At 69.8% G+C, this 57,671-nt stretch carries 50 protein-coding genes and 1 riboswitch (1 of these 51 running past the window's edge); of the genes, 22 read left to right on the top strand and 28 right to left on the bottom strand.

The window, feature by feature from the left end; genetic code table 11:
- Positions 1-1,103, bottom strand: partial view of a glycosyltransferase family 2 protein gene (locus M3B01_RS03125; protein ID WP_259789358.1) — the 5' portion only. It extends 2,230 nt beyond the left edge of the window; 1,103 of the gene's 3,333 nt are visible here — the first part of the coding sequence; the start codon lies at positions 1,101-1,103; its stop codon lies off the left edge, out of view.
- Positions 1,104-1,115: 12 nt separating this feature from the next.
- Positions 1,116-1,412 (bottom strand): WhiB family transcriptional regulator, encoded by a 297-nt coding sequence (locus M3B01_RS03120; RefSeq protein ID WP_284690620.1) that lies wholly within the window; start codon positions 1,410-1,412, stop codon positions 1,116-1,118.
- 138 nt (positions 1,413-1,550) lie between these two features.
- Here M3B01_RS03120 and M3B01_RS03115 point away from each other — a divergent pair, with 138 nt between their 5' ends.
- Entirely contained in the window at positions 1,551-2,642 is a 1,092-nt protein-coding gene (locus M3B01_RS03115; RefSeq protein WP_259789357.1) for a coenzyme F420-0:L-glutamate ligase, read from the top strand.
- A gap of 23 nt (positions 2,643-2,665) precedes the next feature.
- Positions 2,666-3,400, top strand: a complete 735-nt coding sequence (locus M3B01_RS03110; protein WP_259789356.1) for a TIGR03089 family protein — start codon at positions 2,666-2,668, stop codon at positions 3,398-3,400.
- A 54-nt stretch (positions 3,401-3,454) separates the two neighbouring features.
- Here the strand turns inward: M3B01_RS03110 and M3B01_RS03105 are convergent, their stop codons facing one another.
- From M3B01_RS03105 to M3B01_RS03080, 6 genes are all read right to left on the bottom strand, one after another.
- Positions 3,455-4,222 carry an ABC transporter ATP-binding protein gene (locus tag M3B01_RS03105; RefSeq protein ID WP_259789355.1) on the bottom strand — a complete coding sequence of 256 codons (768 nt, stop codon included), beginning with the start codon at positions 4,220-4,222 and terminating at the stop codon, positions 3,455-3,457.
- 16 nt (positions 4,223-4,238) lie between these two features.
- Positions 4,239-5,132 carry an ABC transporter permease gene (locus M3B01_RS03100; RefSeq protein ID WP_396123330.1) on the bottom strand — a complete coding sequence of 298 codons (894 nt, stop codon included), beginning with the start codon at positions 5,130-5,132 and terminating at the stop codon, positions 4,239-4,241.
- A 29-nt stretch (positions 5,133-5,161) separates the two neighbouring features.
- The gene (locus tag M3B01_RS03095; RefSeq protein WP_259789353.1) at positions 5,162-7,249 is read right to left on the bottom strand and encodes a glycosyltransferase; all 2,088 of its coding nucleotides are present in this window, start codon (positions 7,247-7,249) and stop codon (positions 5,162-5,164) included.
- Positions 7,250-7,297: 48 nt separating this feature from the next.
- The gene (gene glf / locus M3B01_RS03090) at positions 7,298-8,455 is read right to left on the bottom strand and encodes a UDP-galactopyranose mutase (RefSeq protein ID WP_259789352.1); all 1,158 of its coding nucleotides are present in this window, start codon (positions 8,453-8,455) and stop codon (positions 7,298-7,300) included.
- 111 nt (positions 8,456-8,566) lie between these two features.
- A complete protein-coding gene (locus M3B01_RS03085; RefSeq protein WP_259789351.1) occupies positions 8,567-9,451 on the bottom strand; it encodes a glycosyltransferase in 885 nt (294 codons plus the stop codon).
- 10 nt (positions 9,452-9,461) lie between these two features.
- A complete protein-coding gene (locus tag M3B01_RS03080; protein ID WP_259789350.1) occupies positions 9,462-10,454 on the bottom strand; it encodes a glycosyltransferase in 993 nt (330 codons plus the stop codon).
- A gap of 652 nt (positions 10,455-11,106) precedes the next feature.
- On the opposite strand from M3B01_RS03080, the gene M3B01_RS03075 reads away from it, so the two are divergent.
- The gene (locus M3B01_RS03075; protein WP_259789349.1) at positions 11,107-12,000 is read left to right on the top strand and encodes an LCP family protein; all 894 of its coding nucleotides are present in this window, start codon (positions 11,107-11,109) and stop codon (positions 11,998-12,000) included.
- Positions 12,001-12,073: 73 nt separating this feature from the next.
- Here the strand turns inward: M3B01_RS03075 and M3B01_RS03070 are convergent, their stop codons facing one another.
- On the bottom strand, positions 12,074-12,778 hold the full coding sequence (locus M3B01_RS03070) for a glycosyltransferase family 2 protein (protein ID WP_259789348.1): 705 nt from the start codon (positions 12,776-12,778) through the stop codon (positions 12,074-12,076).
- A gap of 216 nt (positions 12,779-12,994) precedes the next feature.
- Between M3B01_RS03070 and M3B01_RS03065 the strand changes: the two genes are divergently transcribed.
- Genes M3B01_RS03065 through M3B01_RS03055 form a run of 3 tightly spaced genes read left to right on the top strand, consistent with a single transcriptional unit; the run spans position 12,995 to position 16,703 of the window.
- On the top strand, positions 12,995-14,311 hold the full coding sequence (locus tag M3B01_RS03065) for a nucleotide sugar dehydrogenase (RefSeq protein ID WP_259789347.1): 1,317 nt from the start codon (positions 12,995-12,997) through the stop codon (positions 14,309-14,311).
- A 20-nt stretch (positions 14,312-14,331) separates the two neighbouring features.
- Entirely contained in the window at positions 14,332-14,802 is a 471-nt protein-coding gene (locus tag M3B01_RS03060) for a DUF2304 domain-containing protein (protein WP_259789346.1), read from the top strand.
- Positions 14,802-16,703 carry a DUF6541 family protein gene (locus M3B01_RS03055; protein WP_259789345.1) on the top strand — a complete coding sequence of 634 codons (1,902 nt, stop codon included), beginning with the start codon at positions 14,802-14,804 and terminating at the stop codon, positions 16,701-16,703. The genes M3B01_RS03060 and M3B01_RS03055 overlap by 1 nt, the downstream gene beginning before the upstream one ends.
- Positions 16,704-16,728: 25 nt before the next feature.
- On the opposite strand, the gene M3B01_RS03050 is transcribed toward M3B01_RS03055, so the two are convergent.
- A complete protein-coding gene (locus M3B01_RS03050; protein WP_259789344.1) occupies positions 16,729-17,988 on the bottom strand; it encodes a glycosyltransferase family 4 protein in 1,260 nt (419 codons plus the stop codon).
- A 180-nt stretch (positions 17,989-18,168) separates the two neighbouring features.
- Here M3B01_RS03050 and M3B01_RS03045 point away from each other — a divergent pair, with 180 nt between their 5' ends.
- The gene (locus M3B01_RS03045) at positions 18,169-19,317 is read left to right on the top strand and encodes a hypothetical protein (protein ID WP_259789343.1); all 1,149 of its coding nucleotides are present in this window, start codon (positions 18,169-18,171) and stop codon (positions 19,315-19,317) included.
- A gap of 249 nt (positions 19,318-19,566) precedes the next feature.
- On the top strand, positions 19,567-20,901 hold the full coding sequence (locus M3B01_RS03040; RefSeq protein WP_259789342.1) for a glycosyltransferase: 1,335 nt from the start codon (positions 19,567-19,569) through the stop codon (positions 20,899-20,901).
- Between the two features lie 27 nt (positions 20,902-20,928).
- On the opposite strand, the gene M3B01_RS03035 is transcribed toward M3B01_RS03040, so the two are convergent.
- Genes M3B01_RS03035 through M3B01_RS03025 form a run of 3 tightly spaced genes read right to left on the bottom strand, consistent with a single transcriptional unit; the run spans position 20,929 to position 26,079 of the window.
- Complete coding sequence (locus M3B01_RS03035; RefSeq protein WP_311203192.1) at positions 20,929-22,974, bottom strand: DUF6541 family protein; 2,046 nt, start codon at positions 22,972-22,974, stop codon at positions 20,929-20,931.
- Between the two features lie 59 nt (positions 22,975-23,033).
- Positions 23,034-24,737 (bottom strand): glycosyltransferase, encoded by a 1,704-nt coding sequence (locus M3B01_RS03030; protein WP_259789340.1) that lies wholly within the window; start codon positions 24,735-24,737, stop codon positions 23,034-23,036.
- Between the two features lie 43 nt (positions 24,738-24,780).
- A complete protein-coding gene (locus M3B01_RS03025; RefSeq protein WP_259789339.1) occupies positions 24,781-26,079 on the bottom strand; it encodes a lipopolysaccharide biosynthesis protein in 1,299 nt (432 codons plus the stop codon).
- Positions 26,080-26,180: 101 nt separating this feature from the next.
- On the opposite strand from M3B01_RS03025, the gene M3B01_RS03020 reads away from it, so the two are divergent.
- The gene (locus tag M3B01_RS03020; protein ID WP_259789338.1) at positions 26,181-27,365 is read left to right on the top strand and encodes a glycosyltransferase; all 1,185 of its coding nucleotides are present in this window, start codon (positions 26,181-26,183) and stop codon (positions 27,363-27,365) included.
- A 93-nt stretch (positions 27,366-27,458) separates the two neighbouring features.
- Here M3B01_RS03020 and M3B01_RS03015 read toward each other — a convergent pair whose 3' ends face one another.
- The 9 genes from M3B01_RS03015 to M3B01_RS02975 form a co-directional block, all read right to left on the bottom strand.
- Positions 27,459-28,472 carry a Gfo/Idh/MocA family protein gene (locus tag M3B01_RS03015; RefSeq protein WP_259789337.1) on the bottom strand — a complete coding sequence of 338 codons (1,014 nt, stop codon included), beginning with the start codon at positions 28,470-28,472 and terminating at the stop codon, positions 27,459-27,461.
- Between the two features lies 1 nt (position 28,473).
- Positions 28,474-29,592, bottom strand: coding sequence for a DegT/DnrJ/EryC1/StrS aminotransferase family protein (locus M3B01_RS03010; protein WP_259789336.1), 1,119 nt, complete (start codon positions 29,590-29,592; stop codon positions 28,474-28,476).
- Positions 29,589-30,311, bottom strand: a complete 723-nt coding sequence (locus M3B01_RS03005) for an acyltransferase (protein ID WP_259789335.1) — start codon at positions 30,309-30,311, stop codon at positions 29,589-29,591. Before M3B01_RS03005 ends, M3B01_RS03010 begins: the two co-directional genes overlap by 4 nt.
- A 30-nt stretch (positions 30,312-30,341) precedes the next feature.
- Positions 30,342-30,845: a 5-(carboxyamino)imidazole ribonucleotide mutase gene (gene purE, locus M3B01_RS03000; RefSeq protein WP_259789376.1), complete on the bottom strand. Its 504-nt coding sequence runs from the start codon at positions 30,843-30,845 to the stop codon at positions 30,342-30,344.
- A 68-nt stretch (positions 30,846-30,913) separates the two neighbouring features.
- Entirely contained in the window at positions 30,914-32,098 is a 1,185-nt protein-coding gene (locus M3B01_RS02995; RefSeq protein WP_396123329.1) for a 5-(carboxyamino)imidazole ribonucleotide synthase, read from the bottom strand.
- A 10-nt stretch (positions 32,099-32,108) separates the two neighbouring features.
- Positions 32,109-33,569 (bottom strand): ATP-binding protein, encoded by a 1,461-nt coding sequence (locus M3B01_RS02990; protein ID WP_259789334.1) that lies wholly within the window; start codon positions 33,567-33,569, stop codon positions 32,109-32,111.
- Positions 33,570-33,572: 3 nt separating this feature from the next.
- On the bottom strand, positions 33,573-34,268 hold the full coding sequence (locus M3B01_RS02985) for a response regulator transcription factor (protein ID WP_259789333.1): 696 nt from the start codon (positions 34,266-34,268) through the stop codon (positions 33,573-33,575).
- 25 nt (positions 34,269-34,293) lie between these two features.
- Positions 34,294-35,457: an adenylate/guanylate cyclase domain-containing protein gene (locus M3B01_RS02980; protein ID WP_193864660.1), complete on the bottom strand. Its 1,164-nt coding sequence runs from the start codon at positions 35,455-35,457 to the stop codon at positions 34,294-34,296.
- Positions 35,458-35,546: 89 nt separating this feature from the next.
- Entirely contained in the window at positions 35,547-36,566 is a 1,020-nt protein-coding gene (locus M3B01_RS02975; RefSeq protein WP_259789332.1) for a biotin--[acetyl-CoA-carboxylase] ligase, read from the bottom strand.
- A gap of 135 nt (positions 36,567-36,701) precedes the next feature.
- Between M3B01_RS02975 and M3B01_RS02970 the strand changes: the two genes are divergently transcribed.
- The 10 genes from M3B01_RS02970 to M3B01_RS02925 all read left to right on the top strand — a co-directional run bounded on the left by M3B01_RS02970 (position 36,702) and on the right by M3B01_RS02925 (position 47,122).
- Positions 36,702-38,291, top strand: coding sequence for an acyl-CoA carboxylase subunit beta (locus tag M3B01_RS02970; RefSeq protein ID WP_259789331.1), 1,590 nt, complete (start codon positions 36,702-36,704; stop codon positions 38,289-38,291).
- Positions 38,288-38,620 carry a hypothetical protein gene (locus M3B01_RS02965; protein WP_259789330.1) on the top strand — a complete coding sequence of 111 codons (333 nt, stop codon included), beginning with the start codon at positions 38,288-38,290 and terminating at the stop codon, positions 38,618-38,620. The genes M3B01_RS02970 and M3B01_RS02965 overlap by 4 nt, the downstream gene beginning before the upstream one ends.
- 41 nt (positions 38,621-38,661) lie before the next feature.
- A riboswitch (TPP riboswitch) is annotated at positions 38,662-38,753 on the top strand.
- A gap of 200 nt (positions 38,754-38,953) precedes the next feature.
- Positions 38,954-39,619, top strand: coding sequence for a TenA family protein (locus M3B01_RS02960; protein ID WP_259789329.1), 666 nt, complete (start codon positions 38,954-38,956; stop codon positions 39,617-39,619).
- Positions 39,619-40,275 (top strand): TenA family protein, encoded by a 657-nt coding sequence (locus M3B01_RS02955; RefSeq protein ID WP_259789328.1) that lies wholly within the window; start codon positions 39,619-39,621, stop codon positions 40,273-40,275. The genes M3B01_RS02960 and M3B01_RS02955 overlap by 1 nt, the downstream gene beginning before the upstream one ends.
- A gap of 28 nt (positions 40,276-40,303) precedes the next feature.
- On the top strand, positions 40,304-41,110 hold the full coding sequence (thiM, locus tag M3B01_RS02950) for a hydroxyethylthiazole kinase (RefSeq protein ID WP_259789327.1): 807 nt from the start codon (positions 40,304-40,306) through the stop codon (positions 41,108-41,110).
- Positions 41,107-41,841, top strand: coding sequence for a thiamine phosphate synthase (thiE, locus tag M3B01_RS02945; protein WP_193864650.1), 735 nt, complete (start codon positions 41,107-41,109; stop codon positions 41,839-41,841). Before thiM ends, thiE begins: the two co-directional genes overlap by 4 nt.
- The gene (gene thiD, locus M3B01_RS02940) at positions 41,838-42,740 is read left to right on the top strand and encodes a bifunctional hydroxymethylpyrimidine kinase/phosphomethylpyrimidine kinase (protein ID WP_193864648.1); all 903 of its coding nucleotides are present in this window, start codon (positions 41,838-41,840) and stop codon (positions 42,738-42,740) included. The genes thiE and thiD overlap by 4 nt, the downstream gene beginning before the upstream one ends.
- 30 nt (positions 42,741-42,770) lie before the next feature.
- The gene (locus tag M3B01_RS02935; RefSeq protein WP_259789326.1) at positions 42,771-44,525 is read left to right on the top strand and encodes a DUF885 domain-containing protein; all 1,755 of its coding nucleotides are present in this window, start codon (positions 42,771-42,773) and stop codon (positions 44,523-44,525) included.
- Positions 44,522-45,280 carry a nucleoside triphosphate pyrophosphatase gene (locus M3B01_RS02930; RefSeq protein WP_259789325.1) on the top strand — a complete coding sequence of 253 codons (759 nt, stop codon included), beginning with the start codon at positions 44,522-44,524 and terminating at the stop codon, positions 45,278-45,280. Before M3B01_RS02935 ends, M3B01_RS02930 begins: the two co-directional genes overlap by 4 nt.
- Positions 45,281-45,340: 60 nt before the next feature.
- Positions 45,341-47,122, top strand: coding sequence for a biotin carboxylase N-terminal domain-containing protein (locus tag M3B01_RS02925; protein WP_259789324.1), 1,782 nt, complete (start codon positions 45,341-45,343; stop codon positions 47,120-47,122).
- A 119-nt stretch (positions 47,123-47,241) separates the two neighbouring features.
- On the opposite strand, the gene M3B01_RS02920 is transcribed toward M3B01_RS02925, so the two are convergent.
- Entirely contained in the window at positions 47,242-48,714 is a 1,473-nt protein-coding gene (locus M3B01_RS02920) for an NAD(P)H-quinone dehydrogenase (protein WP_259789323.1), read from the bottom strand.
- Positions 48,715-48,801: 87 nt separating this feature from the next.
- On the opposite strand from M3B01_RS02920, the gene M3B01_RS02915 reads away from it, so the two are divergent.
- Positions 48,802-49,665, top strand: coding sequence for a purine-nucleoside phosphorylase (locus M3B01_RS02915; RefSeq protein ID WP_259789322.1), 864 nt, complete (start codon positions 48,802-48,804; stop codon positions 49,663-49,665).
- Positions 49,662-51,377 (top strand): phospho-sugar mutase, encoded by a 1,716-nt coding sequence (locus M3B01_RS02910; RefSeq protein WP_259789321.1) that lies wholly within the window; start codon positions 49,662-49,664, stop codon positions 51,375-51,377. Before M3B01_RS02915 ends, M3B01_RS02910 begins: the two co-directional genes overlap by 4 nt.
- 7 nt (positions 51,378-51,384) lie before the next feature.
- On the opposite strand, the gene deoC is transcribed toward M3B01_RS02910, so the two are convergent.
- A complete protein-coding gene (gene deoC, locus M3B01_RS02905; protein WP_259789320.1) occupies positions 51,385-52,053 on the bottom strand; it encodes a deoxyribose-phosphate aldolase in 669 nt (222 codons plus the stop codon).
- Between the two features lie 165 nt (positions 52,054-52,218).
- Between deoC and M3B01_RS02900 the strand changes: the two genes are divergently transcribed.
- Positions 52,219-52,812 carry an ATP-binding protein gene (locus M3B01_RS02900; RefSeq protein ID WP_259789319.1) on the top strand — a complete coding sequence of 198 codons (594 nt, stop codon included), beginning with the start codon at positions 52,219-52,221 and terminating at the stop codon, positions 52,810-52,812.
- Between the two features lie 141 nt (positions 52,813-52,953).
- Here M3B01_RS02900 and M3B01_RS02895 read toward each other — a convergent pair whose 3' ends face one another.
- The 4 genes from M3B01_RS02895 to M3B01_RS02880 form a co-directional block, all read right to left on the bottom strand.
- The gene (locus M3B01_RS02895; RefSeq protein WP_259789318.1) at positions 52,954-54,264 is read right to left on the bottom strand and encodes a thymidine phosphorylase; all 1,311 of its coding nucleotides are present in this window, start codon (positions 54,262-54,264) and stop codon (positions 52,954-52,956) included.
- 92 nt (positions 54,265-54,356) lie between these two features.
- The gene (locus M3B01_RS02890) at positions 54,357-54,791 is read right to left on the bottom strand and encodes a cytidine deaminase (RefSeq protein ID WP_259789317.1); all 435 of its coding nucleotides are present in this window, start codon (positions 54,789-54,791) and stop codon (positions 54,357-54,359) included.
- A gap of 13 nt (positions 54,792-54,804) precedes the next feature.
- Entirely contained in the window at positions 54,805-56,142 is a 1,338-nt protein-coding gene (locus M3B01_RS02885; protein WP_193864640.1) for an ABC transporter permease, read from the bottom strand.
- Positions 56,139-57,671: ABC transporter permease (locus M3B01_RS02880; RefSeq protein WP_311203191.1), on the bottom strand; the 1,533-nt coding region annotated here is incomplete at its 5' end. The genes M3B01_RS02880 and M3B01_RS02885, both read right to left, overlap by 4 nt.

The following is a 57,671-nucleotide window of genomic DNA, read 5'->3' as shown; positions in this document are numbered from 1 at the left end:
AGCTCCACCGGGATCCGACGCGGTTCGGAGGCCGCGATCGCCCCGGCCGTCCGCAGCAGGGTCACCAGGGGCGTGAGCAGCAGTGTGAGCAGGCCCAGGAGCCAGGATCGATGCTTGAGCAGCAGCGCCATCTGACCGGTGCGCCGCTCCAGCAGGCGCTGCTGGGGCGATGCGTCCGAGACCGGTGCGAGCGCACGCGCGGCCGACTGCACCGCCACCCGCTCGCCGCCCCTCCAGATGCGGTGGCACAGGTCGATCTCGGCCCAGGGGGCAGGCAGATCGGGGTCCAGTCCGCCCACCTCGCGCAGGGTGCGCTCGCGCACCAGCATCCCGGGCAGCCCCACCGCGAGCACGTCCTGACGCCAGTCGGACTGTCCCTGGTCGATCTCCCCGGGTTCGACGCCGGTGACGATCCGACCACTGTGGGTGAGGGTGAGGCCGACGTCGACCAGGACGTCGGCATCGTCGGCGGTCCGGGGCGGGGAACCCTCAAGGTCCTCGCGCAGGCGCAGCCGCTTCGGCCCCACCGCCGCTGTGGTGGGTGAGACGGCCGCCGTGGACAGCAGCTCCGCCAGGGCGTCCTTCCCCGGTGCCGTCTGCTCGGTCAGGAACCACAGCCATGAGTCGCTCCCGCTCGCCCGGCGCCCCGTGTCCCGCCGGCGGCGACGCAGCCGCTCCGGCACCCGGGCGAGCCTCTCGGCCTCCTGGGTGCGGGCCCTCTCCAGGGCCTCCATGTCGATGTCGCGGGCGCGCCTTCCGCCCTGGGAGCCGGACGAGCGGGCCGTGGTCCCGCCCTCGGTGGTCACCGGCGAGTGCACCGTCTCGACCGCGTCGCCGGCGCTCCCGATCACCTCGAGGGCCTCGCGCACCGCACCGGCCCGACCGACGGTGTCGGAGAGGCTGTGGACGGCGTCGGGGCCGAACCCGTCGGCGAATCGGCGCACCGCCTCCTGCACCTGGGCGGACAGCCCTGCGGGCACCATCACCAGGGTGCGGTTCGGGGGTCGGGTCTGGGCCGCCAGCGCGGCGGCGGTCGTCTCCAGGGACGTGAGCGTGGTCGACCTGCTCAGCAGGACGACGGCAGTGACCTGACGTTCGCTCACCCGCTCAGGATGTCAGACTGCGCGGCGCTTGAGCTTGCGTCGTTCCCGTTCGGACAGCCCGCCCCAGATCCCGAAGCGCTCGTCGTTCTCGAGGGCGTACTCGAGGCACTCGGCCCGCACCTCGCAGGAGACGCACACCTTCTTGGCCTCCCGGGTGGAGCCGCCCTTCTCGGGGAAGAAGGCCTCGGGATCGGTCTGCGCGCACAGGGCGCGCTCCTGCCACGACAGCTCGGCCTCGTCCTGCTCCACGGCGAAGTCCAGCAGAGACAGCTCGGTGCGCTGCGACTCGGTGACGGCGTCCTTGTCCATCGGTGCGTCTCCTCCCTATGCCGTGGCTCGTGACTGGATGCCGTGGCTCGTGACTGGCGGTGGGTCATCATGCATGCCCGGCCTGTTGCCCACCTAAACTACACCCGTGTGGTTCGTGTGCGTCAAGCGGGAGGAGCCGTGATCGAGACCCCCACCCGGATCCATGCCGTCCCCGTGACCGGGATCGGCGAGATCCAGCCCGGTGACCGGCTGGAGCAGGCCCTGCTTCCCGCGCTGCGCGCCGCCGGGGTCGAGGCCGGGGATGTGCTGTGCATCTCCACCAAGATCGTCTCCAAGTCCCTGGGGCTGGTGACCTCCCCGGAGCTGCGCGACCGTGCCGTGGAGGAGTCCTCCGTCCGGATCGTCGCACGGCGGCTCCACACCCATCGGGTCACCACCATCGCCCAGATCCCCTCCGGTCCGGTGATGGCTGCCGCCGGGGTGGACTCCTCGAACGCACCTGGCGGCCCCCTGCTGCTGCCCCCGGACCCGGACGCATGCGCTGCAGAGCTGCGGACCGCACTGCAGGACGCCCTCGGGCTGCGACTGGCCGTGGTGCTGACCGATACCTCCTCGCGCGTGTGGCGGGTCGGTGTGGGTGACATCGCACTGGGCGCGGCGGGCCTGCGCTCGCTGCAGGACCTGCGCGGAAGCGTCGACGGCTCGGGGAGATCGCTGTCGGTGACCGTGCGCAACCTCGCCGATGAGATCGCCGCGGCCGCCGACCTGGTCAAAGGCAAGTCCGAGCGGGTGCCGCTCGCGCTGGTACGGGGACTGGCCGAGCACGTGGTCGACGGCGACGCACAGGTGCCGGCCGCTGCCCTCTCCCGCACCGGGGGCGAGGACTGGTTCCGACGCCCCAGCCTGGAGTCCGTGTGGCAGGCCATGGGTGTCCCCGCCGATCGTGAGCCGATCGCCCGGATGAGTCCCGAACCGGCGGACGAGCGCATCGCCAGGGCCCTCGCGGTGGCGCTGATCGACCGCACCGAGGCACCCCCTACCGACGAGGACGCCCCGGCCCCCCAGGGGCAGGTGCCCGGCTCGCCCATTGCCCGTGCGCGTCTGGTGGAGCCACGACGCATCGAGGTGCATCCGGCCGGGGACGGGCCGCAGCACTGGCTGGCCGCCGGCGCCCTCGCGGAGCGGATCCGCACGGCCCTGGGGGCCGAGGCCATTGCCGCCCCCCTGCCCGACGTCCAGATCCACATCACCCCGGAGACCGCACCATGACCTCCTCGACACCGTCGACACCCTTGACACCCTCGACCCCCTCCACCTCCGATGTCGCCTCCGGACTGCTGGCAGCCCTCGAACGCACCGGCCCCCGCCCCGCTCTGGCCTGGTACGAGGAAGAGGGCCGTGTGGAGCTGTCCGGCCACGTGCTGGCGAACTGGGTGATCAAGTCCATCGGCCACCTGCATGACGAGATCGCCCTCGCACCCGGCACCGAGGTCGTCCTGGACCTCCCGGCGCACTGGAAGCGCCTGGTGCTGGCACTGGCCGTGTGGTCGCTGGGAGGGACGCCGCGCGCGGCCGACGGCGTCCGAGCGACCGCCTTTCTCCCCCATGCCCCCTCGTCGGTACCCGAGGTGCTGATCAGCGACCGCCCCGGCTCCGGCCCGGTCGAGGACGCCGATGAGGTGCTGGCGGTGGACCCGATCTCCCTCGCCGCCCGGTTCAGCGGGGAGCTGCCACCGCTGGTGCACGACTGGGCGCAGGAGGTGCGTGCGAGCTCGGACCGTCTGGCCATCGCGCTGCCGGCCTGGTCGGGCCCCTCAGCTGAACCGGTGGGCGGGAGCGACCTCGCCGGGGGGACGCCTGGCCCACCGGCGCGCCTGCTGGTCGAGGACGACGGTCTGGACGCCGTGCCGCAGGTGCTCGGGGCACTGCTGGCGGGCGGCGGCATCGTCGGCCCCGCTTCTCGCGTCGATGAGCGCCGGGCCGCGGACGAGCAGGTCACCGGCCGCGCGTGCAGCTCCCAGCGCTGAGTGCGTCCCCAGCGCTGAGAGCGTCGCGCATCGGGAGGGGCCGCTGCCGGCCCATCAGCTCTCGCGCAGCACCCGCACGGCCTCGACCGGGTCGCCGTCGAACACCACGACCCCCTTGCTGAGCACGACGATCCTGCTGCACAGCTCGGTGAGCATGTCCAGCTCGTGGGAGACCACCACCATGGTGCGGCCGGCCTCCTGCAGCTCCCGGATCCGGGCCAGGCACTTGCGCTGGAAGGGCTCATCGCCCACCGAGAGGATCTCGTCCACCAGGAAGATGTCGGGCTCGGTGTGCACGGCGACCGCGAACGCCAGGCGCAGGAACATGCCCGAGCTGTAGTACTTCACATCGGTGTCGATGAACTCCTCGATCTCGCTGAACGCGACGATCTCGTCGAACTTCACCTCGATCTGCTCGCGGCTCATCCCCAGGATCGCCCCGTTGAGGTACACGTTCTCCCGGCCGGAGAGATCGGGGTGGAAGCCCGCCCCCACCTCGATCAGGCCGGCCACGCGCCCCCGCAGCAGCACCCGCCCCTGATCGGGGAACAACACCCCGGAGATGGTCTTCAGCAGCGTGGACTTGCCGGAGCCGTTGAAGCCGATCAGGCCCACCGTCTCCCCCGCCCGGATGGTGAGGTCCACGTCGTCCAGCGCCAGGAAGGTGTCGGCGAGCTTCTTCTTCTGCAGCGCAGAGAACACCAGCTCCTTGAGGGAGTGGTCGTGGCGCAGGGAGAAGTTCTTGGTGACGTGCTCGATGCGCACCATCTCGCGCTCGACCACGGCGGATGCGGCAGGGGTGCCCGGGGCGTCGGTGTCCATCATCGCGGCTCCTGTCTCACAGTTCCTGGACGAAGCGCCGCTTGGAGCGCTCGAAGACGATGGTGCCCAGGGCGAAGGTCACCGCGGCGATGAGGAGCCCCGCCCACCACAGGCCGAACGGTTCGCCGGGCATGGTCAGCGAGGGGTCCGAGGCCGTCGCCTCCACGACGTCCGGCCCGTAGCGCCAGAACGCGACGTGGAACAGCTCCACCACGATCGTGAGCGGGTTCAGCTGATAGAGCCACCACCAGACCGTCCCGCCGATCGCCTCCTCCACCATGGAGATGCGGTACAGGACGGGGGACAGCCAGGTCGCCACCATGACGATGAGGTCCACGAAGTTCTCCACGTCGCGGAAGGCGGCGTTCAGTGCGGCGGTGAGCATGCCGAGCCCCATGGTGAACACCACCAGGATCACCAGTCCCAGCACGAAGGCGACAGCAGCTGTCGGGGAGGGCAGCCAGCCGAACAGCAGGGCGCCCACCACCAGCACCAGCAGCTGCGGCAGGAAGTGCACCAGGGCCACGATCATGCTGGCCCAGGGGAACAGCTGGCTGGGCAGATAGATCTTCGCCACCAGTGCCCCGTTGCCGGTGATCGAACGCGTGGCGTTGCCGAACACCTCGCCGAACAGGTTCACCACCACGATGCCGCTGAACAGGTAGACCGCGTAGGCGGGGGTGTCCCGCTGCAGCTGCAGGAAGACGCCCAGCGCGATGTAGAACACGATGAACTGCACGGCGGGCTTGACGTAGCTCCACACCATGCCCAGCACACTGCCGCGGTAGCGGACCCGCAGCTCCTTCTTGACCAGCAGGCGCAGCAGGAAGCGCTCCTTGATGGGATTCAACCAACCGGCGTCCTGCCCGGGCGCGCGCCAGCCCTCGGCCTGCTCCTGCCGGGAGGGCATGCGGGCGGCGGGCCGGGAGTGGCCCTCGTTCACGCGGCCGGGCCTCCGGCATCGGGCCGATCGGTATCGGCGCGGTCCTGCTCCCGCTGCGGGGCGGGGTTCGCAACGAAGGTCTGCTCCCACGCCTCGAAGGAGGTGATGCGGCCGGCGGCCTCGCGGTACGCCTGCTGCAGCTCGGGCCAGCGGCGGTACAGCTCGGCATGGGTGCCGATGGCGGCCGTCAGCATCTCCCGCACCTGCTGGGGGCTGCGCTTGTACCAGGAGACCTGGGTTCCCTCGGCGTTGGAGACCAGTGCGCTGTCGTACGCGGCCAGGCGCCACCACTTGGCATCCTGATGCGCGATAGCCGCTTCCGGGTTCTCGGCGGCACTGTCCTTGGTCGGAGCCACGAGCTGCTTGACCAGTGTCTTGGCCGTCCATGCCGGGAGCATGATCCGGTGCGGCTGGCTGAAGGGCCGCCCCTTGCGGGGAGGCTTGACGATGCGGATCTCCGGGTACTGGTCCTGGTCCTTCTTCGCTGCGGCATCGTCGAAGCCCGAGGCCATCTCCCGGATCTGAGGCAGCTTGGTCCCGATCACCGGGTGCAGGGCGTCCGGGCCGGCCAGCACGTCGTGCTGGGCCATCAGCCGGCCTGCCTCGGTGTAGTACTGCATCGAGATCAGATGCTTGACGTCCATGAACTGCGATTCCTTGACCACCCGGCCGCCCCGCGGGTACGGGGAGTGCAGCAGTGCCGTGATGATGCGATTGCGCTCATGGAAGTACGCCTGCCATCCCACGAGGTCGTCCTTGTCCGTCCAGCTCATGTGCCACACACCGGCACCGGGCAGGGACACGGTCGGATAGCCGGCCTTCTTCGCCCGCAGTCCGTACTCGGCGTCGTCCCACTTGATGAACACTGGCAGGCTGAGGCCGATCGCTCGCACCGTCTCGGTGGGGATCAGGCACATCCACCAGCCGTTGTAGTCGACGTCGGCCCGGCGGTGCAGCCACGGTGTGGAGCGCAGTGGCGCGGAGGCCAGGTCGTGACCGAGAACAGCGTCTTCACTGGCCAGTGCGGGCTGGATCCTCCACGGATCCACGCGTTCGCCGAAGGTGTGCAGCACGGAGCGATTGTTGAGATCGAACATGTGGGCGCCCACGATCGTGGGGCGGGTGGCGAAGTCCGCGAAGGTGCGCAGCCGCACCAGCGACTCCGGCTCGATCACGATGTCGTCGTCGCAGTTGACGACGTACGTCGCGCTGCCGGCGGTGGCGGCCTCGTACATGCCGCGGGAGAACCCGCCGGATCCGCCGATGTTGCCCTGCTCGATGATGTGGAGCTGGTCGCCCATCTGCTCCTGCAGCGGATCGAGCTCCTCGGGGTGGTCACGCAGGCGGTCCGAGCCCTGGTCGACCACGTACATCACATCGAGCATGCTCCGCAGCTCGGGATCGTCGGCCAGGGTGCGGATGTTGTCCAGGCAGTACTCCACCTTGTTCATGGTGGTCATCGAGATGGCGAAGGTGCCCTCGGTGCGCGCCAGGTCGGCATCCGCCGTCCACTCCGCGCCCAGGATCGTCAGGTCCTCAGCACCGGCGTAGGCGTCGAACCAGTACCAGCCCCCATCGCCGAACGCGGTCAGCGGCAGCTCGAACACCTGCTCGCCGTCACCCCGGACGGGGCGGGAGGTGTGGCGCTGGATGGTGCCGCGCGCGCTGGAGCGGTTCACGACCAGCTGGCCAGGGCCGGTGGTGCGCACCACCAGCCGGATCTTCCGCACCGGGGTCCAGCGGCGCCAGTAGCTGGCAGGGAAGGCGTTGAAGTAGGTGCCAAAGGAGCGCATGGTGGTCGCGGGGATCGTGACCGCGTGGCGATGACTCAACTCCGTGACATCCACCTGTGGGACGCCGCGCCTGGCTGCGGTGGTCGACGTCGATTCCTTCACGGTGTCACTGCCGCTGCCCAGCCCGAAGGAACTGCCGACGGCTCCCGAGCGCGCGTCCTCCTGCTCGATGTACAGCGGGACGATGTCCGGGGAGGCCTCCCGGGGCAGGATCAGGCGCTGCAGGACTCGCTGAGCAGGCAGTGCCCGGTCGTCGGTATCAGGGGCGTCGTGTGCGGCGGAAGTGCTCATGGTGCTCCTCGGTGCGAAAGCGGGTGGACGTGCCGGGACCGGCGGCACTCAGGCCCGCAGCAGGTCGGGAAGGTCGTTGTCGGCCATGGTCAGGGCAGAGCCGATGGCCATGTGCATGTCCAGGTACTTGTAGGTGCCGAGGCGACCGCCGAACAGGGTGCGCTGCTCGGCTGCGGCCATCTCGCGGTACGCCAGCAGTGTCTCGCGATCGGCCGAGCCGTTCACGGGGTAGTACGGCTCGTCGTGGCGCTCGGCGAAGCGCGAGTACTCGCGCTGGATGAGGGTGCGGTCCTTGGGGTAGTCGCGCTCGGGGTGGAAGTGCCGCGGCTCGATGATGCGGGTGTAGGGGACATCCGCATCGGCGTAGTTCATCACGGAGGTGCCCTGGAAGTCGCCGGTGTCCAGGTGCTCGGTCTCCAGGTCGATGGTGCGCCACTTGAGATCGCCGTGGGCGAAGTCGAAGTAGCGGTCCACGGGGCCGGTGTACACCACAGGGAGCCGGCCGCGCACGGCGTCGCGGTTCAGCTCCTGGGTGGTGTCGAAGAAGTCGGTCGAGAGCCGCACCTCGATCCTCGGGTGGTCCGCCATCCGCTCCAGCCAGGCCGTGTAGCCGTCGGTGGGAAGGCCCTCGTAGGTGTCGTTGAAGTACCGGTTGTCGTAGGTGTAGCGCACGGGCAGGCGGCTGATGATCGAGGCCGGCAGGTCCTTGGGGTCCGTCTGCCACTGCTTGCCGGTGTAGTGCTTGATGAATGCCTCGTACAGGGGCCGACCGATCAGGGAGATGCCCTTGTCGTTGAGGTTCTCCGGATCGGTGCCCGCGAGCTCCCCGGCCTGCTCGGCGATCAGCGCCCGGGCCTCGTCCGGCGTATGGGCGGCCTGGAAGAACTGGTTGATGGTGCCCAGGTTGATGGGCATCGGGTACACCACGCCCCGGTGGGTGGTGTAGACCTTGTGCTGGTAGCCGGTGAAGCTCGTGAACCTGTTCACGTACTCCCACACCCGCTGGTTCGAGGTGTGGAAAAGGTGGGCACCGTACTTGTGCACCTCGATGCCGGTCTCCGGGTCCCGCTCGGAGTAGGCGTTGCCGCCGAGGTGGTTACGACGATCGATGATCGTCACGTTCAGTCCGTGCTCGTTCACTGCGCGCTCGGCAATGGTCAGCCCGAACAGTCCGGATCCGACGATCAGCAGGTCAGGGGTCGCCACAGAGGGTCCTTTCGCATGGTCCAGCGCCTCGGTGGAGGCTGCGTTCACAGTAGCCGAGCGGCTGGGAGGACACCGCAGGTGGACTCGGCGCGCCGCGAGGTGTGGGCACCGTCATCCGTCCGCGCCCGCACCGGATCGGGTGGGCAGGTCGGGCCCGGCCTCGACGAACCGACGGTAGCCCAGACGGCGCACCCACCCCGGAGCCAGGCGGTACCCGGCGCGCAGCACCACATTGCGCAGGAACAGGGCCGGGCCGGTGACGCCGTCCTTCAGCATCATCCTCTGCAGCCGCAGATCGCTGGCTAGCAGCCTCAGCCCCCCGCGACGCGCGAACAGCGCGTCGTCGACCCGATAGTCCACCAGCACCTGCGGCAGGTTCGCCATCCGTGCCCCGCCCAGCATCATCCGCTCCCACAGCCAGTAGTCCTCCAGCAGCGGCAGGTCGCGGTACCCGCCCACGGCAAGAGCCGTGGATCGACGAAGGACCACCGTGGGGTGGTGGAACGGCGAGTGATGCGGGAGATAGGCCTTGATCTGGTGCTGGCTCAAGGGGCGGGCGCGGAGGGGCCCGCTGCCCGGGCGGACTCGATCGGAGAACTCCCGCATGGCGCCGCCCAGCAGGTCCAGCTCCTCCCGCACCATGCGGGGGATCTGCAGCGCGAAGCGCTCGGGCCGGCAGATGTCGTCCGCGTCCGCCCGGGCCACGATCTCGGTGGGGGCGGTGCCGAGCCCGTCCTGGAGGGTGGGTGCTATCCCGCGGTGCGTCTCATGGCGCAGCACGCGGGCCGGGCCGAACTTCCCCGCCTCCACGCGTTCCACGAGCGCCTCCAGTGGCGAGGGAAGGGGGCCATCGATGCTGAGCATCAGCACATCGGGCCGCAGCTGCTGGGAGAGCGTGGCCGAGGTGATCGCCCGCTCGGCCCAGGTGGGATCGTCACCGCCCCACAGGGGCATCAGCACGCTGAAGGGCGCGCCGTGGGATCTGGTGATGGTCATGACTGGATGCTCACCGGCCGGCGGCGCGCTCGATGCGGCGCACATCGGCGGCAACCTCGCCGTCGAGCTCGAGCACAACTGCCGAGGGTCGGGGGCCGCGGCGTGCGGCGGCGAGTGCCCCGCGCAGGCCCACCCCGAGCAGGTCCCCGCGGTGGCGGAGGAGGCGCACGGCCCAGCCCAGGCCGGTGCGCCCGCCATACAGCACCTTCTCCACTGGGGAGAACGAGGAGGTGCGCAGCAGCGCCCAGATCCGGTTGCGCACATCGAAGTAGAAGCGGGATCCGGGATTGGCTTGAGCGTCGCCGAAGCGGGCGGTGCGGTGCTCGACGACCGAGGTCGGCACGTGGATCCCGCGGCCGTGGCGAAGCAGGCGGCCGGTGTGCTCGAAGTCGTCCGACCAGATGAAGTAGTCGGCGTACGGAAGCCCCAGACGGCGCACGTCCTCAGCGTTGAGCAGGGCCGAGACGTAGCTGGCGGTACGGATCGGCCGACCTCCCGCGCGGGCGGCGTCGCGCTTGTCCTGAGCGCTCGCGCCCAGGCGGGTGCGGGCCCTGTTCATGGGGTGGTCGCGCCCGTCCGTCCACACGGCGCGCGAGCTGAGCACGCTGAGCCGCACCGGGGAGAGCTCGAGGGCGCGCAGCAGGGCGGCCAGTGCGCCGGGTCGCGGGATCGTGTCGTCGTCCATGACCCACACCCAGTCGGCCTTGTGCCGCACCAGGGCCCGGGCTATTCCGGCGGCGAAGCCACCGGCCCCGCCCACGTTGCGGCGCAGGTGGACGACATCGGCCCCTACCTGGTGCTCCTCGGCGACACGCCCCGAGGCGTCCGTGGAGGCATTGTCGATCACCACCACGGCATCGGGGCGGCGCTCCTGCGCCGCCAGGGCGTCCAGGCAGGACGCGAGCAGCTGCTCGCGGTTGTAGGTGACGACCACTGCCACCACGCGCTGGGCGGATGCCTTGGCATGCGCGGTCTCGCGGCCTGCGGCGGGGGGATGGGTCACGGCGCCTCCTGCGATCGTTGCGGCCGCCCGGGCGGCGCGGGACCAGTCTACGGATCGCTGCTGGTGCGCCGGGGCCGGCACGAGGAAGAGCTGTGAAGGTTCGCGAAATGTTCGGGGGCCTGCTCCGCTGCGCCGGGCGCGCGGGCAGAAGGGCTACCCTGTCGAGCGCGACCGCCGCCCGGTGGCGATCGGTCGCGGCCGACGAGTCGCCATCCGGCCTGAAGCATCCGGCACGAAGAAAGGGGCACCGGCCGTGTCCGAGCAGCAGCCCCCGCGCTCCCCCGACGCCGACGGGCCGCGAAGACCGGGACACCGGGCGCGCGCGGGCGGTAGTGCCCGTCCCGTACCCCGGGTTCCGCGCAGCCCGCGCAACGGATCGAGCCACCGTTTTCGGCCAGCCGATCGTGACACCCGCCCCCTGCCGCGCCAAGCTCCGGGCCGACCCGAGGCCGCCACTGCCCGCGTCCCCGGCGCATCTGCGCAGGGAGCCCCGACCGTGGGGCCGCCGCCCGATGTCCGTCCCACCGGGGGCGCGCCCCTTGGGCCTCGGCCCGATGGCTCGCGGCCCAGCGGACCGCCACCCAGGGGCGTCCGCTCCGGGCGGCGCCCCTCCCGCATCCCGAGACCGGCCCGACTGGGGGTCACGCTGCTGGTGCTGCTGCTGATCGTGGTGCTCGGCTGGGGGGCCGGGCTGACGCTGTGGGCCGACAGTCGGATCGATCACGTGGATGCGCTGTCCGGGCGCGCGGACACACCGGGCACCACCTACCTGATCGCCGGCTCGGACCGCCGGGACGGCGACGCCGTCGCTGACGACGGCACCCAGGGGGTGCGCACCGACACCATCATGCTGCTGCACAAGGCAACCAACGGGACCGAGTACCTGGTCTCGCTGCCTCGCGACACGCTGGTGGAGATCCCCGGTCACGGCAGTTACAAGCTCAACGCCTCCTATGCCTTCGGCGGGGCGCCTCTGCTGGTGGAGACGGTGGAGGAGTTCACCGGGTTGACCATCGACCACTACGTGGAGATCGGCTTCGACGGGGTGCAGAACGTCGTGGACGCGGTGGGGCACGTGAACCTGTGCATCGACCAGGACGTGGACGACGAGCGCTCCGGTCTTCGCATGACCGCGGGCTGCCACGACGTGGGAGGGGAGCAGGCGCTCGCCTTCGTTCGCGCCCGCTACTTCGACCCCACAGCCGACCTGGGCCGCCAGCAGCGCCAGCAGCAGTTCGTGGGGGCGCTCATGGACCGGGTCTCCTCCCCCGGCGTGCTGCTGAACCCGGTCTCGCAGGTGCGCCTGGCGGGAGCCGGGTCCGATGCGCTCACCACCAGCGAGGGCACCGGGATCATCGATGTCGGCCGCATGGCGCTGTCGGCGCGTGGTGCGATGGCCGACGGCGCCATGCCCGTACTGCCGATCGAGGATCCGGCTTTCCAGACCCGGCACTCCGGGGTGGCGATCCTCACCGATGAGGAGGATGTGGCCGCGTTCTTCGGCTCGATCGCCGACGGCAGCGCCGAGGTGTCGGCAGGCGGCTGAGCCGTGGCCCGTGCCACCGCACGTTCATCGCCGGCTCCCCGCCCGCTGTCGACCTCCCAGGAGTGGGGGCTGGTCAGCGGAACAGCATGTCGATGACGATGTTCACCGAGTTGAGCACCGACTGGCCCTTGGACCGCGAGTAGTCGGTGTACAGGATGTGCACCGGGTGCTCCCGCACGGTGAGGCGGTGGCGGCCGATCTCCTCGACGATCTCGGAGGCGTGCGCCATCCGGTTCTGCTCGATGGTGATCTTCTCGCAGGCCTCGCGTCCGAACACCCGCAGCCCGTTGTGGGCATCGGTGAGCTTCACACCGCTGGTGAGGTTCGAGTAGTGGACCGCGCCCCACAGCACGAGGCGTTTGATCAGTCCGGGCTTGGTGCGCGTATCGAGAAAGCGAGAACCGAGCACGACGTCCACCTGCTCCTGCTCCCGCAGCGCGATCATCTGGGCGGCGTCCTCCACCTGGTGCTGGCCATCGGAGTCGAAGGTGACGATCTGGCGCATGTGAGGGTCGCGCAACGCGTAGTCGATGCCGGTCTTCAGGGCGGCACCCTGCCCCATGTTGTAGGGGTGGCGCACCACGGCCGCCCCGGCCTCCGCTGCGATCCGGGCGGAGTCGTCGTGGCTTCCGTCGTCCACGCACACCACCAGCGGGTATCGGGTGCGGAGATCGCGGATCACGTCGCCCACCACCGTGCCCTCGTTGAACAGCGGCACCACGAACCAGGTCGTATCGGCTCCGGGGGCTGGCTCCGGGGTGGGCGATTCTGGGCTCATGTGCTCACTCTAAGGACGGAACGGGACGGCACGTCGGATCAGCGCCCGCCAGCCGGGTGTCGCGGTGGCCGGAGCGATGCATCGCACATCGATCTACGCGGGGCCCGGTTCAGGGCTCGGACGCCCGATGGAGGATACCCTGTCGGCGTGACCGCCACCGGTGGTCGACACCGTCGAACCTGACGCCTGTGCGGCGTCCGAGGAGGAGTAATCGTCGTGAAGACTGCTGTCGTCGCTCTGGGGAAGATCGGGCTGCCGCTGGCGGTGCAGTTCGCCGATGCCGGTCACGAGGTGATCGGTGTGGATGTGAACGCGAAGCAGGTGGAGCTGATCAACCAGGCCACCGAACCGTTCCCCGGGGAAGCGCATCTGCAGGAAAAGCTCTCCGAGCTGGTGCCGGCCGGCCGGTTGCGGGCCACCACGGACTACGCCGAGGCGATCCCCGGCGCGGACGCGGTGGTGATCGTGGTGCCGCTGTTCGTGAACGACGAGACGTGGGAGCCGGACTTCGCGTGGATGGACGCCGCGACCCGCTCCCTGGCCGAGCACCTCACCCCGGGCACCCTGGTCTCCTACGAGACCACCCTGCCGGTGGGCACCCTGCGTGGCCGCTTCGTGCCGATGATCGAGGAGATCTCCGGCCTGAAGGAATCGAAGGACTTCTTCGCGGTGTTCTCCCCGGAGCGGGTGCTGACCGGCCGCGTGTTCGAGGACCTGCGCAAGTACCCCAAGCTGATCGGCGCCATCAGCGAGGAGGGCGCGGCAAAGGCCCGGGAGTTCTACGAGTCCGCGCTCACCTTCGACGAGCGCCCGGACCTGGCCCGCCCCAACGGGGTGTGGGACCTGGGCTCCCCGGAGGCCTCGGAGCTGGCCAAGCTGGCCGAGACCACGTACCGGGATGTGAACATCGGGCTGGCCAACGAGTTCGCGCTGTTCGCGCAGGACAACGGGATCGACGTGTATAAAGTGATCGAGGCGTCGAACTCGCAGCCGTACTCGCACATCCACCAGCCCGGCATCGCGGTGGGCGGGCACTGCATCCCGGTGTACCCGCGGCTGTACCTTTCCACCGACCCGCATGCGGAGACGGTGCGCACCGCACGCACCCTGAACGCCTCGGTGCCCGAGAAGCTGGTGGAGCGGGCCGCGTCACTGCTGGGCGACCTGGCGGGGATGAAGGCCGTGGTGCTGGGCGCCTCCTACCGGGCCGGAGTGAAGGAGACCGCGTTCTCCGGTGTGTTCCCCGTGGTCGAAGCACTCCGCAAGCGCGGTGCCCAGGTGGCGGTGCATGACACGTTCTACACCCCCGAGGAGCTGCAGGGCTTCGGCTGGGACCCGTACACCATCGGGGAGGCGGCGGACCTGGTGATCGTGCAGACCAACCACCCCGAATACGCCGAGCTCACCGCCAGTGATGTGCCCGGGGTGAAGCTGATCATCGACGGCCGCAACATCACCACCGCCGAGAACTGGACCGGCACCCCCCGCCTGGTCCTCGGCGACGGCTCCGCCTCCACCCACGCCGAGAACTGATCGGACCCTCGGGACTGCCCATGCTGCCGCTGCTCACCGACACCCTCCCCCTGATCACAGCCGGGGGCGACCTGCTGGCCTCGCCTCCGGGTGGGAGGGCCTTCGCGAACCGTTCGTTCATCATCCAGATGCTGCTGATCCTGGGCATCGTGGTGATCACGGCATGGCTATTCATGAAGCGCGGGGCCAAGCAGCTCGCGGTGCGGCGCCTGCTGATCATCTTCTTCGCGATCTTCGCGGTGCTCACCGTCATCTTCCCGACGGTGCTCACGCAGGTGGCGAACTTCGTGGGTGTGGGACGAGGTGCGGACCTGCTGCTGTACGCGACGGTGGTGGTGCTGCTGGGCTTCCTCGCCCTGCAGGAGGCTCGCGCCAAGAACGAGGAGAAGCGCACCACTTATCTGGCCAGACGTCTCGCGATCGATGAGGCTGAGGACACACTGAGCTACCGGAACAAGTCCTTGCAGCCTCGCGCATCGCTCGATGACTGATGGCTGATGCGGGCCATTTCACCGTCGCGGTCCTCTGCACCGTTCTGCTCGTCTATGCCCCGGGGTACTGTTGGGCTCGCCTGGCGCGCCTTCCGCGCTTGTACGCCATGGGAGCGGCACCGGCACTGACCGCCGGCGGGTTCGCGATCAGCGCCATCATTGCCGAGAAAGTCGGGGTGGCCTGGGGAGCTCCTACTGCTGTCATCTCGACGGCGCTCATCGCAGTCATCGCAGCAGTCTCGGGGCGCTGGTGCGTCCATGCACCGATTCCGGCCGTTCCCCGCGCTGCCACCCTGCGCGGGCGGGAGTTGATCGGTTGGGCCGTTGCCGTGGGTGCTTCTGCTTTCATCGCGGTCGGCCCGGTCCTCTGGTCGATGCCGGGCGTCGGCGCAGTGCTGCAGCGGTGGGATGCTCTGTACCACCTCAACGCCATCGAACACGTCCGTTCCACTGGTGACGGCTCTACACTCACCCTCGGCACGATCGCCTTCTCGGATTCCCGGGCCAGCCTCTATCCCGCCGCGTTCCACGATGTGGCAGCTCTCGTCCCTGCCCCCACGCTGATCGCCCACAACGCCGCTGCCATCACGATGGCCGTGGTGCCATGGTCGGTAGGGCTCGCCCTTCTGGCACGCGCTCTGTGGCCGCGGGTACCGTGGGCCGGGCCGGCCGCTGCAGCGATGGCCCTGTTGGCTCCGGCGTCACCTCTCAGTGAATGGGTGCATCTCTCCGCGACGCCGAACCTCGTCGCATTCGCAGTGCTGCCGGGAGTAGGGGCGCTGGCGATCTCCGCGTGGCGAGCATCGGCAGCCGGGCAAGTCCGACCCCAGGGCCTCATCATCTCGTTGGGGCTGATCGTTCTCTGCATGGCCGGCGTCGCACTGCTCCACCCCAATGTGTTCGTGGCAGCCTGCATAATGGCGCTGGCCTTCACCGCACTGGATGCCTTCCGGATCGTGAGGATCCAGAGGTCTCGATGGCCACTGGCATTGGTGCCAGCCGCCGCCGGCGCAGCGGTGCTCGCCGTCGTGCTGCTCCCAGCCAGCGCCGTCGCCCAGGACTTCGACGGTGGTCTCGCCGTGCCCTTGCCGCAAGCGGTCGGTGAGGTGGCCACCGGGCTCTTGACTGTGTGGCCGATGTCAGCGGGCGTGGGGTTGTGGGTCCTCGCATGGATCGGTGCATGGAGTCTTCTGCGTCGCCGTTCCTGGGGACCGCTGCTGTGTGCGACGATCGCATCGGCTCTCTACCTCGATGCCGCTGTCGATTCTCGTCTGGGACTGAGCGTGCTGTGGTATCGCGGCCAGGATCGGATCTCGATGCTCATGACCCTCATCGCGGTGACGATCGCCATTCCAGGCCTCGCCCAGATCGGCCGCTGGTGGATGTCAGGCAGGTCCCGGAGCATCGAGCGGGCACGTCACGGTGTTGCCATCGGGGCCGTGATCGTGACGGTGCTGGCACTGTCGAGCATCCCACAGCGCGTCCAGAACACAACCGCGAACTTCGATCTCGAACGCAGCGACCGCAACCGATACTTCGACACCGAGGAGTGGGAGCTGCTGCAAGCCATCGGCCCGACCCTGGACCATGACAAGGTCCTCGTAGCCAGTCCATTCTCAGGCGGCGCGCATCTGTTCGCTCAGTCCGGCCAACCGGTACGTTTCCCGACAGCTGGCCATGCCCTGCGCCCACCGGACCCCGAGGTGATCGAGGCCGCGGCGAACCCCTCCGCACAGAACTGCGACGTGCTGGAACGAGCTGGGGTCGGCTACGTGTACGTCGATGCCCGGAGCTACAACTCGAGTCCGGACTACACGCCTCTCCAGAAGACCCGGATCGACGGGCTCACGCCATTGGCCTCCACGCACCACTCCGCGCTGTATGCGATCGAATGCGACTGACCGGCCGAGGCCTGCCCTGGAAGGTTCAGCTCGCTGCGTCGCCGCGCTCGACTGCTTCCAAGAGGTCCACGATCTGTGCGGCACTGGCCTCGAGGCTCGCATGCTCAGCGGTCCACTCCCGCAGTGTCGAGGGGCTCGGCGCGGTGCCGTCCGCTCGTGCCGCGATAGCCATGAGCATCGCCTCAGCCACGGCATCAGTCGTATAGTCGACGGCCCACCCCAGGCCGCCGTCCTGCACCATCCCGACAGACGGTCCTGTCCCGGCATAGATCACGGGGGTGCCGGAAGCCGTGGAGGCGTAGATCTTGGTGGGAATGGCGAAGTCGTATCCCTGCCCTGGGGCGACCGAGGCGAGTGAAGCCACAGCACTGCGAAGGTGGCGTGACAGCTCCTCGGTGGGGACCCGGGAATGGAACTCCACCCCCGCGATGCCTGCGCGCGCGACCTTCTGCTCGAGCGCGCTCTTGTGCGCGCCTTCGCTGAAGAAGATCAGGCGAGCATGGGGGTGCTTCGCCACAACCGCCATGAAGGCGTCGATGAAGATCCCGGCCCCATGCCATTCGGACACCGTCCCCGCATAGATGAATCGGGGAGATCCTGCCGATCCTCGTTCCGGACCTTCGATGGTGTACCCGTTCATCCGGATCCCATTGCCCACCATTGCGATGGCGCTTCGCTGACCGATCAGCTCGTGAATACGCTGCTGGACCCCGGGAGAAATGGCAAGGATCAGCGCGGCTCTCCTCCAGACCATGCGTTCGACGATCCCCAGTACTGCAGGGACGATGCCGGGGACGCCCTGCAACGTGCGGCTGGCGTCAGCCCATACATCAGCGGCGTAGTAGACGTAGGGGACCCGACGGATCAGCGATACCAGCATCACGGCGAAGCCAGTGGTCGGCGGCGGTTCGACGACGAACACCCGCGGAGACCGAACAGCGAGGAGACGCAGGATCAACGGAATGTCGAAGCTCATGTAAGAGGCGTAGCCCTTCACATGCCCCTGGGAATCACGCAGCACCGGCCAGCGGGAGACGTCACTGTCATCCTGCACCGGAACAGAACGGGGCAGTGAGGAGGTGAGGACCCGGACACGATGCCCACGGCGCCGCAGCTCGTCGACCAGAGCCTCGTGACGGAACGCTGCCGGGGTGGGTTCCGGTGCGTACAGGCGCGTCGCCACGACCACGCGACCCGTGAGCCGCCGATCCTCGCTGCGGCGGCCGACCTGGACCCTCCGACCTGGCATCGCTCGACGCAACCTGTTGATGACTGCCTTGAGCATGGTGCACCTCTCATCGGGGTTGCTCGCTCGGCTCGGACGGAATGGATGCTGCGCCGATGCGACGCGTCGAGTGTACTGGTCCGCGGTCCAGCCATTCCTGGCAGGCACTCCATCACTGCTGGTAGGCAGCCCATCCCCGCCGGCAGACCTCCCCTGGCACAGCATCGCTATAGTGGGCCCGTGCCAACCCCCGCGATACTGCTGATCAGCCTTTCGCCGATCGACCGTGACTCTCGTGTCCTACGACAGCTTTCCGTCGTCAAGGAGTTCGGACACGTCACCACGGTGGGGTACGGGCCCGCACCGCAGGATTCCGATGAGCACATCGAGGTGCCGCCGGACCTCAAGACTCTTCCGCAGTCGATCACGGGGGTGGCGCGCTTGGCCGCTCGCCGGTTGCGCAGCGCAGAACTCGCAGCTCCCGCTGTGCAGTGGGTGCTGAAGGCACTGAGGGGGCGGCGCTTCGATGCGGTGGTGGCCAACGAAGCACGCATCCTCGCTCTCGCTGACGCGGTTGCCCATGGGAGCCCCATCTGGGCCGACATGCACGAATGGGCCCCGGAAGAACGCACGCACATCGCTTCTTGGCGCCTGTTGGTCGCTCCCCTGATGGACCACCTGTGTCGCACCTATCTCCCCCGATGCCAGGAGGTGACCGCTGTTGGCGGAAAGATCGCCGCCCTGTACGACGGGCGGTACGGGATCCGGACCACGGTGATGCGGAACTCAGCTCGATGGCAGGATCTCGCGCCTACAGCGGTGATCGAGGACCGGGTTCGACTGGTCCACTCCGGGGCGGCTGTGGCAGGTCGCAACCTCGAGTTGATGATCGATACCGTGATGGCCCTGCCCGAGCGGTTCACCCTGGACCTCTACCTGGTGCCGGGCAACGACAACGGTGCCTATCTGCGCACGCTGCGCAGCCGGGCGGAAGGAAGCGATCGTGTCCGCTTCCATCCTCCTGTTGCTCCTGCCGAGCTCCCGGCCACCCTGAACGCCTACGATCTGGGAGTTTTCTGGATCGAGCCGTTCAACACGAACGCTCGACTCACTTTGCCCAACAAGTTCTTCGATTACGTCCAGGGCCGTCTGGGCATCGCCATCGGCCCCAGTGTCGAGATGGAGCCGATCGTGCGCGAGCACGATCTGGGCCCGGTCGCCAGGGGGTTCAGTCGCGCGGACTGCGTCGCGTCACTCCACGCCATCACCGCTGAGGACCTGCGGCGATGGAAAGCGGCGACGGATGGTGCCTCACGAGAGCTGAGCTTCGACACGGACGCCGAGGTGGCTCGCCGCATCATGCGGAACCTTCTGGCCGAAAACGCCTGATCTCAGTTGGGAGACACCATGTCCTCATTCCCCCGGCCTGATCAGCTCAGCGATTTCGTGCGGCACCGGCTGACGCGCCTCCTGGGGGGTGGAGCATCATGGGCACGCGCCGGACGGGGCGCTCTCATGACCGTCGGTCGCGGATGGGGGCGGGCGCTCGCACGGTACTCGGAAACACTCGATGCTCTCGAGAACGGTCGCCAACTGCCGTGGGACCAGGTGGAGCCGGTCGTCGAGGATCTACTCGCCATGGCAGATCACGCTCTGTCCGCAGGCCGTCAGCGCATCAGCGTCGCATGGGTGGACCTCGCGGTACGGCTCGCCTACCACCGCTCGGTCCACTACGGCCTGCTCGACTCGCCTCTGATGGTGCGCTCCGGGGAGTTCCTCTCGCCATTCCTCTTTTCACCGGCTGCGCAGCAGATGCTGCTCCGCCCGGACGATCCGGCCCCCTCGCAGCATGATCCCGCCCGCGACGCAGGCGACCCCCCGGGTGAACGCCCTCACCGGGTGCTCATCGTCTGCCACTCATCCTGGACGTTCATCGACAGGGTGAAGGCCGACCTGTCGGAACACACCGATCTCGAGTTCCGCTCGGTGGACGTCTCCACCCTCCCCTTCCCCGAACGCCCCTCCCACGGCCTGGCCATCCGCATGCGCGGCGCCTGGAACCGAACGCAGCGTCTGCATCCGGTCCCCGATCAGATGAAAGAGCCCCTGCGCTGGGCCGACACGGTTCTCGTGGAATGGGGAACCTTTCCATTCGCTTGGTTCAGCTTCTTGGACCTCTCTGATTACGGACTTCGGGTCGTCGCACGGATCCACCGATTCGAGATACTCACCCCGTACCCACTGCTGGCCCGCAGCGCCGCTTACGACGCCATCGGGTTCGTGGCCTTCCCGATACGCTCTCTCATCACATCGATCTCACCGCGTGCGGAGCAGGTCGGCGAGTTGCCGATCCTGCAGAACATCCATGACCTGCGGCCGTTCAGTCCTGCCGATGAGAAGGACAGGTTTCGACTGGTGCAGATCGGATGGGCCCTACCTATCAAGGACGTGTCGTTCTCGCTGACGCTCCTGAGGCAGCTTCGCGAGCAGGATGAGCGGTACGTCCTCACGCTCATAGGTCCCACCCTGGAAGATGCAACGAGTCCCTACACCGCACAATGGTCCACTCAGGTCGCAGCGCAGATAGAGGACCTCGGGCCGGGGGTGGAGATCCTGGGGTACCGGTCGGACGTGGCGGAGATCCTTGCAAGCAGCGGTTACATCCTGTCGTCATCCCGGGCCGAAGGCACCCATGAGGCCGTGGCCGAAGGCGCCGCAGCGGGGTGCATCCCGGTCGTCCGCGATTGGCCGGAGATCGCGCCGTGGGGTGGCGCAGGAATGGTGTACCCGCGGTCCTGGATAAGTTCGAGTGTGCAGGAGGCGGTCGATCGCATTCGTGCTTTCCAGGCGCCAGATGCTTTTGACCGGGAGAGCGCAGCCTGTCGGGCATGGGTCCTGGGTTCACGCGATCGCGCCACCATTCGCCAGGACTACGTCGACTTCCTCATCGGCCGGCACGACCACGATTCATGATGCATCGACCGTAGACGCGCAGGCAGGTCACTCCGTCTCGGGATAGAGCACATCGGGTTGGCCGGAGTCGAGGCCGTCGATCAGCGGATCCTTCCGCTCAGCGCGTTGCCACCAGGCATCATTCGGCTCGATCGGACCACAGGCATCGATCCGCCACACCTTTGCTCCGCCGCCTTCGTCCAGAAGAGTGAAACCGTCCGACGTGTCCACCTCGTAGAAGCCCGGCATCACTTCCTCGCGCTCACTGTAGTTGTACTCAAACGGGGCGTCCTCGTAGAAGTACCCGATCCCGTAGTGCTCCAGCAGATCGCAGACACGTGGATCCTGGTGGATGTCGTCGAAGTTCTCCAGCAGGAACGCGCCGTCCTCGTCGACATCTCTGGTGTTCATCTGGGTGAAGACGGAGTCCGCATCCGAGACCAGTGGCACGTACGCAACCCCGGATGCAGGATCACCGATCACGATCGCGTCCCCTGGCAGGACCTGATCTGTGCGCTCCAGCAGCTCCCATTCCGGGGACACGGCAACGGGGCGAGCGTCCGGCGAGGCCCAACCGACGTTCCTCGCTCCGCCCAGAGTGATGTAGGCGGTGCCGAGCAGCCCTGCGAGGATCGCCGCCCACACGGCTGTCCAGCGGACCCTCATGGACAAGCTCCCCTTCTCACTCCGCAAGCCCTGCACCCATGCGGCGCAGGCGGTGATGACCAGCGGGAGGATCACCGCTTGAACTGCGTACAGGCGGAAAGTGTCCGAGTACCACAACCCGCTAACGGATGAGAACAGCGGCAGTGGGAAGTACGATCCCGCAATGACCAGCAGCTGGATTACCCATGCCACCGTGACCCAGCGGTGCTCCCGGCGATGCCACAGCTGCCAGATGCCGATCACTACCAATGGGATGTAGACCAGAGCCATCAGGACCCCTGCAGGGTTCTCCACATCCGTCGGCCAGTTGACCATCATGCTGACACCCTTCAGCAGGAAGTCGTCCCACCTCTGAACCCCTTGGCGCATGACGAAGGAGCGCACCTGGTCCGGGATGAACAGGATGGTCACGCAGATGATCGAGACACCGATGAGGACCAGGACGAAGGCGTGATGAGCACGGCGGGACATGGTCCGGCGCACCACACGGAGGGCCTTGAGAACTGCACCGAGGAGCAGCGGCACAGCGATCAGGACGAAGCTGAAGAACACCGAGGGGTGGGTGAAGCCGAGGCCCGCGATCGCCGTGAGTGTGATGGTGATGGTGAGCAGATACGTCCAGGGATGACTGCGCACCAGGCCCGGGCGTGAGCGGCGCAGGAGCAGGATCATGAGGACCAGTAGCCCCGGAAGCATCGCGACGGCCAGTTCGTTAGGCCAGAAAGCCCTGGTGAAAGCGAGACCTCCCGGGAACGCTGGCAGGATCCCCGCCGCTATGGCTGCGGTGGCCGTCGCGGCAGGACTGCGGTGGAACACGACTCGGCCGAGCAGAGCGGAGTTCACCACGAAGAGGATCGGGGTCACCAGGTACGTCAGGGCGTTCGCCGCAGCGATGATCCCCACCAGCGGAACTCCGAGGAAGGCGACTGCGTGCCAAACGGTCGGGTAGAAGACGTGGCTGACCTGCACGCCGTAGTTGAAATCCACAGCCGCGAACATGGAGACGACCCCCGTCTCCTCGATCGCGTTCAGTACGTTGTAGTGGTACATCGGATCGACGCGGGGGCTCGGCTCGTGCGGCGCTGTGGCGAGCATCGCGGGCAACCACATCGTCGAGATGCCGAGGAGCCCGGCCACGACCAGTGCCAGTGGTGCACGCTGAGGCAGTGAGCGGCGGGCAACCAGCCCCGTCGGGGACTCATCAGCGTTCCGATCCCTGTTCTGCAACAGACGGATGAGGGCCGCAGCCCCCCAGAGCACAGCGGTGATCAACAGCAGGCACCACCACCCGTAGACGATGCCCATGCTGTTCGCCAACAGGCCGCCCACGGCCAGCACCGCGGCGGTGATCAACGGTCCGCCCGCCAGCACAGCGGTCATCCGCGTGCGGACGAGTGCGAGAGCGACTCCTCCCACTCCATACAGCACCGCTGTCAGTAGCAGTGCTGTCGGCACCACCGCTGCCCATTCTCCGATCAGATCCAGTCTCACGCGTCGTTCTCTCCGGTCAGCACCCGTCGAACCGTGCGGGCCCTCTGTTCCCAGGTCTCCTCGTAACGCACTGCCTCGACGTGCTCAGCTCGGTCTCCGAGCTCGTGTGGATCCGCGTGCAGCATCCTGAGGAGGTCCGCGATCTCCCGCCGATCGTTGCCGGTCACGTACCCGATGCCCAACTGGCGGACGATGTCACCGGCGAGTGTCCCGGCCGAGGCCAGTGTGGGCTTGCCGTACCCGAGGTACTCGTACAGCTTCATCGGGACCGCGAACTTCCGGTACTCATTGGGCTCCACTATCAGAAGGCAAGCGCTCGCCCGGTCGTAGAGCTCGGGGAGCTCAGAGGCGCCGGCGTGCACAACTCGGACCCTCGGGGTCAGAAGTGGCTCGTAGCGTTCACGGTACTGCTGCCATGTTCGCGCAGGGACGACCATGGTGAGGTCCACCTCCGGGACCTCCCGCAGGGCCTCCAGGCTCTCCTCGATCTCATGGCCGGGGCCAACGCCCCCTACGTACAGAAGATGCAGCCCTGCTGGCCGCTCGGACTGCGTCACCGAGGCTCCTGGTGGGAGAGCAGTGCAACGGCCCGTCGGCGCCGGGATGATGTCCCTCATCGGCATAGACGGGATGAAGAAGTGGGCGTGCGCGCTGAGCAGGGCGAGGAGATCAAACCTGTACATCATCTGCATGACGGCCCGACGATAGAGGGCCACGTGCGCTTGCTTTTCGGGAAATCGCCAGTACACGTCCCTATAAAACTGCCCGAACGGGATGCCGCGGCGACGCGCCCACTGCAGGATCGCAGCTTCCAGCAGCGGTGCCAGCCCGTGCCGGATACTCGTAGAAAGAAGATTCGGCTGGGTGGAGTTCTCGGAGTAGACGAACTCAATATTTTGCCCCGCTCGTACGCGGCGCCGCAGATCGGAAAACCCTTGGCGCCGCTGCTGCGGATTCCCGACGATCACGTGGGGCTGCTGGTCCGCGGCGATGAAGGCCTCCAGCATCATATTAGGTCGGTGTCGACTCGCGCTGGCGGGTGCCGGGTCCAGGGGATAGGGAGCGTGGAAGACCATCTGCGGCCGATCCGCGCGGATGACAGCCTGCTGGAGCACTGCCGTCAACGCCTCAGAGGTGTCCGCTCTGCCGGATCCCGGGACGACCTCGATGCGCGGGACTACCCAATGGGAGCGAAGAATGCGGCCAGCGCTGTCGGAGCTGACAGCGACCGCATGAGCTTCGAGCAGGGCCTGGGCACAATGCGGTTCGTGCACACGGTCGCGTGCGATCCACCGCACATCGAACTCATCTGCTGAGATCACGAATGGGGTCCCGCTCACCACGGAGAGGACCTTCCCCGCGGTCATCGAGAGCGCATCAGCGTGGACATGGACGACATCCGGCCGTGTGACACCTGCTGTGCGCAGTGCGCGGAGAAGCGCACGGCGCAGCAGCGCATCCAACAGACCCGCTGCCGGGCCGGGCAGCATTGGCAGGTCTATGCGCACCACCTGCACCCCGTCCACCTCACTGGTGCGGGGCGGCGCACCACGGAACGACCGCCATGGGGTCTCGGTAATACCGAGAAGGACGATCTCGTGTCCGGCGGCGCGAAGCGCCCGCACGTCGGAAGGCATTCGGAGCTGGACCGATGCTCCGGCGAGTAAGTCGGACATCCGTGCGACGACGAGGACTTTCACAGCACTCGCGATCCTGCAACTGTCCTGCTGATGTCGATCGAGCTCATGCGTGCGCCTCCGGATCTGTTGTCTGGTCTGCTTCCGGTACGGTTCCGGCCTTCGGAGGTCTCGCATCGAACTTACGGGCCGCGGCCAAGGCCATGGACAGGAAGCCCACGAGCATCACCGCCATCATGGCACCGAGCAGGGTCAGGGTCGTGAGCAGCGGCAATGGCGAGAAGTAGAGCAGGCTCAACGGGGCCGCCGCGAACACGATGGAGAACGCCAACACCCAGGACTGCTTGTCGGTGACCACGAAGATGGTCGAGATCGGAGAGGTCACGAGCTGCATTGCCAGCCATGGGGTGAGGGCGCGTGCGATGTCCCCGGCCAGATCCCACTGATCCCCGAAGAGGAAGAGGAAGAACCATGGGGAGACGAGATAGACCGTCCCAAACGGCACGATGGTGATGAGCAGCGAACGGATGATCGTGCTCTTCACCAACGGGTACATCTCCCCGGGTTGCACTCTAGCCAGCTTCTGGAAGAAGACCTGTGAGATCGCACTGTTCATGAGACCGATCGGGACCTGAAGGATCGTCCAAGCGCGGTTGAACTGTCCCACCGTGTCCAGGGCGACCAGCCCGATGAGGAGAGGGATGCCGTTCAACCGGATGCCATCGATGAGTGCGTTCGGCAGGTTCAGCAGTGGCATCCGCCGGTACCGCTTCAGCAGTTCGGCGCTGCTAGCCACCCCGTCAGGAATCGGAGCCAACAGTTCACGGGACTTACGGCGCAGATTGAAGAATGCGAAGGTGGGCCCGACCACGGTGCCGAGGATCAGCCCCGGCAGGCTTGTCGCGCCCAGAGCTCCCGCTGCCACCTGCCCACTGCTTGAACCGATCATCTGCTGGACCCGGTTCAAGGAGATCGTCCGGTAGTCCTGCTTCCGATTGAACCAGTACTGCAGCACTGTGACCTGGGCGAGGAAGAAAACTGAAAGCCCCACCAATGGCATCCAGGTAGCCAGTTCCTTGCTGCCGTAGGCGGACATGATGACGTCGTGCAGCAGGAAGGCGAGCATCGAGGCCATTGCTGCTGCGATCGCGTTGGACACAGTCGCCACCTTGGCGATGCGACGTGCCTCGTCGTCACTCTCCGGCAGCACGATCGTGAGGTCCATGCGCAGCGAGGCGATCGTCGCGACGATCGAGACGAGTGATCCGTAGATCGCGAACTGGCCGAAGGTCGCAGGGGTGAAGAGCCGTGCAGTGATGACAGACGCCCCCAAAGCGACCATCTGAGCGACAGCGGTGCCCGAGACCAGGACTGTGATGTGACGCAGCGTCGGATACTTCGTCATAAGGCGCTTCAGGTGCCGCGGTGGCCAGACCCTAGTCGCCATTCGGTTGCAGCTCCTCTGTGGTGGCCGGTATGCGTCATGCCCGCTAGTTGAACGGAGCCATGCTAGACGACCTCGGCCCGATAAGATCGGGCGACCGCCTGACGATCTGGAGACCTGCCATGACTCAACCGGATGCACGTATCGCGGTGACCACGGCACTGCTGGCAATCCCCCCGACTTACTTCGTCACCGCACATGCCGAACAGCTCGCCGCGTCACATCCGTCATGGCACTTCCGGATCAATCCCCTCGCCGCCAACGTCCGAGAAGGATCGACGCCACTGCGCGTGACCCCGGCCCTCCGCGGCCCATTGCCCTACACGATGCAGACCCGAATCGCCAAGTTCGCGATGCCTCTGCAGGCCCGGATGGTGATCTGTCAATCACCTGACCTGATCCACCAGCACCATGGCACGTGGAGCGGCGGCGCGATCTCCGCCAGTTCAACCTGTCGGGTGCCGCTGATCACTACCCTGCACGGCACCGACGTCGTTCACGCCTCCCGGGCACGCCCTCGCGGATTGGAACGGGCCCATGCAGCACAGGTGCACCGCGCAATGCAAGAATCGCTGTTCCTGCTGCCTGTCAGCGAGCACCTGCGACGGCTCGCCATCGAGGCCGGCGCCCCTGCCGACCGCTTGCACGTCCACTACCAGGGCATCGACACGACCTTCTTCACCCCAGCGGAGGGTGGCGCCACTGATCGGCAACCCCGCATCCTGTACGTCGGCGCGCTCATTCCCCGCAAGCGTGTCGATCTGGTGATCCGCGCATCTCAGGAGCTGGCGCGGGAGCAGCCCCACGAACTCCTGATCGTCGGGGACGGCCCACAGCGCAGTTCACTCGAAGCCCTTGCGGGGCACGAAGGGCACATCCGTTTTCTCGGGCCCCTCGACCGCGAAGGAGTGCGCTCGGTCATGCGGACGTCAGATCTGTTGATGCTTCTGTCGCACAGCGAAGGGGCCGGCTTGGTCTCCCTAGAGGCGCAGGCCTGCGGTATGGCGGTGATCGTCACTGATGGGGACGGCAAGAAGGAGATGATCCGCGACGGCATCACCGGCACAGTGGTGGGTGCCGACGCCACTCCTGGAGCCATTGCTCGCGCCGCGAGCACCTGGCTCCCCGACAACTCGCAGATGCGTCACGAGATCAGCACTGCCGCACGGGATTTCGTGGTCAAGGAACGAAGTGTCCTCACCGGCGCCTCACGGCTCGCGGAGTTCTACGAATCGGCCCTGGGCTGACGTCGCCATCAACGGTCTCTGCGCCGACGCCCACCGGGCAGGACGAACGCCTCAGGTAGGTGCCAGCCCCGCCCTGCCGTGAGCCTCGAATGCTCAGAGAGCGACCACATGCCCGTCCCGCGCACTCTCCAGCACCGCTTCGACGGTGCGCACGGTGTGCAGGCCCTCGCGCATGGTGACGATGTTGGAGTCGTCCACCCCGAGCACGGCATCGCGGAACGCCTCGTGCTCCGTCTTCAGAGGCTCCTTGCGCTTCAGGGCGTAGCGCACCATGTCGCCCTCGCTCACGCCTCGGAACGAGGCCATCGACTCCCAGAGGTTGGTGGTGCTCTCGCCGTTGGCGTAGAACGTGAGGTCGGCGGTGACGGTGTCCCCCACCAGCGCGCCCTTCTCGCCCGTGACCACGGTGACCCGTTCCTTGAAGGGGGAGAGCCAGTTCACCAGGTGACCGGTGATGGTGCCGTTCTCCAGCCGGCCCGCGATCGAGACCATGTCCTCGTCCTCGCGGCCGCTGCGGCGGGTGGAGGTGGCCCCCACGGACACGAAGGGGGACTGCGCCACCCAGGCGGTGAGGTCGAGGTCGTGGGTGGCGAGATCCTTCACCACCCCCACATCGGCGATACGGGCGGGGAACCCTCCCTGGCGTCGGGTGGCGATCTGGTAGATCTCCCCCAGCTGGCCATCGGCGATGCGCTTGCGCATCTCCTGCAGGGCGGGGTTGTAGCGCTCGATGTAGCCCACAGCGCCCACCAGTCCCGCCTTCTCGAAGGCGGCGGTGATCTCCTCCGCCTCACCGATGTCGAAGGCCAGGGGCTTCTCCACCAGGGTGTGCACACCGGCCTCGGCCAGGGCGAGAACGACGTCCTTGTGGAACTGGGTGGGCACCGCCACCACGGCGTAGTCGATGCCAGCGGCGATCAGGGCGTCGATGTCGGGCAGCACCTCGTAGCCGGGTGCGGCACCGTGCGGGTCGCCGTGGGCATCGGCGACGGCCACCAGGTCCACGCCCTCGAGCGCCTTGAGGTTGCGGGCGTGGTGACGCCCCATCATGCCCAGGCCGATGAGTCCGGCACGCAGGGTCTTCTTCTGCGCGGTCTGCTGGTTCATCTCAGGCACCTGCCTTGGCCACGGTGTTGACAGCGTCGATGACGCGCTGGGCGTCCTCGTCGCTCACGGAGGGGTGCACCGGCAGCGACAGCACCTCGCGGGCCACCTGCTCGGTGACGGGGAGGTCGAGCTCCAGCCCGTAGGAGGGCAGACGGTGCACAGGCGTCGGGTAGTACACGCCGCATCCCACCTTGTGCTCCTCGCGCAATGCCGTGGCGAAGCGGTCACGCTGCTCGCCGGTGGCTCCCTCGATGCGGATCGTGTACTGGTGGTACACGTGGGTGGCCTGCTCGCGCACCACCGGGGTGATGACGCCCTGCAGCTCGGCGTCGAAGCGGGCCGCCAGCTCCTGGCGTCGCTTCGTCCACTGCCCGAGCTTGGTCAGCTGCACCCGGCCGATCGCGGCGTGGATGTCGGTCATGCGGTTGTTGAAGCCGGCGATCTCGTTGGCGTACTGCGTCTCCATGCCCTGGTTGCGCAGCAGGCGCACCACGCGGGCGAGCTCTACGTCCTCGCAGGCCACCATGCCGCCCTCACCGCTGGTCATGTTCTTGGTGGGGTACAGGGAGTACATGGCGCCCCGGCCGAAGGCGCCCACCTGGGTGCCGTTCCAGGTGGCGCCGTGGGCCTGCGCGGCGTCCTCGAACACCCACAGCCCGTGCTCACGGGCGATGTCCATGATCTGGTCCATGGGAGCCGGATGCCCGTACAGGTGCACCGGCTGGATGCCCACGGTGCGCTCGGTGATCGCACCGCGCACGGCCTCCGGGTCGATGCAGAAGGTCTCGGGGTCGATGTCGACGAACACCGGCACGCCCCCCGAGACGGCCACGGAGTTCGCGGTCGCCGCGAAGGTGAAGGACGGCACGATCACCTCGTCCCCGGGCTTCAGACCCGCGGCGAGCATCCCCAGGTGCTGGCCGGAGGTGCCGGAGTTCACGGCCACGCATTCACGGCCGCCGGCGAGCTGCGCGGAGAACTCCTCCTCGAAGGCCTTGACCTCGGGGCCCTGGGCAATCATGCCGGAGGCGAGCACGCGGTCGACGGCCTCGCGCTCCTCGGTGCCGATGATCGGCTTAGCCGCAGGGATCATGGGAAGGTCCTGGCTCGGGGTGCTCATGTGGTGCGTCCGTCCTTGTCGTCATGGGTTGCAGGGTCGAGATCCCCGGGCTCGGCCGCATCGTCGTCCAGCAGAGCCGGGCGCGGTGCATCGATCACAGGGGCGGAGGCGAGCTGGAGCCCGCCGGAGGTCTCATCGGGGATGTACCACTCACCGGTGGTGGGGCACACCCAGGCGTCGGTGCCGTCGGAGGCGGGCAGCAGCTTCTCCCCCGAGCGTCCCACCCAGGCGATGCGCTTGGCCGGGACCCCTGCCACCAGAGCATGCGGCGGCACGTCCTTGACCACGGTGGCGCCGGCGGCGACCATCGCCCAGGCGCCGATGGTCACGGGAGCCACGCACACGGCGCGGGCACCGATCGAGGCACCCTCCTGGCAGGTCACACCCACCGGCTCCCAGTCCGAGGCGGACTTCGGGCTGAGATCGGGGTTGACCGCGCGTGGGAAGTGGTCGTTGGTGAACACGGCCGCCGGGCCCACGAACACGCCGTCGGCCAGCTTCGCCGGCTCGTACACCAGGGCGTAGTTCTGGATCTTGCAGCCGTTGCCCATCTGCACGCCGCTGCCGATGTAGGCGCCGCGGCCCACCACGCAGTCGCGACCCATGTGCACGCCTTCACGCACCTGGGCGAGATGCCAGATGGAGCTTCCTTCGCCGATGGTGGCGTCCTCGGAGATGTCCGCACCGGGGGCGACCCGGTACGCGGGAGATTCCTTCATGCGCTCGACCCTACCGTTCGACGGCAACGCTCACCGGGACGACGGGCCGCTGCTCCCGGCCTCGCTCCGCAGCCTCTCCCCCTTGGCCACCGCCGTCTCCCGCAGCTCGTGCTGGAAGGCGAGCATCCGTTCGCGCAGGGCGAGGGCATGATCGTCGACCCCGGCGGCGAGGATGCGGGCGGCGAGCAGGCCGGCGTTGCGGGCACCGCCGATGGACACGGTCGCCACCGGCACCCCGGCGGGCATCTGCACGATCGAGAGCAGGGAGTCCATGCCGTCCAGGTGCTTCAGCGGCACGGGCACCCCGATCACCGGCAGTGGGGTGAGGGAGGCGATCATGCCGGGCAGGTGGGCGGCGCCACCGGCTCCGGCGATGACCACGCGCAGGCCGCGATCGGCGGCCGAGCGGCCCCAGGCCACCATGTCCTCGGGCATGCGGTGGGCGGAGACCACATCGACCTGCACGGGGATGCCGAACTCGGCAAGGGCCTCCTGGGCGGCGCGCATCACCGGGTAGTCGGAGTCCGAGCCCATCACGATGCCCACCAGCGGGGTGTTAGCCGGGGGCGGGGAGTCCGCCGAAGCGGGCAGCGGGGTCTGGTTCACGGGTTCTCCTCCATGGCGTCGGGGCCGTCGATGATGCGCTTCTCGGCGCGGTGGGCGCGGGCCAGCAGCTGCTCGGGGTCCTTCCCCACCACGGTGACGTGCCCGAGCTTGCGACCGGGACGCACCGACTTGCCGTACAGGTGCACCTTGACGCCCGGGTCCGCCTCCATGGCGGCGTGCGCACCCGTGAAAAGCTCCGAGGCTGCCCCGCCCAGGAGGTTCACCATCACCGCGCACGGAGCCAGCATGTCGGTCGCTCCCAGGGGCAGATCGGCCACCGCACGCAGGTGCTGCTCGAACTGGCCGGTGACCGCACCGTCCATGGACCAGTGGCCGGTGTTGTGGGGGCGCATCGCCAGTTCGTTGACCAGCACCTCTCCCCCGGCGGTCTCGAACAGCTCGACGGCGAGCATGCCGACCACGTCGAGGTCCTCGGCGATGGCCGCCGCCAGCTGCTGGATGCGCTGTTGGGCATCCTGGTCCAGGTCCGGGGCGGGGGCGACCACCTCGTAGCACACCCCGTCGCGCTGCACGGACTGCACGACGGGGTAGGTGATCGACTGGCCACCGGGTCGGCGGGCCACCTGCGCGGAGAGCTCCCGCATGAAGGGCACCTTCTGCTCGGCGAGCAGCTCTCCGTGCTGCTCGAGCCAGTCGGCTGCGTCCTCGGCGCGCTCGATGATGCGCACGCCGTGGCCGTCGTACCCGCCGCGCGGGGTCTTCACGACCAGCGGGCCGTCGTTCTCGGCGAGCGCGCAGTCGAGATCCTCGATGCCGCGCACGTGCCACCAGCGGGGGCAGGGATGCCCCAGCTCGGTGAGGCGGCGGCGCATCACCAGCTTGTCCTGGGCGTGTACCAGGGCACCGGGACCAGGGCGCACCCGCACGTCACCGTCGGTGACCAGTCGCTCGAGGAACGCCGTCGGGACGTGCTCGTGGTCGAAGGTGAGCACGTCCACCTCGGCTGCGAGAGCGCGCACGGCGCTCTCCTCGTCATGACGGCCCGTGCGCACGCTGCCGGCGACCACGGCGGCGCTCTCTGCGGGATCGGAGGCCAGCACGGTCAGCGGCAGGTCCAGTTCGATCGCGGGCCCCAGCATCATCCGGGCCAGCTGCCCAGCGCCCACCACCCCGATCCGGGGTGGCGCGGTCAGGGGCGAGCAAGGGGTGTCATCAGGCACGTCCGACAGTCTAGGACCCGCTCCTGGCCCCGGTGCGGCGGCTGTCGTCCTCGGTGGGCTCCTCGGCGTCCGTGAAGACCACCCCCGAGGCCAGTGCGCTGCTGCCGTGGCTCCGGCGCCGTGCACCGTGGCGGTGACGCCTGCGCACCACGGACCCCTGGGGAAGCAGCGAGAGGTCATCGCTGGCCTCGGTCCGGGTGGTCTCCTCGAAACCGGCCTCCTCCCCGGGCGCGGAGATCAGGAACATGCCGAAGGAGGCGGGCACCTCGGAGAGCAGCTCGAGCCGGCCGCCGTCGTCCTCGACCAGGGTGCGTGCAAGGGCCAGGCCCACTCCGGTGCCGGAGGAGCGGGCCCCGGAGACGGAGCGCTCGAAGACGCGCTTGCCGAGCTCGGGGTCGATACCGGGGCCCTCGTCGGAGACCTCCACCACGGTGGAGTGGTCATTGCGTCGCACCTTGACCAGGGTGCGGCCCCCTCCGTGCACCAGCGAGTTCTCGATCAGGGTGGCGATCACCTGGGTGAAGGGACCGACGGAGCCCCAGACGGCAGCGCTGCGGGGCACCTGGATCCGCAGCTCCCGGCCCGCCTTGCGGAACGCCGGGGACCACTCCTCGCTCTGCTGGGTGAGGACGGACCGCAGCTCCACCACACCGGGGCTGCGGCGCTGGGAGGAGCGTGGCGCGTTGATCAGGTCGTGCACCACCTCGGTGAGCCGGTCGATCTGCTCGAGGGCGATGCGGGCCTCCTCCCGCACCCATTCCTCCGAGCTGGTGGCGAGGATCTCGTCGACCCGCATGGACAGCGCGGTCAGCGGGGTGCGCAGCTGGTGGGAGGCATCGGAGGCGAGGCGGCTCTCCGCCTCCAGCCGTTCGGCGAGCATCGCACCGGAGCGGGTGAGCTCCTCGGCCACGTCGTCGATCTCCGAGATGCCGCTGGCCTCCCACGGCCCGCGGGCACGGCCGGCGCCCATCTCCTCGGCGCGGCGGTTCAGCCTGGCCAGTGGCATGGAGATCCGCTGCGCCTGCCACAGTGCCACCGAGACGCCGATGGAGAGGGAGGACAGCCCCGCCACCACGATCAGCACCCAGGCGCTGGCGGTGTGAGCGCGCACCTCGGACTGGGGGATGTAGACGGTGATGTACTGCTCCTGCGCCCCGGGCGTCGAGACGGACACGGGATTGGGGCCCACAGGGTCCCCTGCCTGGATGGTCTCGCCCTCGTGCGTGACGACGATGGTCACGTTGAGGTTGGGCTGGGCGTCCACGTGCCGCTGCAGCATCGCGGTGTCGAAGGGCCGTCCCTGCGCCAGTCGCTGGTCGGTGTCGATGCGCACCGCCTCGAGGATGTCCAGAGCCTGGCCGTTCAACTGCTGCCGGTTCAGCTGCAACCAGGAGTACCCCAGCGGGATGCCGAGCATCAGCACAGCCAGCAGCACGGTGATGAGCGTGGCCTGCAGCACGCGCTGCCGCACGCGTCAGCTCCCTTGACCGGTCTCGAAACGGAAGCCGACACCGCGCACGGTCGAGATGCGGCGGGGGTTGGTGGCGTCATCGCCGAGCTTGCGGCGCAGCCAGGAGATGTGCATGTCCAGGGTCTTGGTGGAGCCCCACCATTCGGCGCCCCACACCTCGCGCATGAGGTCGTCACGCGTGACCACGCTGCCGGCCTCGCGCACCAGCACGGTGAGCAGGTCGTACTCCTTGGCCGAGAGGGTGAGCTCCTCACCGTCGGCGTAGGCGCGGCGCGCCGCGACGTCCAGGGACACGCCGTGCACGTCGAAGGAGTCGCCGGACTCCTCGGCGGCCTGAGCCCTGCGCAGCAGGGCACGGATGCGGGCCTGCAGCTCGCCCAGCCGGAACGGCTTGGTGACGTAGTCATCGGCCCCGGCATCGAGCCCCACCACTGCATCGACCTCGTCGGCGCGGGCGGTGAGGATCAGGATCGGCGACTCCAGGCCGCCCTTGCGCAGCCGACGAGCCACCTCGAGCCCATCGAGATCGGGCAGCCCGAGATCCAGGATGACCACGTCGATGGGATCGGCCCCGGCCGCGATGGCCAGGGCGTCCATGCCGCGGGAGGCACGCATGACCGTGTACCCCTCGCGGTCCAGCGCGCGGGAGAGCGGTTCGGCGATGGCGGAGTCGTCCTCGACGAGAAGTAGGCGTGTCACGGGGCTCATCCTACGCCGTGACCTCTCAGAGCCCCAGGTTGAGGGGCGTGGAGCGATCCCTGGTCAGCTCGCGCACCCTCACTGCGCCGATGCCGTGCAGCTCCACGTCCTCCCCCTCGGAGGCGGCGAAACCGCCGGGCAGCGCCTCGGCCACCGCGCGGGCAGTGTCGGCGTCCACCAGCACGGTCCCGGGCCTGGCCACCGACTCCATCCTGGCGGCGAGGTTCACGGAGGGCCCGAACACGTCCCCGTAGCGGGAGAACATCGATCCCCACACGAACGCCACCCGCACCGGGGGCAGGTCCGGGTCGGCGCTGATGGCCTCGGCCAGGGTGACTGCGATCTGGGCGCCGTCCTCCGGCGTGTCGGCCAGGAACATGATCTCGTCGCCCACCGTCTTGACCACACGCCCGCCGCCGACGGAGATGATGTCGCGCCCGGCGGCCTCGAAGCGCCCCACCACGTCGGCCAGCTGGGCACCGGTAAGGTCCCGGGAGAGCCGGGTGAACTGCACCAGGTCGGCGAAGCCAACGGCCCGCTGCAGCGGGAACAGCTCGTCCGTGTCGCGGTGGAGCACCTCGGATCCGGCCCGGGCCGCATAGGCGGCGAGCTGCCTGCGGAAGGCGAACATCACCTGCGACTCCAGGGTCTCCAGCAGGTCGGGGACGGAGTCGAGCATCTCCAGGCGCGCCTCGGCGTCACTGCGGCCGGCCGCCTTGGCCTCGTCGACCAGGGCCTCGGTGGCCCACATCGCCAGGCGCCCCATGTGGAATCCGAGCCCGCGGGTGATGCTGGCGAAGGCGCGCTCGCTCAGGGCGCCGTCCTCGACCAGGGAGGCGAGGTCGCCGATCGCGTAGGCGTCCTCCTCGGTGAACACCACGGTGTCCTCGTCCACGGGGGTGAAGCCGAGCGAGCGCCAGTACACGGCGGCCAGGCGACCGGGGATGCCGCGCTGCTCGCTCAGATCCCTCCGGGAGTACTTGCGTGGCCCCTGCAGCAGCTGGCGCTCCAGCGTGCCGACGCTGCGGCGCACCTCGGCGAAGCGCCGGTTCAGCTCCAGGATCTCCTGGGCATCGATCTGGCCGATGCCGTCGGCGTCGTCCTCGGAGGTGGGGTCGGGCAGGTCGCCCGGCGCCCCGTGCCCGCTGGATCCCTGCTCGAGGGAGGCCATGCCCCCGCCGGCGGGCATCGCAACGTCCAGGGGTGCGGGTGCGGGGACACCCCCGAGCGGCCGCTCGGGTCGGAGCTGCTGATCGTCAGGATCACTGATCCCACTGGTCACTGTGTCGGGCCCTCCGCTCCTTCTCCTGCGTTCCTCATCGTTGCGTGCCTGCCCGATTCCCGCGGTCCGTGCCGCACGTCGCCGACGTCCACCGGGACGAGGGCGCCCTCCGCTGTGCGGAGCACCAGACGGCCGCGGTCATCGATCGCCTGTGCCGTGCCGCTCGCGCCCGAGGGCGCAACGGGTGTGCTCGTGGCGCCCAGGGGCTCGACCTGAACCCTACGCCCCAATGTGAGGCAGGTAACAGTGTATCGGTTGAGGGTGCCGGACTTCCGGGCGTCGCCGCCCGTGGATCCCAGTAGGCGCACCTCTCTCAGCACGCCGGCGAGGAGCTGCCCGGCCAGGGCCCGGCGCAGCTGCTCGACCGCCGCCGGCGTGTCGACGCGGCCGGTCACCGAACCGGGCCCGAGCAGCCAGGCCGCGCCGGGCACCTCGGCGCCGCCGGCGTCCCTCACCGGGCCCCGCAGGTTCAGCCCGATGCCCACCAGCACGCCGTCGACCCCGTGCCCCTCGACCAGGATCCCACCGAGCTTGCGCCCGTCGGAGGTGTGGATGTCGTTGGGCCATTTCAGGCCCACCTCCCCCACCGTCCCCCCGGGACCGCGCCGGGCCGGGGCCAGATCCAGCGATGGCCCGCAGAGCGCGTCGATCACCGCAAGACCCGCGGCTAGCGGGAACCAGGTGCGCGCGGCGACGGGAAGGTCCGTGCGGATCGCAACGGTGATCGCCAGGCCCCCGCCGGGCGGAGTCACGAAGGACCGTCCCAGGCGTCCGCGCCCCGCCACCTGCTCGCGGGCCAGCACGGCGAAGGGCGCCGGCTCCCCCGCCCTCCAGAGATCGGCGGCATGGTCCTGCGTGGAGGTGACGACGTCCGGACAGTGCACCGCGATCCCGTGGACCGTCGCGGTCCTGTGCGCGGCGTGCCCGCCGCTCCCCGGCGCTCGCAGCAGGCTGTCCGGCACGCCCGTCGACCGAGCGCCCGGGTACGACGAACGCGGGTCCTCCGGATCGTGCATCGGGCTCTCCTGTCTGCTGTTCCCGCCTCGTCGTGAGCATCCTGCTCCCGGCCCCGGCATGCGCAGGTAGCGTAGTATCCCGATGTTCCCAGCCCGGCCCACCGCGGCCCGTTCCCTGCCGCACCAGGAGGCCATGTGACCGACGCCGCCAGGCCGCAGAGCACCCGCCAGCGCATCGACGACCTGCGCGAGCGCGAGGCCCGCGCCGTCTCCACCGCCGATGAGATCGCGGTCCAGAAGCAGCACGCGCGCGGCAAGAAGACGGCCCGTGAGCGCATCACGGACCTGCTGGACGACGGCTCCTTCGTGGAGACCGACCGGTTCGTGCGCCACCAGGCGCACTCCTTCGGACTGGAGGCCAAGCGACCGGACGGCGACGGCATCGTCACCGGCTACGGCACCATCGACGGCCGTCAGGTGTGCGTGTACTCCCAGGACTTCACCGTGTTCGGCGGGTCCCTGGGCGAGGCCCACGGCCGCAAGATCCAGAAGGTGCAGGACCTCGCCCTGCGCACCGGGGTGCCGATCATCGGGATCCTGGACGGCGGTGGCGCCCGCATCCAGGAGGGCGTGGCCTCCTTGGCGATGTTCGCGGGGATCTTCCGCCGCAACACCCGCGCCTCCGGCGTGATCCCGCAGATCTCGCTGATCATGGGCCCGGCCGCAGGGGGCGCCGTGTACTCCCCGGCGCTGACCGACTTCATCGTGATGGTCGAGAAGACCTCCCACATGTTCATCACCGGTCCCGACGTCATCCGCACCGTCACCGGTGAGGACGTCGGCTTCGAGGAGCTCGGCGGCGCCCGCACCCACTCCACCCGCTCGGGCGTCGCCCACTACATGGCGCCCGATGAGGGCGAGGCCATCGAGTACGTCAAGGACCTGCTGAGCTACCTGCCGGCCAACACGCTGAGCCCTGCCCCGGTGTACCCGGTGCGCATCGACGAGGCCCGCACTGCCGCGGACTCCGCCCTGGACTCGTTGATCCCGGACTCCCCCAACCAGCCCTACGACATGACCACGGTGCTCCGCGCAGTGCTGGACGACGAGGAGTTCCTCGAGGTGCAGCCGCTGTTCGCTCCCAACATCCTGGTGGGCTTCGGCCGCGTCGAGGGGCACAGCGTGGGCATCATCGCCAATCAGCCCTCGCATCTGGCCGGCACCCTGGACATCGACGCCTCGGAGAAGGCCGCCCGCTTCGTGCGGCTGTGCGACGCGTACAACATCCCGGTTCTCACCTTCGTGGACGTGCCCGGGTTCCTGCCCGGCACCGGCCAGGAGTACGGCGGCATCATCCGCCGCGGGGCCAAGCTGCTGTACGCCTACGCCGAGGCGACCGTTCCCCTGATCACCGTGATCACCCGCAAGGCCTACGGCGGTGCCTACATCGTGATGGGCTCCAAGGAGCTGGGGGCCGACATCAACCTGGCCTGGCCCACCGCGCAGATCGCGGTGATGGGCGCCCAGGGCGCGGTGAACATCCTGCACCGCCAGCACCTGCGCCGCACCCAGGAGGAGGCCGGGGACGTGGCCGGGGAGCGCAGCAAGCTGGAGACCGAGTACGAGAACCTGTTCGCCACGCCCTACACCGCCGCTGAGCGCGGCTGGATCGACGGCGTGATCGAGCCCTCCCAGACCCGCACCCAGATCGCGCGGGCACTGCGCGCACTGCGCACCAAGCGCGAGACCCAGCCCACCAAGAAGCACGGGAACATCCCGCTGTGACCGTCCCCGGCGCGGATCCCTCCGCCGCCCTCACCGATCCCACCACCGGATCCGAGGGCGGCACCGAGCACGGCTCCACGGAGCAGGCGGTCGCCGCGGCCGGGGTGCGCGTGGTCACCGGGCACCTGGAGACCGAGGAGCTGGCGGCGATCGCCGTGGTCGTCTCAGCGATGAGCGTGACCAGCCGCCTGGAGGCCGAGGAGCGCACTCTCGCGGAGAGCCACTCGGCCGGCTCCGGGGTGTGGAACGACCCGGTGCACTGCCACCCCCACACCTTCGAGGCCCGCAACCACTGCTCGGAGGCGGCCTGGCGGTACTCGCACCGCTGAGCCCGCACGGACCGGGCCGCACCGGTTCCGTGATAGCGTCGTGCGTGGACACGGGGTGCCCCCTGGGGGCTGAGATCACACCCGAGAACCTGCACGAGTTAGGACTCGCGAAGGGATGTCGCCATGGCGAAGCGCGCCTGCAGCACCATCGCATCACGCCCCCACCCGGGAGGCCCCCGCACCCGACCGGTGCGCATGGACACCGGGCCGGGCCGCGCTGATCTGCGACCGACGGGCCCTCGGCGCCCGCTGCTCCTTCCCGCTGATCCTCGCCCCCGCCTCGCACGCCGGAGTCCACGACCCCCGCACCCGCAGGAACGAGGATGATCACGGATGTCCCCCGCCTTCACCGACGAACTGAGACAGCAGAACCAGCCCACCTGGGACCGCGCCGTCACCCACCGCTTCGTCCATGAACTGTTCGACGGCAGCATCGACGACGCCGTGATGGCCGGCTACCTGGTGCAGGACTACCGGTTCCTGGACAGTTTCCTGGTCCTGCTCGGGTCGGCCGTGGCCACGGCCGACACCCTCGAGGCCCGCCTGCGCCTCTCCCGTTTCATCGGCGAGGTGGCAGGGGAGGAGAACACCTACTTCCTGCGGGCCTTCGAGGCCCTGGGAGTGAGTGCCCACCTGCGCGAGACCATCCCGGACACCCCTGCCACCGAGCAGTTCACCGGTCTGTTCCGGGAGGCCGCGCAGACCCGCCAGTACGCCGCCGCGCTGGCGGTGCTGGTGGTCACCGAATGGCTGTACCAGGACTGGGCCTCGCGCGCCCCCGCGAAGCGGCCCGAGAACGTCGTGCACGCCGAGTGGATCGACCTGCACGACTACCCCGGGTTCTCGCAGTTCGTGGCGTTCCTGCGGGCGGAACTGGATCGCGTCGGCCCAGCCCACCGTGACCTCGTGGAGGAGTTCTTCGGCCGGGCCGTCGACATCGAACTGGCGTTCTTCGACGCCGCCTACGAGCATCCGGTCGCGGTGGGCGGAGCGCGCTGATGTCCCTGTTCGACGACCTGAAAGCAGCCATCGGCCCCCAGTGGACGGCGTACACGGACCACGAGTTCGTGCGGCGCCTGGGCGAGGGCACCCTGCCGCTGGCGGTGTTCCAGGACTACCTGATCCAGGACTACCTCTTCCTGGTGCAGTTCGCCCGCGCCAACGCGCTGGCGGCCTACAAGAGCAGGAACCTGGCCGACATCGAGCAGGCCGCGCGGGGCCTGTCGGCCATCCTGAACGAGACCCACCTGCACCGCCGGCTCATCTCCGAGTGGGGGATCGACACTCACCGCCTCAGCACGGCGCCCGAGAAGCAGGCGACGGTGGCCTACACCCGGTACGTGCTGGACTGCGGAATGGCCGGTGATCTGCTTGACCTGCAGGTGGCTCTGGCCCCGTGCACCATCGGCTACGCGGAGATCGGCACGGCGCTCGCCCCGGCCCTCCGCACCGACCCGGAGCACCCCTACCGCGACTGGATAGCCGAATACGCGGGCGAGGACTTCCAGCGGGCCGCCCGCGAGGCCACCGCCCACCTGGACTCGCTGTGCCCGCAGCCTCCGAGCCCCCAGCGCTTCGCCGACCTCACCGGGATCTTCCGTACGGCGTCCCGGCTGGAAGCAGATTTCTGGCAGCAGGCGCTCGACGCCGCCTGAGCCCACCGCACCCGGGAAAGGACGCCTCATGCCCCCCGTATCCCTCGACGCCCGCACCGTGATCGAGCAGATGCAGGCCGTGCGCGAGCGGCAGCCGCTGATCCAGTGCCTGACCAACCACGTCACCACCGGTTTCGTCGCCAATGTGCTGCTGGCCGTCGGGGCCGCCCCCGCCATGGTCGACAGCGCGGGCGAGTCCGAGATCTTCGCCCGCGAGGCCGCCGACGGCGTACTGGTCAACCTGGGCACCCCCCACCCGGCGCAGTGCGACGGCATCCGCGCGATCGACTACGGCGCGGACACCATGCCGCCGTGGGTGCTCGATCCGGTGGCCGTGGGCAGTCTGCCGGTGCGCACCGCCCTGGCCCAGGAACTGCTGTCCCACTCCCCCACGGTGATCCGGGGCAACGCCTCCGAGATAGTGGCCCTGGCCGGATCGGGACACGGCGGCCGGGGCGTCGACTCGACTCTCGGCACCGACGAGGCCGCCACGGCGGCCCGCGACCTGGCCGCCCGCACGCACGGGGCCGTCGCCGTCTCCGGGCCGGTGGACCTGATCGCCGATGCCTCATCGACGGTGCGCATCGCCAACGGGGACCCGATGTTCACCGAGATCACCGGGGGTGGGTGCGCCCTCGGTGCGGTCACCGCCGCGTTCGTCGCCGTCTCGCCGTCGCCGCTGGTCGGTGCGGCCTCCGCCGCGGCGGTGTACGCCATCGCGGGCGAGAAGGCCGCCGGTGATGCGGCTGGTCCCGGCACCTTCGCCGTGCACCTGCTGGATGCACTGCGGTCCCTCTCGGCCGCCGACATCATGAGCCGGGCGGACATCTCATGACCACCCCCGCGAACAATCACTCGAGCCCGGACCTGAGCCCGGGTCGCAGCCCGGACTGGCGACCACTGGATCTGTCCCTGTACCTGGTGGCCGATCATGCCGTGTGCCAGCAGGCCGGAGCGGATCTGCCCGAGGTGGTCGCCCGATCCGTCGCGGCAGGCGCCACGGTGGTCCAGATACGGGCCAAGGAGCTTCCCGGCGGCCCGTTCACCGATCTGGCCGCGCAGGTGTGCGCAGTTCTCCCGCCCTCCGTTCCGCTCCTGATCAACGACCGCATCGACGTGGTGCTGGCGCTGCGCAGACGCGGGCTGGCCTGCGCTGGCGCCCACGTGGGTCAGGCCGACCTGGACGTCCGGGATGTGCGCGCACTACTGGGGGACGAGGCCGTGATCGGTCTGAGCGCCGCCAGCCCCCAGCAGCTGCGCGCCGCGCACACCTCCGCCGCCCGGATCGACTACGTCGGCATCGGCCCACTGCACAGCACCCGCACCAAACGGGACGCACCGGCCGGGCTCGGCATCGACACCGTGATCGAACGCGCCCGGGACTGCACCCTGCCCGCGGTCGCCATCGGCGGCATCACCCCGGCGGACATGCCGGCCCTGCGGTCGGGAGGGCTCGCCGGGGCCGCCGTCGTCTCCTACATCTGCGCCTCGGCCGACCCCGGGGCGGCAACCGAACGCCTCGCGGCCGCCTGGAACGCGGCACCCACCTGGAAGCAGCAGCGATGACCACGACCCAGCCCACCGGCCCCTCCCACCCGCACACGCCGATGCCCGAAGGGCGGTGCGCCAGTCCCGGCACGGCAGGCGGCATCCCGCCCCGGGTGCTGTCCATCGCGGGCACGGACCCCACCGGGGGCGCCGGCATCCACGCCGACCTGAAGGCAATCGCGGCCTGCGGCGGTTACGGGATGGCCGCGGTCACCGCCCTGGTTGCGCAGAACACCCGGGGGGTGCGCGATGTGCATATCCCACCGCCCGCCTTCCTGCAAGAACAGCTTGAGGCCGTCAGCGACGACGTCACCGTCGATGCGGTCAAGACCGGGATGCTCTTCGACGCCGACACCATCGGCGTGGTCGCGGACTGGCTTCGGCGCACCAGCCCGCCGGTGGTGGTGATGGACCCGGTGATGGTGGCCACCAGCGGCGACCGCCTGCTGGAGGAGGACGCCGAACGCGCCATGCGCGACCTGCTCCCGCAGGTACATCTGGTCACCCCCAACGTGGATGAACTCGCCGTACTGCTCATGGACGAGCCGGCTGCCACCTGGGACCACCTGGTCTCCCAGGCCCAGCGCCTGGCCGCCAGCGCCGACGTGCTGGTGCTCGCCAAGGGCGGCCATCTCAGCGAACGCGAGGTGCGCGATGCGCTGGTCGATGCCGACGGCGTGCGGCACGTGGTCAGTTCACCGCGCATCCGCACCTCCAGCACCCACGGCACCGGATGCTCGCTGTCCGCCGCAATGGCGACGCTGAGGGTCCGTCACGGGGCCTGGGAGCCCGCTCTGAGCGCCGCCAAGCCGTGGCTGGCGCGGGCGATCGAGGACGGTCAGCACCTCCAGGTGGGGTCCGGGAACGGGCCGATCTCGCATTTCTGGGAACTGTGGGAGGCCGCGGCCGGGCGCTGACGCGCTCCTGCCCCGCCTAGACTGCGGACCATGGCCGAACACCTGTCAGCACCGGGGCCCTCGCCCTCCCGCCCCACCCGTTCCCCGTCCCCGCTGGACGCCCTGGCCGATGACTACGTCGAGCAGGTGGTGCAGGCCGACCCCTTCACCGCCACCAGCATCGGTGTGCCCGGGCACGACCACGAGGTCACCGACTACTCTCCCGCCGCCGAGGCCGCACGCACCGACGCGGCCCGCACCATGCTGGAGCGCATCGCACAGGTCGCCGATGCGGACGCCACCGATGCCGTGACCCGCGCCGCGATGACCGAGCGACTGGGCCTGCAGATCGAGCGGGCCGAGCAGCACCTGGACATCGCTGCGGTCAACAACCTCGCCTCCACGCTGCAGGTGCGGGACGTGCTGGACCTGATGCCCGCCGAGACCGCCGAGGACTGGGAGGTGCTCAGCTCCCGGATGGAGCAGATGCCCCATTCGCTGCACACCTGGGCGCAGTCCTTGCGCGAGGCCGCCTCGGCGGGCACCGTCTCGGCACGCCGGCAACTCCTGCTGGGCGCCGAGCAGGCCCGCTCCTACGCGGCGCGGGACGGCTTCTTCACCCGCTTCGCCCAGCAGGCGGTCGGCGATGAGACCCAGCGCGAGCGCGCCGCGGCGGCGGCCCGCACCGCCGCTGAGGGATACGTGCAGATCGCGGAGGTGCTGGAGGAACTGGCGTCGGCCGCCCCGGACCGCGACGCCGTGGGCAGGGAGGCCTACCCCCTGCATTCCCGCACCTTCCTGGGCACCGAGATCGACATCGACGACACCTACGCCTGGGGCATCGAGGAGCTGCGCTCGATCGTCGCCGAGCAGGAGCAGGTGGCCGAGCGGATCAACCAGCGCTACGGAACCGGCGGCGGCCGCTCGGTCAGCGCGGCCAAGGAGGCCCTGCGCAACGATCCCGAGCGCGTCCTGCACGGCACCGAGGCCCTGCGGGCGTGGATGCAGCAGCTCAGCGACAGGGCGATCGAGGATCTCGCCGGCACCCACTTCGACGTGCCCGCTCCCCTGCGGCGCCTGGAGTGCCGGATCGCGCAGACCGGCTCCGGCGGCATCTACTACACCGGTCCCAGTGAGGACCTCACCCGTCCCGGCCGCATGTGGTGGGACGTCCCGGCCGGTACCACCGAGTTCCACACCTGGGCCGAGACCACCACTGTGTACCACGAGGGGGTTCCCGGTCATCATCTGCAGGTGGGCACTCAGACCATGCAGGCCGCGTCCCTGAACCGCTGGCGCGCCCTGCTGTGCTGGGTCTCCGGGCACGGTGAGGGCTGGGCCCTGTACGCCGAGCGGCTGATGGACCAGCTGGGCTACCTCTCCGACGACGGCGACCGCCTGGGGATGCTGGATGCGCAGAGGATGCGGGCCGGGCGCGTGGTGCTGGACATCGGCCTGCACTGCGAGCTGCCGATGCCGGAGGGCCTGGCGGGCTCGGCCGGGGGCGCCTGGAGCTATGAGAAGGCCTGGGACTTCATGAGCGAGCACTGGGGCATGGCCGAGGCCGAGCAGCGCTTCGAGCTGCACCGCTACCTGGGCTGGCCCGGTCAGGCTCCCTCCTACAAGGTGGGCCAGCGCGAATGGGAGCGCCTGCGCGAGCGCGCCCTGACCCCCGCCGCCGAGGTCGCCTCCGGGGCTGAGGGCCCTGGTCCCGAGCAGGCCGCGGCGGTGCTGCGCGACTTCCACCGCCGGGCCCTCGAACTGGGCAGCGTGCCGCTGTCCGTCCTGGACGGAGCGCTGGCATGAGCGACAGCACACCGGCCGTCGAGCACACCCAGCACATCACCGAGCCGGCCACGGAGCCGCTGCCGGACACCGGCGGCGGTCCCCTGCTGCTACTGGCCTCGGCCTCCGCGGGCAGGCGCGCCACCCTGACGGCTGCCCGCATCGAGCACGACACACTGCCGGTGGATCTCGACGAGGACGCGATCCTGGACCGTGCACGCACGGCCGCCGGGGAGGCCGGCGCCCCCCTGGCAGCCGCCGAGGAGGTGCTGCTGCTGGCGCGGGAGAAGGCGCAGGCAGCGACCGAGCTCAGCGACGGCGGCTACGTGGTTCTGGGCGGTGACTCGATGCTCGAGCTGGACGGCACGGTGCTCGGCAAGCCGCGCACCGCCCAGGCCGCCGGCGAGCGCTGGCGCACGCAGCGCGGCCGCACCGCCGTGCTGCACTCGGGGCACTGGCTGATCGACGACCGCGATCCCGAGGACGGCGGCACCGGGGCCACCTTCGGCGCCACCGCCAGCTGCGAGGTCACCTTCGCCGACCTCTCCGACGAGGAGATCGACGCCTACGTCGCCACCGGGGAGCCCCTCGGCGTGGCCGGCGGCTTCACCATCGATGGCATGGGAGGACCGTTCATCACCGGTGTGAACGGGGATCCGCACGCCGTGGTGGGCCTGTCCCTGCCGCTGCTGCGCCAGATGCTCGGCGAGATCGGCATCGGGATCCACGAGCTGTGGGAGGATCTCTCCGCCCAGGGCGCGGCCGACGAACGCTGAGCCCAGCGGCCCCGGTACTAGACTCGACCCCTGTCCGCCCTCGGAAGGAAACCCCTGCCCATGGCCTCCCGCCACTCCAAGACCCGCCCACTGTCCACCGTGCTGATCGCCAACCGCGGCGAGATCGCGGTGCGCGTGGCCCGGGCCTGCCGTGACGCGGGTCTGCGCTCGGTGGCCGTGTACGCGGATCCTGACCGCGATGCCCTGCACACCGTGATCGCCGACGAGGCCTACGCCCTGGGCGGCACCACCGCCGCCAGCTCCTACCTGGTGATCGACAAGATCCTGGACATCGCGCGGCGCTCGGGTGCCGATGCCGTCCACCCCGGCTACGGCTTCCTCTCCGAGCGGGCGGACTTCGCGCAGGCCGTGATCGATGCGGGGCTGACTTGGATCGGTCCCCCGCCCGAGGCGATCGAGAAGCTGGGCGACAAGGTCTCGGCCCGACACATCGCCCAGAAGGCCGGTGCGCCGTTGGTGGCCGGCACCAAGGATCCCGTCGGCTCGAGCGACGAGGTGGTGGCCTTCGCCCGCGAGCACGGCCTGCCGATCGCGATCAAGGCGGCCTTCGGCGGCGGCGGTCGCGGCCTGAAGGTGGCCCGCGAGGAGTCCGAGGTGCGCGAGCTGTTCGACTCGGCAGTGCGGGAGGCCACCGCGGCGTTCGGGCGCGGCGAGTGCTTCGTGGAGCGCTACCTGGACTCGCCGCGCCACGTGGAGACCCAGTGCCTGGCGGACGTGCACGGCAACGTGCAGGTGGTCTCCACCCGTGACTGCTCCCTGCAGCGCCGCCACCAGAAGCTGGTGGAGGAGGCCCCGGCACCGTTCCTCTCCGCCCAGCAGAACGCACAGCTGGTGAGCGCCTCCAAGGCGATCCTCCGGGAGGCCGGGTACGTGGGTGCCGGCACCTGCGAGTTCCTCGTGGGGGTCGACGGCACCATCTCCTTCCTGGAGGTCAACACCCGCCTTCAGGTCGAGCACCCGGTCTCCGAGGAGGTCACCGGGATCGACCTGGTGCGCGAGCAGCTGCGGATCGCAGCGGGCGAGCAGGTCAGCGAGACCGATCCGGAGGTGCGCGGCCACTCCTTCGAGTTCCGCATCAACGGCGAGGACGCCGGGCGCGGGTTCATGCCGGCCCCGGGACGGGTCCAGCGCTTCGAGCCCCCGGCCGGCCCGGGGGTGCGGCTCGACACCGGCGTGCGCGCCGGGGACGAGGTCTCCGGGGCGTTCGACTCGATGCTGGCCAAGCTGATCGTCACCGGGGCCACCCGCACGGAGGCGCTCGAGCGCTCACGGCGGGCCCTGGCGGAGTTCCGCATCGACGGCGTGCCCACCGTGCTGCCCTTCCACCGACAGGTGGTCGAGCACCCGGCCTTCGCGCCGCAGGACCCCTCGGAGCCCTTCAGCGTGCACACCCGCTGGATCGAGACGGACTTCGACGGCGAGATCGCGCCGGCTCCGCTGCCGGCCCAGCCCGAGGAGCCGGAGGACCGCGAGGCCGTGGTGGTCGAGGTCGACGGTCGCCGGGTGGAGATCAGCCTGCCGGCCTCCCTGCGTGCACCGCAGGCGGCCGTGCGCCAGCGCCGCAAGCGCGCCCACCGCGGCGTGGGCGGGGGTGCGGCCGCCGGCGGCGGCACGGTCACCGCTCCCATGCAGGGCACCATCGTGAAGATCGTCGCCGAGGAGGGCCGCAGCGTGGCCGACGGCGACCTGCTGCTGGTGCTCGAGGCGATGAAGATGGAGCAGCCCATCACCGCGCACCGCTCCGGGGTGGTGACGGGCCTGACCGCGGAGATCGGCGCGACCGTCTCGGCCGGCGCCGTTCTGTGCACGATCGAGGACTGACAGGCCCGTCCCATCCGTCGCGCGCGGTCGCCGCGCGACCGGGGGCTGAGTCGCTGCGCGATCGCGCACGCCGAGTCGATCGGTGCCGCGCAGCGCATCTCCCCGCGCCGCTCAGCGGATCAGTCGGCCCCGCGCAGCTGCCGGGCGGCCTCGGCCATCGACCCTGTCAGTGACGGGTACACGGTGAAGGTGTCGGCCACCTGTTCGGCCGTGAGCCGATGGGTCACCGCCATGGCGTAGGGCAGGATCAGTTCGCTGGCCCGCGGCGCCACCACCACGGCCCCGATCACGGTGTGGGAGCCGGGGCGCACCATCAGCTTCACGAAGCCCTCGGAGATGCCCTGCATCTTGGCCCTCGGGTTCGTGGCCAGGGGCAGCATCCGCACCTCGCCGCTGATCTCCCCGTCCAGGATCTCCTTCTCGCTCACCCCGACCACGGCGATCTCCGGGCTGGTGAACACCGCCGAGGAGACATGCGCGGAGATCAGCGGGGAGACCGCATCGCCCAGGGCGTGGTACATGGCGATCCGTCCCTGCATGGCCGCCACCGACGCCAACGGGTACACCCCGGTGCAGTCCCCGGCCGCGTAGATGCCGCGCACAGAGGTGCGGGAGACGCGGTCGGTGACGACATGGCCGCTGTCGCGCATCCGCACCCCGGCCTCCTCCAGGCCCAGGCCCGCGGTGTTGGGGATCCCTCCCAGCGCCATCAGCACGTGGCTGCCGCGCACCTCCTCTCCGGAGGTCAGCTCCACCACCACGTGCTGCTCAGCCCCCTCGCCGACGACGCGGGCGGAAGCCGCCCGGGAGCGGGAGCGCAGGGTGACACCGCGGCGGGCGAAAGCCGCCTCGAGCACGTCGGCGGCATCCGCATCGGTGCCGGGCAGCACCTGGTCGCGGGAGGAGACCAGGGTGACCTCGCTGCCGAGGGCCCGGTAGGCGCTGGCGAACTCGGCACCGGTGACGCCGGAGCCCACCACAATCAGGTGCTCGGGCAGCTCGGTGAGGGTGTACAGCTGGGTCCAGTTCAGGATCCTGTGCCCATCGGCCGGGGAGTCGGCGAGCTCACGGGGCGTGGCGCCGACCGCCACCAGCAGCACGTCCCCCTCGCCCTCGTCGATCACCTCGCCCTCGCCGTCCAGCACCTCCACCCGGTGCGGGCCTGCCAGGCGGCCACGGCCCTCGATCAGCGTCACCCCTGCCTCCACGAGGCTCTCCCGGATGTCGGCGGACTGTTTGTCGGCCAGGCGGCGCACGCGCTCGTTGACGGCCCCGAGGTCCACGCTCAGCGTGCGTGAGGTGGGGGTCGCGGCGGAGTCTGCGTCCCGGATGCCCAGGTCCTGCGAATCCGCCACCAGGTCCAGCACATCGGCGGTGGCGATCAGCGTCTTGGAGGGGACCACGTCGGTGAGCACGGCGGCGCCGCCGATGCCTCGCTCCTCGATGAGCACGGTCTCCACCCCGTGCCGCGCGGCGGTGAGGGCCGCCTCGTAGCCGCCAGGGCCGCCACCGATGATCACCACCCGGGGGTGCTCACCGGCCTTGGTGACGCGATCGGGATCGGAGGGAAGCGCGGTACTGGGATCTCTCACGCCCCCATTGTGTCTCAGAATGTGACTCGCCCGTGCACGGTCGCGCCGACTGCGCTCGGCCCAGGGGTCTGCGCTAGGTTCTGTGCCATGGACGAGACCACCACTGCCCCGGATCCGTACTCGCTGGCGAAGGAGGCCGCCGCCGCGATCGCGAGCAGCAGCGGCATCGCGGCCCATGACCTCGCACTGGTGCTCGGCTCAGGGTGGTCCGGCGCCGCGGACCTGCTGGGAGAGACCGTGTGGCAGGCCGACGCCACCACGATCCCCGGGTTCAGGCCGCCCGCCGTGCCGGGCCACGTGGGCACTCTGCGCTCCATCCGCATCGAGGCCAGCGGCGCGCATGCCCTGGTGCTGGGGGCGCGCACGCACCTGTACGAGGGCACCGGTGTGGGGCCCGTGGTGCACGGTGTGCGCACTGCGGCCGCCGCGGGCTGCCGCACCATGGTGCTGACCAACGGCTGCGGCGGGATCGACCCGTCCTGGTCGCCCGGCACCCCGGTGCTGATCGCGGACCAGATCAACTTCACCGGCACCACTCCGCTGGCCGGTGCGAACTTCGTGGACCTCACCGACGTGTACACCCCGGCGCTGCGCGACGTGGCGCGGGAGGTCGATCCCTCGCTGGAGGAAGGCGTGTACATGCAGTTCCGCGGCCCGACGTACGAGACCCCGGCCGAGGTGCGGATGGCCCGCACCATGGGAGCCACCCTGGTGGGGATGTCCACGGCGCTGGAGGCGATCGCCGCACGCGAGGCCGGGATGGACGTCCTGGGCATCTCCCTGGTGACCAACCTGGCCGCCGGTATCAGCGCCGAAGCCCTCAGCCACGAGGAGGTGCTCGAGGCCGGCCGGGAGGCGGGCCCGCGCATCTCCCGCCTGCTGGCCGAGACGGTGCGCCGGATCACCGGCCCCGGCACCACGGATACCACCGATGAGGAGCCCACCCCATGAACCCGGACCAGGACCTCCTGACCCGCGCAAAGGCCTGGGGCGAGGACGACCCCGATCCCATGACCCGTGCGGCGCTGACCTCCCTGGTGGAGCAGGCCGCCTCCGGGGACGAGGCCGCGCAGGCGGAGCTCGCCGATGCCTTCACCGGCACCCTCCAGTTCGGCACCGCGGGACTGCGGGGACGGATGGGGCCGGGACCGAACCGGATGAACCTCGCGGTGGTCTCCCGTGCCGCCCGGGGCCTCGCCGATCACCTCACCGGTGACCTCGGCCTCGATCGGCCTCAGGTGGTGATCGGCCACGACGCCCGCCACAACTCCCGCGCCTTCGCCGAGCGCTCCGCCGCGATCATGACCGCGGCGGGCTGTCGGGTGCAGCTGTTCGACACCCACCAGCCCACCCCCCTGGCGGCCTTCGCCGTGCGGCACCTGGAGGCCGATGCGGGCGTGGTGGTCACCGCCTCCCACAACCCGCCTGCCGACAACGGCTACAAGGTGTACCTGGGCGGGCGGGCAGCCGCTCCCGAGGGCCGCGGCGTGCAGATCGTCCCGCCGTCGGACGCGCACATCGCGGCCCGTATCGCGGCCGTGGGGCCCGTGCTGGGGATCGAGGTGGCCGAGTCCGGCTGGGAGATCCTGGGCGACCGCGTCGAGGAGCACTACCTGGAGGCCATCTGCGCGCTGCCGGATCCCGACTCCCCGCGGGAGGTGCGGATCGTGCACACCGCCATGCACGGCGTGGGCACCCGCATCGCCCTGGCGGCCCTGCACCGCGCCGGCTTCACCGACGTGCACTCGGTGGCCAAGCAGGCCGACCCCGACCCGGACTTCCCCACCGTGTCCTTCCCGAACCCGGAGGAGCCCGGGGCGATCGACCTGGCGCTCGAGCTGGCCGCCACCGTCGAGGCCGACGTGGTGATCGCCAACGATCCCGATGCGGACCGCTGCGCGGCCGCCGTTCTGGACCCGCACCTGGGGCGCTGGCGGATGCTCACCGGTGACGAGCTGGGCGTGCTGCTGGGCGAGCACCTGGTGCGCCGCCACGGCTACCGGGGCACCTTGGCCCGCTCCCTGGTCTCCAGTCGCTGGCTGGACCGGGTGGCGCAGGATGCCGGTACCGAGGCCACCACCACCCTGACCGGCTTCAAGTGGATCTCCCGCGCCCCGGGCATCTCCTTCGGCTACGAGGAGGCCATCGGCTACTGCGTGCTGCCGGACGTGGTGCGGGACAAGGACGGGCTCTCCGCCGCCCTCATGGTCGCGGAGATGGCCGCGGAGGCGAAGGCCGAGGGCACCACACTGGTGGGCCGGCTCGATGCGCTGGCGCGCCGCGACGGGCTGTACGCCACCTCGCAGCTGTCGGTGCGGGTCGAGGACCTCTCCCTGATCGGCACCATGATGCGCACCATCCGCACCTCCCCGCCCGGTGAGCTGGCGGGGTCGCCCGTGGTCGAGAACCAGGACCTCTCCCAGGGCTCGGTGGGGACCACTGGCCTGCCACCCACCGAGGGGATCCTGCTGCTGTGCGAGGACGACACCCGGGTGGTGGTGCGCCCCTCCGGCACCGAGCCGAAGCTCAAGTGCTACCTGGAGGTCGTCGAGCCCGTCGCTGCTGGGGCCGACGAGGCGGCGCTGGGGCAGGCCCGCCGTCGCGCGGCCGAGCGGCTCACGCGCGTCACCGAGGACCTGCGCCAGGTGCTCGGGCAGTCCTGAGCCGGGCTCAGTACCCGGACCCGCCGGCACCGCCCTCGAGCACCGCCCGCGAGGAGGACAGGCCCAGCCGGCTGGCACCGGCGGCGACCATCGCCTCGGCGGCCGCGCGGTCACGGATGCCGCCGGAGGCCTTGACGCCGAGACGGTCGCCGACGGTGCGGCGCATCAGGGCCACGGCGTGCTCACTCGCGCCCCCGGCGGGGTGGAAGCCGGTGGAGGTCTTCACGAAGTCGGCACCGGCCTGCTCCGCGGCCTCGCACACGGCGACGATCTGCTCGTCGCTCAGCGCGGCGGACTCGATGATCACCTTGAGCACGGTGGGCTTCGGCGCGGCCTCGCGCACCTCCGCGATCTCCTCGCGCACGGCGTCGAACTCACCGGCGCGGGCCAGGCCCACGTTGATCACCATGTCCACCTCGTCGGCCCCCTTGGAGACCGCGTCGGCGGCCTCGGCGGCCTTCACGGAGGGGGCGTGCTGCCCGGAGGGGAAGCCGCACACGGTGGCGACCTTGACCGTGGTGTCCACCGGCAGCATCGACGGTGAGACGCACACCGAGTAAGTGCCCAGCTCCTCCGCCTCCCGCAGCAGGGACTCCACGTCGGCCCGGGTGGACTCGGGCTTGAGCAGAGTGTGGTCGATGAGGGCGGCGAGGTCGTTGTTCTCGATGGAGTTCATGGGCAGATCCTCCCAGACCAGGTGGCTTCCTGTCTCATCGGACGGGCGCCTGGACGCGCCTGGGCTGACCTAGAATGGACGGCCGTCACCACATCCCGCCCCCGTCCCGGTGCACCGCGCCGCATCGTGCTGGTCGCCGGTCCCTCGGGCAGCGGGAAGGGGGAGATGTCCAGGCGCTGCGGCCTGCCCACGGTGGGGCTGGACGAGTTCTACCGCGATCAGGACGATCCGGGTCTCCCCCACCGCTTCGGGATCGTGGACTGGGACGACCCGGTCTCCTGGAACGCCGGTGCCGCGCTGGAGTCGCTCACCGCGCTCGCCCACGACGGGGCCGCCGAGGTGCCGGTGTACTCGATCTCCGAGTCCCGCCGCAAGGGCAGCCGCATCCTCGATGCCGGGGATGCACCGCTGATCGTCGCCGAGGGCATCTTCGCCGCCGAGCTGGTCGCTCCCCTGGCAGCCGCCGGTCTGCTGGCCGACGCCCTGGTGCTGGACCGGCCCGTGCCGGTGGTGTTCGGGCTGCGTCTGGTGCGGGATCTGTCCGAGGCCCGCAAGCCGCCCCTGACGCTGCTGCGTCGCGGCTGGGCACTTGCCGGGGAGCAGCGAGCGGACGTGATCCGGTGGCGCAGTGCCGGGATGTGTCCGGTGGTGCTGCGGGCCGGGATCGCCCGACTGCGCCGACTGACGGGGGTGGCCGAGGCCGATCGGAACATCACCGCCTGCAGGCAGCATCCGGCGGCGCACGACTGGCACCGCTGATGGTCCGCCACATCCTGCCGGCGCTGCGGGCGCGGTGACACGCGCAGTCGCGCGTTGCGGGGTATCGCGTTGCGGGGTATTACGACCGCCGGGCGCCGTTCCCCCGTGGCGACAGCGCGGCCCCGCGCGGGCCGGCTGGGATCAGGCGATGCGGTCGATGACGATGCGGCGCTGCGGCAGCTCGGTGCCGGGGGAGGCGTAGGACCACGAGCCCTGGATCGCTTCGGTCGCACGAGCGATCCGCTCCGGGGTGTCGGTGTGCAGTCGAGCGATGACGTCGCCGCTGCGCACCTGGTCGCCCACGTGCGCCAGGATCTCGACCCCGGCGGCGGCCTGCACGGACTCCCCGGGGCGCGAGCGTCCGGCTCCCAGGCGCCAGGCGGCCACGCCCACACCCATGGCGTCCAGCCCCTCGACCACGCCGTCGTGATCGGCCCGAAGCTCCTCGACGTGCTTCGCGGTGGGCAGCGGTGCGTCCACATCGCCGCCCTGGGCGGTGATCATGGCCCGCCAGGCGTCCATCGCACGGCCGTCGGCGAGCGCGCTCTCCACATCGGCGTCGTGCACCCCGGAGGCCTCGAGCATCTCGCGGGCCAGTGCGCAGGTCAGCTCCACCACGTCGGCGGGGCCCCCGCCGGCGAGGACCTCCAGGGACTCGCGCACCTCCAGTGCGTTGCCGGCCGTTCGGCCCAGCGGTGCCGACATGTCGGTGAGCAGGGCGACGGTGCGCACTCCAGCATCGGAGCCGAGGTCCACCATGGTGCGGGCCAGCTCGCGCGCATCGGACTCCTCGCGCATGAAGGCGCCGGCACCGGTCTTGACGTCGAGGGTGAGGGCGGCGGTGCCCTCGGCGATCTTCTTGGACATGATCGAGCTGGCGATCAGCGGGATCGCCTCGACGGTGGCGGTGACGTCACGCAGGGCGTACAGCTTCTTGTCGGCGGGGGCCAGGCCGGAACCGGCCGCGCAGATCACCGCACCCACCTCCTCGAGCTGCCGCATCATCTCCTCGTTGCTGAGGTCAGCGCGCCAGCCGGGGATCGCCTCGAGCTTGTCGAGGGTGCCGCCGGTGTGGCCGAGCCCGCGGCCGGACAGCTGGGGCACCGCCACCCCGTAGGAGGCCACCAGGGGGGCCAGGGGAAGGGTGATCTTGTCCCCCACCCCGCCGGTGGAGTGCTTGTCGGTGGTGGGCTTGGACAGGGAGGAGAAGTCCATCCGCTCGCCGCTGGCGATCATCGCCGCGGTCCAGCGGGAGATCTCCTCACGATCCATGCCGTTGAGGAAGATCGCCATCGCCAGGGCGGACATCTGCTGCTCGGCCACGACGCCACGGGTGTAGGCGTCGATCACCCAGTCGATCTGCTCCGGCGTGAGCCGGTCCCCGTCGCGCTTGGTGCGGATCACCTCGACGGCGTCGAAGGGCTCCACGGCAGAAGTGCGGTTCTCGTTCACAGGTGTCCCATCGGTGGTGGTGCGGAGATCGGTGATGCCCGCGCTGTGCGGGGCGACCGGCCGATCGGGGGTGGGGCGGGGTCCGTTCGGGGTCAGGCCAGTCCCATGTCCGCCGGCCCGAAGGCCTGCGGCAGGATCCCCTCGAGGTCCCTCACCCCCTGCGGGGTGAGGATGGCGAAGTCGTCCGCGGCGTGCTCGGACAGCAGCTGGCGGCAGCGGCCGCAGGGCATGATCACATCTCCCTGGCCGTTGACGCACACGAAGGCGGTGAGCTTTCCGCCGCCCCCGGCGATCAGCTCGCTGACCATGCCGCACTCGGCGCACAGGGTGACGCCGTAGCCGGCGTTCTCCACGTTGCAGCCGGTGACGATGCGACCGTCGTCCGCGCGACCGGCGGCACCCACCGAGTACCCGGAGTACGGGGCGTAGGCGCGATGCACCACGTCGCGGGCGGCGGTGAGCAGCTCGTCGAACGGCGCGCCAGCGGCGCCCTGGGCGTGCTCGGGGACGGAGGAGGGTGTGGTCACGGGGTCTCCTGGGTCACTGCTTGACGTAGGGGATGCCGTCCGCGGCGGGAACGCGCACGCGGCCCACCACGCCGGCGACCGCGAACAGTGCGACCACGTAGGGCAGCATCAGCAGGAAGTCACCGGGGATGCTCACGCCGCCCTCGGCGGCGCTCATGGTGCCCAGGCGCAGCTGCAGCGAGTCGGCGAAGGCGAAGGTGAGCGCGGCCAGCAGCGCCCCGACGGGGTGGTAGCGGCCCAGGATCATGGCGGCCAGGGCGATGTAGCCCTTGCCGGCGGACATGTCCTCGCCGAAGGCCACACCGGTGCCGATGGTGAGCATCGCGCCTCCCAGGCCGGCCACGGCCGAGCCCAGCAGCACGTTGGACCAGCGGGTGGGGTTGACCTTGATGCCGACGGTGTCAGCGGCCCGCGGGTGCTCGCCGACCGCGCGGACCCGCAGTCCCCAGCGGGTGCGGAACAGGGCGATGGTCAGCACGACCACGATGACCCACATCAGGTACACCAGGATGTTCTGCTCGAACAGGGCCGAGCCGATCAGCGGGATGTCCGCCAGCAGGGGGATCCGCAGGGTGGGCAGTCGCATGGGGGAGTTGAACATCCCGGGGTTCGCGCTCATCACCGAGCCGAAGAAGAACGAGGTGATGCCCACGGCGAACACGTTCAGCACCACGCCGACGATGATCTGCTGCACCTGGTACCCCACGGCGAACAGAGCCAGCAGGGCACCCATCAGCACCGCCACCAGCGGGGCCGCGATCAGGCCGGCCCACACATTGCCCAGCAGGGAGCCCACCAGTGCGGCACCGAACGCACCGAACAGCAGCTGACCCTCGATGGCGATGTTGATGACACCGGCGCGCTCGGACAGCACACCGGACAGCGCACCGAAGGCGAGGGGGACGGCGAGGATGACCGTGGACTGCAGCAGGGTCCCGACGCTGAGGGATCGCTCGGAGATCACCCAGGTCATGAAGGACAGCACCCAGGCCACCGCGAAGATGCCCACCAGGGTGTTGCGGATCGCAGGGCGCAGGCGGTGGGGCCGGGACTGGAGTGCCCACAGCGCCGCCGAGGCGAGCAGCGCGATCACCGCGAGCACGATGGAGGCGGCCATGGACGGGACGGTCACCTGCTCGGGAAGGATCCCCAGCGGGTTCAGGTCCTTCTCACGGGCGATGCCGTAGGTGCTGGAGGCGCCGGGGATGCCGCGCAGCCCGAAGAAGATCAGTCCCAGCACGCCCAGGATGGTGGTGGTCAGCGGCAGGTGCCACCACGTGGAGGGACGCTCGTCGACGACGGCCTTCTGGACGACGGCGTCATCGGAGGCCAGGCGCGTGGTGGCGCTCATCGGTCCCCTCCCTTCGTCTCGGTCCGGGCCCCGGACCGCTCAGCACTGCCCGGTGGTTCGGCGGGGTCAGGCGCCGCACTGCTGCCCGAGAAGGAGGGTGCCTCGCTGGTCGCAGCGCTGCTGGTGCTCACGACGGAGGAACCACCGTTCCGGGTGGCCCCCGTGCGGTCCTCCCCTGCTCCGGAGGCGGCACGGGCACGGCGGCGCCGCTCGCCCGCTCCGGGGTTGTCCACGCGGCGCAGGCCGATCAGGGTGCGCACCAGCGGCGGCGCCGCGATGAACAGCACCACCAGGGCCTGGATCACGGAGACCAGGTCCAGGGGCACGCCCTGCTGGGTCTCCATGTAGCGGCCGCCGGTGGACAGGCCCGCGAACAGCAGGCCGGCCAGCACGATGCCCACCGGCCCGGAGCGGCCCAGCAGGGCGACGGTGATCGCATCGAAGCCGAGCGAGCCGGCGATGCCGTCGGTGAGGCGCTTCTCGGTGCCCAGGATGTGCACGGCGCCGGCCAGGCCCACCAGGGCGCCGGCCACCGCCATCACGGCGAAGGAGGCGCGGGCCGGGGAGATGCCGGCCACGCGGGCGGCGCGCGGGTTGGAGCCGACGGCGCGGAACTGGAACCCGAGGGTGGAGCGGTTCATCAGCCACCACAGGAACACCACCACGGCGATGGCCAGCAGGATGCCGGCGTGGAGGCGGAACTGGCTGCCCAGCAGCAGCGGCAGGGAGGCGGTGTCCTTCACGGAGGGCGAGGTGGGCTGGGACTGGTTGGCGCCGGTGAACGCACTGGTCTTCAGGGCGAAGAACAGCAGGTAGGTGGCGATCCAGTTCAGCATGATGGTGCTGATGACCTCGTTGGCGCCGAAGCGGGCCTTGAGGAAGCCTGCGATCCCGCCCCAGAACGCACCGGCGATGACACCCACGACCAGGGCCACCAGCAGGTGGATCACGATCGGGAGCTGGAAGGTGAAGCCCACATAGCCGGCCACCATGGCACCGACGATCAGCTGGCCGGTGCCGCCGATGTTGAACAGGCCGGCGCGGAAGCCCACCGCCATGCCGCAGGCCGCGATCACCAGGGGGGTGGCGATGGTGAGGGTCTCCGTGAGGGGGCGCAGGCCGCGCATCAGCGCGGGACCCCACACGTAGGTGCCCGTGCCGCCGTCGGCTCGCAGCGACTCCAGGGTGCGGGTGAAGCCGGGGAAGTCGAACACGGCTCCGCGGAACATCGCCGCGTAGGCCTGGCTGATCGACTGCCAGGCGGCACTGAAGGTGTCCCCCGGACGCGCGAAGAAGTAGCCGAGGGCCTCGCGCACCTCGGTGTCGGCGATCAGGATCAGGATCGAACCGATGATGAAGGCGAACACGAAGCTGGCGACCACCACCAGCAGGTTGCCTCGGGCGATGTCCTGCACCAACCGGCCCCAGCGGTCCTGCGAGGGGTCCGCAGGCGGCGGGGCCTCGGAGCCGGTGCCGCCGGAGCCGACGCCCGGGGCGCTGCCCTGCTCCGCGGCGGAGGGGGTCACGGC

The organism is Brachybacterium sp. p3-SID957 (assembly GCF_025144775.1).
In the GTDB taxonomy this organism is placed as follows: domain Bacteria; phylum Actinomycetota; class Actinomycetes; order Actinomycetales; family Dermabacteraceae; genus Brachybacterium; species Brachybacterium epidermidis.
This window is presented reverse-complemented; position numbering and strand designations above follow the sequence as displayed.

What these genes read in the sequence shown, in the direction of transcription:
- M3B01_RS03015 (WP_259789337.1), bottom strand. Translation starts at nt 28,472, where the DNA reads ATGAACCAGCAGACCGCGCAGAAGAAGACCCTGCGTGCCGGACTCATC.
- M3B01_RS02910 (WP_259789321.1), top strand. Translation starts at nt 49,662, where the DNA reads ATGAACCCGGACCAGGACCTCCTGACCCGCGCAAAGGCCTGGGGCGAG.
- M3B01_RS02980 (WP_193864660.1), bottom strand. Translation starts at nt 35,457, where the DNA reads ATGCCCGCCGGCGGGGGCATGGCCTCCCTCGAGCAGGGATCCAGCGGG.
- purE (WP_259789376.1), bottom strand. Translation starts at nt 30,845, where the DNA reads ATGGGCTCGGACTCCGACTACCCGGTGATGCGCGCCGCCCAGGAGGCC.
- M3B01_RS03100 (WP_396123330.1), bottom strand. Translation starts at nt 5,132, where the DNA reads ATGCCCTCCCGGCAGGAGCAGGCCGAGGGCTGGCGCGCGCCCGGGCAG.
- M3B01_RS03070 (WP_259789348.1), bottom strand. Translation starts at nt 12,778, where the DNA reads ATGAGCCCAGAATCGCCCACCCCGGAGCCAGCCCCCGGAGCCGATACG.
- M3B01_RS02975 (WP_259789332.1), bottom strand. Translation starts at nt 36,566, where the DNA reads ATGCACGATCCGGAGGACCCGCGTTCGTCGTACCCGGGCGCTCGGTCG.
- M3B01_RS02885 (WP_193864640.1), bottom strand. Translation starts at nt 56,142, where the DNA reads ATGAGCGCCACCACGCGCCTGGCCTCCGATGACGCCGTCGTCCAGAAG.
- thiD (WP_193864648.1), top strand. Translation starts at nt 41,838, where the DNA reads ATGACCACGACCCAGCCCACCGGCCCCTCCCACCCGCACACGCCGATG.
- thiM (WP_259789327.1), top strand. Translation starts at nt 40,304, where the DNA reads ATGCCCCCCGTATCCCTCGACGCCCGCACCGTGATCGAGCAGATGCAG.
- M3B01_RS03085 (WP_259789351.1), bottom strand. Translation starts at nt 9,451, where the DNA reads ATGACCATCACCAGATCCCACGGCGCGCCCTTCAGCGTGCTGATGCCC.
- M3B01_RS03105 (WP_259789355.1), bottom strand. Translation starts at nt 4,222, where the DNA reads ATGGACACCGACGCCCCGGGCACCCCTGCCGCATCCGCCGTGGTCGAG.
- M3B01_RS03040 (WP_259789342.1), top strand. Translation starts at nt 19,567, where the DNA reads ATGGCAGATCACGCTCTGTCCGCAGGCCGTCAGCGCATCAGCGTCGCA.
- M3B01_RS03120 (WP_284690620.1), bottom strand. Translation starts at nt 1,412, where the DNA reads ATGGACAAGGACGCCGTCACCGAGTCGCAGCGCACCGAGCTGTCTCTG.
- M3B01_RS02900 (WP_259789319.1), top strand. Translation starts at nt 52,219, where the DNA reads ATGTCCAGGCGCTGCGGCCTGCCCACGGTGGGGCTGGACGAGTTCTAC.
- M3B01_RS03050 (WP_259789344.1), bottom strand. Translation starts at nt 17,988, where the DNA reads ATGCTCAAGGCAGTCATCAACAGGTTGCGTCGAGCGATGCCAGGTCGG.
- M3B01_RS03020 (WP_259789338.1), top strand. Translation starts at nt 26,181, where the DNA reads ATGCTAGACGACCTCGGCCCGATAAGATCGGGCGACCGCCTGACGATC.
- M3B01_RS03010 (WP_259789336.1), bottom strand. Translation starts at nt 29,592, where the DNA reads ATGAGCACCCCGAGCCAGGACCTTCCCATGATCCCTGCGGCTAAGCCG.
- M3B01_RS03025 (WP_259789339.1), bottom strand. Translation starts at nt 26,079, where the DNA reads ATGACGAAGTATCCGACGCTGCGTCACATCACAGTCCTGGTCTCGGGC.
- M3B01_RS02930 (WP_259789325.1), top strand. Translation starts at nt 44,522, where the DNA reads ATGAGCGACAGCACACCGGCCGTCGAGCACACCCAGCACATCACCGAG.
- M3B01_RS02915 (WP_259789322.1), top strand. Translation starts at nt 48,802, where the DNA reads ATGGACGAGACCACCACTGCCCCGGATCCGTACTCGCTGGCGAAGGAG.
- deoC (WP_259789320.1), bottom strand. Translation starts at nt 52,053, where the DNA reads ATGAACTCCATCGAGAACAACGACCTCGCCGCCCTCATCGACCACACT.
- M3B01_RS03060 (WP_259789346.1), top strand. Translation starts at nt 14,332, where the DNA reads ATGCTGCCGCTGCTCACCGACACCCTCCCCCTGATCACAGCCGGGGGC.
- M3B01_RS02925 (WP_259789324.1), top strand. Translation starts at nt 45,341, where the DNA reads ATGGCCTCCCGCCACTCCAAGACCCGCCCACTGTCCACCGTGCTGATC.
- M3B01_RS03055 (WP_259789345.1), top strand. Translation starts at nt 14,802, where the DNA reads ATGGCTGATGCGGGCCATTTCACCGTCGCGGTCCTCTGCACCGTTCTG.
- M3B01_RS02960 (WP_259789329.1), top strand. Translation starts at nt 38,954, where the DNA reads ATGTCCCCCGCCTTCACCGACGAACTGAGACAGCAGAACCAGCCCACC.
- M3B01_RS03095 (WP_259789353.1), bottom strand. Translation starts at nt 7,249, where the DNA reads ATGAGCACTTCCGCCGCACACGACGCCCCTGATACCGACGACCGGGCA.
- M3B01_RS02955 (WP_259789328.1), top strand. Translation starts at nt 39,619, where the DNA reads ATGTCCCTGTTCGACGACCTGAAAGCAGCCATCGGCCCCCAGTGGACG.
- M3B01_RS03005 (WP_259789335.1), bottom strand. Translation starts at nt 30,311, where the DNA reads ATGAAGGAATCTCCCGCGTACCGGGTCGCCCCCGGTGCGGACATCTCC.
- thiE (WP_193864650.1), top strand. Translation starts at nt 41,107, where the DNA reads ATGACCACCCCCGCGAACAATCACTCGAGCCCGGACCTGAGCCCGGGT.
- M3B01_RS02935 (WP_259789326.1), top strand. Translation starts at nt 42,771, where the DNA reads ATGGCCGAACACCTGTCAGCACCGGGGCCCTCGCCCTCCCGCCCCACC.